Source organism: Clostridium ihumii AP5 (assembly GCF_000612845.1).
In the GTDB taxonomy this organism is placed as follows: domain Bacteria; phylum Bacillota; class Clostridia; order Clostridiales; family Clostridiaceae; genus Clostridium_J; species Clostridium_J ihumii.
Map to the genome: position 1 here is coordinate 1 of NZ_CCAT010000041.1, position 53,506 is coordinate 53,506.

Sequence of the window (53,506 nt, forward strand, 5' to 3'; positions counted from 1 at the left end):
TAAATCAAGGAAGTAATTCACATCAATAATGAATTTTATTAATGTGAATTACTGACGAAAAGTTATGAAAAATAGACTAGAATTTAATTACATAGCTCTTAATTTAGTTCACTTATAGCCGTTTAGTCTTGGAAATAAAATAGCAAATTCATTAGAGTTTCTTTGAGATTTTTATGAATAACGTTTTAAATAATTCCTGTTTCTTGGAATACTACTATTCTCATTTAATATTTGAATAATTTCATTTTTCAACTTGTTTTCCTATATATTTTTTTATTGTTTTTATATAAAATTTTTAATTCCTATATAATAAAAAGAGACCTTAAGGTCTCTTTTTATTTTAATAATATATTATTTCTTTCTATACTTTTCTATAAGTTCAATTATTTTATCTATACTATCTTTAACTTCACTTTTTGACATAGCATTAATATACTTTTCTCTATTATTATATAACTCATTAATTTTATTTAAAAATAACTCTGATGTTATTTCTTCTTCTTCTATAACCATACTATATCCATCTTTTTCAAAAGATCTAGAATTTAATATTTGATCGCCTCTACTTGCCTTAGCTGAAAGTGGTATAAGTAGATTTGGTTTTTTAAGACTTAAAATTTCAAATATAGTATTAGCTCCAGCACGAGAAACTATGATTGATGCACACTTCATAAAATGCGGTAATTCTTCTTTTACATATTCAAATTGAATATATCCTTCTTTTTCTATAGATGAATCTAAATTTCCCTTTCCTGTAACATGTATTATATTAAACTTTTGTAAAAGTTCATCTAAATTATCTCTTACAGCATTATTTATAAATCTAGAACCTAAACTACCTCCAATAACTAATATTATTGGTTTTTCAGATTTAAATTTACATATTTTAAGTGCTTCTAAATTACTTCCCTGAAGTAATTCTTGTCTTATTGGAAGCCCTGTAAGAACTGCCTTGCTTTTATCTACATGATTTAATGCTTCTTTAAATGTTACACAAATTTTTGTTGCATATGGCATAGATATTTTATTTGCAAGTCCTGGTGTCATATCCGCCTCATGTATTATCACTGGAATCTTTCTAGACTTAGCTGCTAATATTACTGGTACTGAAACAAATCCACCCTTAGAAAATATTATATCTGGTTTTTCTTTCTTTAATATAGACTTTGCATCAAATACCCCTTTTACTACTTTAAAAGGATCACTAAAATTTTTCCAATCAAAATATCGTCTTAGTTTTCCACTTGATATCACATGATATTTTACACCTATTTCTTCTATAAGTTTTCTTTCTATACCTTCTTTTGTTCCTATGTATTCTATATCATAACCTAACTCTTTTAACTTTGGCATAAGCGCTATATTTGGTGTAACGTGGCCTGCTGTTCCGCCTCCAGTTAAAATTATTTTTTTCTTATCTTTCAAAATGAAACCTCCTAAAATAAATGCTAATTTCTTTTAACAAAATAAACTTAATAATTTACATGCTAAATTTAACTTTAGTATATGCATAGGTTTCCAAGCTAATATTTGAGTTTATACATTTTATTGATTCATAATCTTAATTTTAAATTTAATTAATAGCTTTCTCTTTGGAACCAGTTGATAATTTACAATAGAAATACCTATTAAAATATATAAATTAAAACTTAGAATTAAAATATGCATAACTTAAAGTTTAAACTTGAATTCCTATAATGTCCTATAACCTACCTTTAACTTATAACTGATATTTTTCAATTTTTAAATTAAAATTAGATTTTATTGACTGCAAGTAGCTATTTTATTAATATATCAATATTTTTTTATAATTTTTATATTAATAATCCCTACATTATATATTATATAATATTTTTTTATTTTTTTATATATTACTTATATCCTAATTTATTACAAAAGAAACATTATATTCACAACTTTCCTTTAAAGTTATAAAATAAAAGTTTTATATTCGGTTAAAATAACATTACACCAAACAAAGGAGGTGACAAAAGAAATGGGAAAGACAAAAAACAAACGTCAAGGAAATCAATTTAGTTCAGAAAATAAATATAATGAATTAAATTCAGAAGTACAATGTGAACAAAAACAAAATAGAAAACAAAATAAAACTCAAATGAATTCTATGGAGTAAACTTTCTAAGATTCATTTATACCCAAAAGATATTACTTTTTAAAATAGTATCTTTACAAATTTAAAATCTTATATATGGAGGTATTTGTTATGAGTAACTATAGTAACAATAGAGTTTTAGTTCCTGAAGCTAAAGAAGGATTAAACAAATTTAAAATGGAAGCTGCAAACGAAGTTGGAGTTAACTTAAAACAAGGATATAATGGTGATTTAACTTCTAGAGAAGCTGGTTCAATCGGTGGCCAAATGGTTAAAAAAATGGTTGAATCTTATGAAAAATCATTATAATACTACAATAAATTTATATATATAAGGAGATGTATTTTATGAGTAACAATTATGGAAGTAACAGACTTTTAGTTCCTGAAGCTAAAGAAGGATTAAATAAATTTAAAATGGAAGCTGCAAACGAAGTTGGAGTTAACTTAAAACAAGGATATAATGGTGATTTAACTTCTAGAGAAGCTGGTTCAATCGGTGGCCAAATGGTTAAAAAAATGGTTGAATCTTATGAAAAATCATTATAATACTATAATTTAATATATCTTATAATATAACTTTAAAATATAAACCATTTAATTAAGGAGGCAATAAAAATGAGCAGAAATAGAGTATTAGTTCCTGAAGCTAAAGAAGGATTAAATCAATTTAAGATGGAAGCCGCTAGAGAAGTAGGAGTTACTCTTAAAGATGGTTATAACGGAGACTTAACATCTAGAGAAGCCGGCTCAATTGGTGGCCAAATGGTTAAAAAAATGGTTGAAGCTTACGAAAAATCTTTATAAGATGAATAAAATCATTATATAATATACTTTCAAATTCGTAATATATTATATAAAATACCATTAAATTAAGGAGGCAATGATTATGAGCAGAAATAGAGTATTAGTTCCTGAAGCTAAAGAAGGATTAAATCAATTTAAGATGGAAGCCGCTAGAGAAGTAGGAGTTACTCTTAAAGATGGTTATAACGGAGATTTAACATCTAGAGAAGCAGGCTCAATCGGTGGCCAAATGGTTAAAAAAATGGTTGAAGCTTACGAAAAAAGTTTATAATAATGAATTAAAAAATAATAAAGGAATATGCATTAGCATATTCCTTTATTATTTAGTTTACTTGTGTTTTTAAATTATATATTTTTTTATAACTTAAGAATAAGTTTGCACCTATAACTATAGTTATTATCTCTGTAATTGGAACAGTAATCCAAACACCTTTAATACCAAGCATATTGGATAAAGTAAATAGCATAATTAATACAATTATTAACGCACGTGATAAAGAAATAGTTACTGCAAACTTTGGTTTTTCTACAGAATAGAAGAATGCATCAAATAAAATATTTATTCCCATAAATAAATATGCAATTCCATAAACTTTTATAGCATTTGCTGTTATATCTATAATTTCTTTATCCTTTACAAATATAGATGATAATTCATATGGGAACGCTACACAAATAGTTGTAAATACAACTCCTGCTAAAGTTGAAAAAACAACACCTAACTTAAAGAACTTAAATACTCTTTCTATTTTCTCAGCACCATAATTAACACTTACTAAAGGCTGAATAGTTTGAGCTGTACCCATAAATATAGAAAAGAAAATTAAATTAATATTTGCTATAATTCCATAGGATGATACACCGATATCTCCAATTAAATTTAATATTACTTTATTAAAAGCTATAGTAACAATTCCAACAGACATTTCACTAATAAAACTACTTATTCCATTAGATAATATTCTTTTTAAAATTTTAAATTGTGGTTTAAATTTAACAAGTTTAATTCCTGATTTTTTAGTTAAAGAATATGAAAAATTAATAATAACACTAAGTACGGCTGATAAAGCTGTAGCTAGTCCCGCACCAAACATTCCCATTCCAAAACCAAATACAAATAGCACATCTAAAACTACATTAAGCGAACAACAACCAATTGTTGCCATCATAGCTATATGAGGTGCTTTGTCATTACGCACAAATACATTCATAAAAATATCTATTACAAAGAATGGCGCAAATAATAATATTGTACCTAGATATTGTTTAGTAAATGATATGTTATTTTTAGTCGCCCCTAAAAAATAAGCAATTTTTTCAATAAATATTAAACCTAAGATTGCATAAATTAATCCAACTATTAATGCACATACAAATCCAAAAGTATAAATTTCTTTTGCCGTCTTGTCTTCTTTTTTCCCCTTAAATATAGAATATAATGTTGCTGAACCTGTTGCAAATAAAAATCCTGTTGCATACATTAATGAAATAGATGGTGTACTAACATTTAATGCAGCTAGTCCCTTTCCACCTAATGCTCTACCAACACATAATGCATCAACAAAAACATATCCTGATAACATTATCATTCCTAATAATCCTGGAATAAGATAACGGAAAAATAGTTTTTTCTCATTATCCTTTACTAAATCAAATTGTTTACTCACTTTCCTCACCTAACTCTTTTTGCAAATTTGTAACTATTTTTTTGTATAGTTTGTTAAAAGTAATTTTTTCTTCATCATTTAAGCAATTAAAAACTAAATCTTCTTTCTTATACAAATCATTTAAAATACTTTCTACATATATGGTTCCTTTGTCTGTAAGAGATATCAGTTTTCTTCTTTTATCAATGATATCTTTTTCAGTTTTTATATATCCATTATTATGTAATTGTTTTAAAAGTCCTGTCAGTGTTTGTTTATAAATAAACATAGTTTCACTTATAAATTTAGCCTCTACACCATCAGGGTACTCATATAACAAATCTAATATTTGTAATAAAGAATATGAAATACCTTTTTTCTGACACCATTCGTAATAAATTTTAGATTCTAATCTACCTAATAGAATATGTTCATTAAACTCTTTACTACTTCTCATAACATCACCCTTCCAAAAATAGTACGAGTTAATACTAATTTAGTACCAACTCGTACTATTATATCAACTTTTTATTATTTGTCAATTAAATTACTTACAATTTAATATTAAATAGAAACTTTATACATTCAAATAATGTCTTTACCAAGTGATACTTATAGCTTTATATATTATATATAGAGAAAATCATAAGTCTTTCAATACTAGATAATTTACAAATTAAATTTTTACTAACTAAATTCAATTTGTCTTTTCCTATAGGTATATTATTATTTATATAAACTGTAAATACTTTTAGATTCTATTAATAAATTGTGATAATATAAAATTTGTCCGTTACTATTATCTATAGAATATATAGATGTCCTAATAAGATGTAGCTTCTTCATAGCTACATCTTTATTAATTTATTTTTATAGTAATAGTTTTATTTGAATATATTTGATTTATTTATGAAAGTTAACCTTGATTTTAATTAAATAAAATCATATAATAATGTTTGGCAATTAACTAAGGACAGTTCGTAACCATCCTGTCCTAAAACAAAACTATGGAGGTATTATTATGAATAAAACAAAAAAAATTGCATTTTCAGCTCTTTTAGCAGCTATTTATGCAACACTTACTGTAGGTCTTAACTTTATGAGCTATGGGCCTATTCAATTTAGAATTGCAGAAGGATTAACAGTTTTGCCTTATTTCTCACCTTATGCAATTGTTGGACTTTTTTTAGGATGTGTATTATCTAATATAATAAGTCCTATGGGAATTCCTGATTTAATTTTTGGATCTATAGCAACTTTATTAGGTGCTTATTTAACCTACAAAATTGGAAAAAGTAATTTAAAACATAAAAAGTTACTTGCTCCATTACCACCAGTGTTAATTAATGCATTAATAATTGGAACTATGTTAAAAGTATTATACGTTCAAAATGTTCCATTAGTTTTAAATATGCTTTATGTAGGACTGGGACAACTTATATGTTGTTATGGTGTAGGTCTTCCTATAATGTCATTTATAGAGAAAAACTCTTATGTAAAAAAAGTTTTTTCAAATTAAAATATTAAAAATTATATTTTTATAAAATATATGTTAAAATAAGGGAAAAAGTAGCAAGAATACCTTGCTACTTTTATTTATTGTTTAACTTCAAAAATACTTTACCATGTGAAAAACCACTTCATATCTCTAATGTATCTTTTTTCAATAATAACTACAATATTAACATCATGATCCATTTACTTTTCATAATGTTTCCACTCATTTTGTCTATCAACATAACTTTTATATTAAATGTATCATACAATATATAAAAAAGGAGCTGTCGTTAGTAGATTTGTTATCTACTAATTCGACAGCTCCTTTTTTTATTTTATTTTAAAACTATTTATTTTTAATTGTATAGACACATTTCCATTGTATTCATTTATAGATGGTGTAAATATTAAGTCCATTTTCATTCCACAAGGATTTTCTAACATATATTCATAACTTTCACCATATGCTTCTTTCATTTCTTCTATAAACTCATCAACCTTATTAAAACAAATTCCATCTATGTATCTATTAGTGCCATTTATTCTACATCTCAATTTTAACGTGTTTTTATTTTCACCTAGTATACTTATTTTTTCTACAGCTACATTTTTTTCAGCCAATACAGGACTTGCATTGCCTTTTCCAAAAGGTTCTAAAACTTTAATTTCATCTATTAATTTAAAGTCTATATTTTTAAATTCTAATCTTTCATCTATGCGTATCTTATATATTAAATCATCTTCTGTTAATGTACAACAATCATTAATATATTTTCTAAACTTATCTATATTTTCTTCCTTTATAGATAAACCTGCTGCCATTGGATGTCCACCAAATTTTTCTAAATACTCTTTGCATTTAATAAGTTCTTCAAACATATTAAATTCAGGTATAGAACGCGCTGAGCCTTTAGGCATTTCTTTACCTTTTGTTAAAACAATAGTAGGCAAGTTATACCTTTCTTTTATTCTTCCTGCTACTATTCCTGCTATACTTTCATGTATTTTCTCATTATAAACTACCAACACTTTATCATTTATAAGATTAGAACTTTCTATCATTTCTATTACTTCTTCAACTGCTTCATTTGTGAGTTCTTGTCTCTTTTTATTTAAATCAACTAAAGTGCTAGCAAGTTCTTTTGCTTTATTTTCATCTTCCGCTAAAAACAAATCTACTGATAAAAATGCAGTTTCAAGTCTACCTGTAGCATTAATACATGGTCCTATTAAAAAACCTATATGATAAGATGAAACTTCACCTTTAATATTTAGAGCATCTTTTAGTGCACATATTCCTAAATTATCAGTGTCTTTTAATCTATTTAATGCATTTTTTGCTATGACTCTATTTTCATCTACTAAATCAACAACATCACATATAGTTCCTATACCTGCTATTTCTATTAATTCATAAGCCTTTTTTTCAGATATATTCATTTTTCTATATAAACCTTCTGCAAATTTAAAGGCTATTCCAGCTCCACAAAGTTGCTTAAATGGATATTCACAGTCTTCTTGTTTAGGATTTATAACCACATCTGCATTTGGTGTTTTATAAATTCTTTCACCATTTTCTTGCTCTTCAAATGGTAATTCATGATGATCAGTAATAACTATTGTCATTCCAAGTTCTTTTGCTCTTTTAACTTGTTCTACAGCAGATATTCCATTGTCACAAGTTATTATAGTTCTATATCCTTCATCATACATTTTCTCAAGTCTAGACGTAGATAGACCATATCCTTCATTTTCCCTATCTGGTATATAGTAACTTGCTTCCGCATCACATGTAGTTAATGCCTTATATAAAATTACAGTGCTTGTAACTCCATCAGCATCATAATCGCCATATATCATTATTTTTTCATTTTGTAAAATGGCATTTTTTATTATTTCTGTTCCTTCATCCATCCCCTTCATTAAAAACGGATCATATAAATTGTCTAACGATGGATTTATAAACTTCTTCATTTCATCTATAGTATTTATTTGTCTATTAATCATAATTTTTGCTATTAAAGGGTTTACCCCTACTTTTTTCCCAACTTCTCTTAGATTTGCATTAGTAGTTCTAAGCATCCACTTACTTCTCAATATACCACCACCTAAATTATCTATTTATAAATTAATCTTTGTATTTAAAAAACTCCGAATAAATCCGAAGCTATATCATCTAAATATAAATCTACAAACAAATCAATTTTAACACATTTGCTTTAAATATTATATAGCTTATATTTAAAAACTATTATCTAAAAATTACTTTCCTTAACATTCACTATAGGGTTCCAAGTTCAAATTCAAAATAACAAATTTATTCCTATCATTTATATTTGGAACTAAGTAAGAAGTACGAGTGAATAGTTATGGTTAATATTATTCATTTCATTCATAATATTTAAAATAGAAATATAAAACAAACAGGATATCACTACCCTGTTTGTTTATATTTATTTAATTATTTGTATGCTTGGATTTTTTAATACTTTATTCACTACATTTAAAATTTCTTCTTCTGTAACATTTTCTATATTAAATTCTTCAAAAAGAATATTACAATCACCATACATTAATTCATATGTTGCTATATTAAAACTCATTGTTATAGACTTTTCTAACCCTAATATTCTTTTAAGTTTACAAGTTTTTATTATGCTATTTATCTTTTCTTCATCAAATACATTGCTTATATTTTTAACTTTTTCTATTTCTTTGTTTATTATTTCTATTGCTGTATCTATATTTTCATGTGATGTTCCAAGATTTATAGTATATAACTTTATTCCTAACTCATTCTTTAATCTTGCATTAATGTCATAAACTAAGCCCTTCTTAGTTCTAACTTCATCATATAAAATGGAACTAGTTCCTTCACCAAAATATGAATTAAATATTCTAAGCAAAGCTATTTCTCTATTATTTAATTCATGTATTGGAAATACATATTGAATTTTACAAGAGTTTATGCCATCTTTGTTTTCAACAAATACACCACTTTTATTTTCTTCGTATAATGATACTTTCTTATCTATTTCATCATTTTTATTACTTTCAATATTAAAGTATTTTTTTATAATACTTACTACTTTATCAAAGTCTAAAGAAGAAACTACAGATATTGTCATATTTTCTGACTTATAATGTTTTTGATAAAAATCTTTTAAGTCTTTTATTGTAAAATTTTTAATACTGTTTTCATTTCCTATTATAAGCTCTTTTATCCTTCTATTATTAAATCCATTTAAAAATAGCTTATCTTCACAATACTGAGAAGTATCATCTTTCCATTCCTTAAGTTCTTCACATATAACTGAAATTTCTTCTTCAAAATTCTTTTCATCAAAATTTGGATTTAACACTATATCACTATATATATCAATTCCCTTTTCAAAGTCCTCGTTTAAACATGTACCATAATATACTACATAGGGATAATTAGTCATAGCATTATGAAATCCAAAAATATTATCACATTCTCTATTTATCTCTATTTCAGTTCTATTTTTTGTTCCTTTAAAGACCATATGTTCAACTGCATGACTTATTCCATATTCATTACTATCTTCTACTATTGCTCCAGCATTTACAGCTATATTAAATGAAGTTATATTATTTTCATTTTTTTTATATATTATTTTTATACCATTATCCAATATAAATTTTTTCATTTTCCCCCCACTTTTCTTATATTAATTTACTCTCTTGTAACTACTTCTATTTCATCATCCATTAGTTGCATTATATTTTTTCCTCTTCCAGCTCTATTTTGAGATGATATTTCACTTATAAGAAGTTTTTTGTTTTTTCCACTTTTACTTACTAAATTAATATAAGTATTTATTTCATCTACACAAATTTCATCTTTATTAGAATTTTTTCTTTCTGAAACCACATCTACAAATTTAACTTTATCTTCATCTTTTAAACTAATTCCAGTAACTCCACTAGCATTTTTCCCCATAGGGTTTATGCTTTCTAAAGGAAATTTTATTGCCATAGCTTTTTTAGTGATTAATAAAACATCTGATTCCCTATCTTCCTTTATTACTTTTATCAATTTATCTTCACCTTTTATTTTATATCCTAAAATGTCTTTATACTCACCTTCAAATTCATTTGATAAAGTTCTTTTTATAAGTCCATTTTCTGTTATAAAATAAAAATTAAAATTATCGTAGTTCTTTAAAGATATTACTGATATTATATTATTTTCCTTAGAATAATCTTTTACAAAATCACCTAAAGAAAATACTTTCTTATTTTTATTTTGCAACATATATCCTTTAATTTTATATACAATTCCATTTTCAGTAAAGATAAGTATATCTTCTGCACTACTTGTTAAAACACAAATTTTATCTTGTGTAGTTCTTTGTGACGTTCTTATTGAATTCTTATCATTAACATTTATATAGAATTCTTTATAACTATAGGTATCTTTATAATCAATATATATTATCTCATCATTAATTGGTAGTGAAGCTATTTCTATGCCTAATACATTTCTCTCCGTTGGTTCCATATTAGGTTCTTCAGCAGTAAAACATAAACCCTCTTTAGTAGTAATTTCTATAAACTGATTTTCTCTATCTTTAGGTACAATATCTACTTTTACTAACTTTTCGTCATTTCTTAATTTTAACGCTACTATTTTAGAATAATTAGTATCGAATTTGCTTATCTCAGTCTTTTTCATCATACCTAAGGATGTAAATAGTAAAACATCTCTAGGATTTGTAAAGTTTTCTAATACATATGTGTCTACAATTTCTTCTTTTGATAAATCTATATTTTTTATTATATTTTCTATTCTTTCGCCTTTTTCTTTCCACTTAAATTCTGGTATAGTATCTATTTTAAGTTGATACATATTTCCTTGAGAAGTAAAAATAAGCATTGTATTCTTAGTATTACCTTCTAAAAGATATTTATTGAAGTCGCCTTCTCTATACTCTATATCATTTACATCTTGCGATGTTCTTACAAAGGATTTTTGTGGTATTCTTTTTATAAAACCTTCATTTGAAATTGTTATAACTACATCTTCTTCAATAATAAGTTCTTCTATTTCAATTTTAGCTTCATTATCATTTTCTACTATGCTTGTTTTACGCCCATCATCGTATTTTTCTTTGATTCCTATTAATTCATTCTTTATAACCTTTAACAATTCTTTTTCATTACTTAATATTTTTCTTAACTTTCTCATCAAACTTTCTAATTCTTTATATTCTTTTTCAAAAGTTTTTATTTCAAGTCCAGTTAATCTATATAACATAAGTTCTAATATAGCTTCAGATTGAATTTCTGTAAATCCAAAGTTATTTATTAAGTTTATAGCTGCATCTTTCTTAGATTTTGAAGCTCTTATTGTTTTTATAACTTCATCCATAATACTTATTGCTTTTATAAAACCCTCAACTATATGAAATCTTCTTTCTGCTATTTCAAGTTCTCTTTTTGTTCTTCTAGTTACAACATCTTTTTGATGATTTATATAATGTCTTATTATAGCTTTTAAACTTAAAGTTTCAGGTTTTCCGTCAGCAAGTGCAACCATGTTAAAAGATAAGTTGCACTGTAATTCTGTCTTCTTAAATAAATATTTTTCAACTTTCTCCACAATTTCTAAGTTAGCATTTTTTTTAAACTCAATAACTGCTCTAGTTCCATTTCTATCTGACTCATCTCTTATATCTGATATTACATCTAATGCTTTTGAATGTTTTTTATCGCCAGTCATATCCGATATACTTTGAAGTATTTTAGATTTATTTTTTCTATATGGAAACTCAGTAATAACTATTGCCATTCTTCCATTTTCTAATGTCTCTATATTAGTTTTAGATCTTAGTGTTACCTTACCTTCTCCAGTTTCATAAGCTGTTAAAATAGCTTTTTTTCCTATAATTATTCCACCTGTAGGTAAATCCGGTCCTTTAATATAATCCATTAGTTCCTTAGTTGTTATATCATTGTTATCTATATAAGCTAAAGATCCATCTATAACTTCACCTAAATTATGAGGTGGTATATTTGTAGCAAGTCCAACTGCTATTCCAAATGTTCCGTTTACTAATAAATTAGGATATCTTGCTGGTAATACAGTAGGTTCTTTCTCTGTATCTGAATAGTTAAGCTGCATATCAACTACATCTTTTTCTATATCTCTTAACATTTCCATAGAAATATTTGAAAGTCTTGCCTCTGTATAACGCATTGCTGCAGCATTATCACCATCAATACTTCCCCAGTTACCATGTCCATCTATAAGTTGCATTCTTGTGGAGAAATTCTGTGCTAATATTACCATTGCATCATATACAGAAGTATCGCCATGTGGATGATATTTTCCAAGTATATCTCCAACAATTCTTGCAGATTTATAATATGGTTTATCTGGATATGCTTTTAACATATATGCTCCATAAAGTATTCTTCTATGAACAGGTTTTAAGCCATCTCTTACATCTGGAAGTGCTCTATCTTTAGAAACTTCTACAGCATATGGAAGATAATTTTCTGGCATAGCTTCATCTATAGGAGTATTTATAATATTATTATCTACAGGTATATTATTATCTATCTTTTTAGCCATATCTTAACACCTCCTAAAATTCTGCATATTTATACATATAATTTTTTCTTGGCTCTACCACATCACCCATTAAAAGTGAAATCATTTTTTCTGCTTTTGCTGCATCTTCTATTGTAACTCTTTGAAGTGTTCTTGTTTCAGGATTTAGTGTAGTATCCCACAATTGATCTGGATTCATTTCTCCAAGTCCTTTATACCTTTGAATTAATGCTCCTTTTCCTATTTCCTTTTTAGCTTTTTCTAGTTCATCATCACTATAAGCATATTTGCACACTTCTTTATTTTTAACGTTTTTATACACTTTATATAATGGTGGCAATGCTATATATAAGTGTCCATTTTGAATTAATGGTCTCATATATCTATAAATATATGTCATCCACAATGTTCTAATATGATATCCATCAACGTCAGCATCACTTAAAATTATTATTTTATTATATCTTAATTGTTCTTCATTGTAATTATCTAATATCCCTGTTCCTATTGCTGTATTAAACAATTTAAGTTCTTCACTAGCTATTACATTTTCTAACTTTTGTTTTTCCGTATTCATTATTTTACCTTTTGAAGGCATTATGCTCTGAAATCTTCTATCTCTAGCTTGTTTTGCACTTCCACCAGCTGAATCTCCCTCAACAACAATAAATTCAGTTACATCTTTATTTTTCAATGTACATACTGCAATTTTACCTGCAAGTGGTGATGTTCCATTTCCTATCTTTTTTTTCTCTGCTTCATTAATTTTTTTTATCTTTTCTCTACGTTGAGAAGCATATATTGCATTATTTATTATAATTGTAGCTATTTCTTTATTATCTTCTATCCATTCACCAATTTTTTGATAGCAAAGTTCATTCATCATTGAATATGCTTCTACATTTCCAAGTTTAGTTTTTGTTTGACCTTCAAATATAGGATTACTTACTTTTATTCTAACAATAGCAGTCATTCCTTCTCTAAGATCATCGCCTTCAAACTCTTTTTCCTTTTCCTTTAAAAGGTTAAGTTTTTTAGTCCATTCTTTAAATATTCTAGTCATTCCAGTTTTAAAACCTGTTTCATGTGTTCCAGCTTCTGTTGTTGGAATATTATTTACATAACTCGCTATATATTCTGTACTTGAATCTGTAAATTGAATGCATACTTCTCCCTCTAAATTAAGTCCATTTATAGATTTTTCTCCACTAAAAAAAATAGGTTCTTTGTGAAGTATAGTCTTGCTTTCATTTAAATAATCAATAAAATCTAAAAGTCCTCTATCTGAATGATATACCTTTTCTTCAACTTCTTCTTTTCTTTCATCTCTTAAAACTAAAGTTATTCCTTTATTTTGAAATGCAAGTTCTTGAAGTCTCTCATCAATTATATCAAATTTAAAATCTATATTACCAAAAACTTCCTTATCAGCCATAAAAGTGACTTTTGTTCCACTTTTTTTAGTTGTTCCAATTTCTTCAAGTCCAGTAACTGGAGTACCTGGCATTTTCTTTTTTAAATCTTTGTCATAGGCATATTCAAATCTTTGTTTAAATATTTTTCCCTTTTGCTTAACTTCAACCTCAAGCCAAGAAGATAGTGCATTAACAACTGCTGCACCTACACCATGAAGTCCTCCTGACGTTTTATAGTTTGAATTATTAAATTTTCCACCTGTGTGTAGCTCTGTATAAACCATCTCTACTCCAGATTTCTTTTTTATAGGATGTATTCCTGTTGGAATTCCTCTTCCATTATCTATAATTGTTACACTTTTATCCTTATTTAAAATAACCTCTGCTTTATCACCATATCCATTAGCAACTTCATCTATAGCATTATCTAATATTTCCCAAATGCAATGATGTAAGCCCTTTGTTCCAGTAGTTCCAATATACATTCCTGGTCTAACTCTAACAGGCTCTAATTTTTCCAAAGAGGTTAAGTCGGTAACTTCATAGCTATTAGTTTCTTTCATTCTTTTACCTCCCAGTACATATAAAAGTAAGAAAAGAAAAAATCAAAATGCTCTATCGCATAATGATTATTTTCTATTTAATTTACATATTTACTTTTAAAATATATTATCTATCTCTTCATTTTTCAAATAACTATCTATAAATTGTTCTAATTCTTTTGATGCATCTTCAATTGTTTCAACTATAATATTTTTTTCGTATTTATATGTATTTGCACTATGCATATACATTGGATCATAATATTTAATCATAAGTTCTTTTACAACTTCTTCATAATCATTATTCATCACTCGAGTACAATAATCCTCTAATGTTTCTTTACTTAAAATTTTATTAATTCTTATTAATGAATTACATATTTCTTCATTAGATTTAACACTTTTTGTATATTCATTAATTATAAGATTAGCTCTAAAGTTAATATCAGCATCAACAAATATATGTATACCATCTTTCATTTTATTATGTATGTATTCCGGAATTATTACTCTTCCAATTCTTTTGCTTTCTGCTTCTATAAAAATATAATTTGTTTTTCTGCTTTTTAGCTCACTAAAAATCAAACTTTCAAATTTTTTCTGAGAATTTACTTCTCCAAGACCTACCGCACCTAAAATTGAACCTCTATGATTTGCAAATCCTTCTAAATCTAAAGTATCATATCCATCTATTTTAAGCTTTTTTAAAATTTCAGTTTTTCCTACACCTGTATTTCCATGAAGTACAACATATGTAATATCTTCATTAATCTTAGGAAGTACTTCTCTAATATATTCTCTATATCCTTTATATCCACCTTTTATTCTTTCTACTCTCATACCTAAAGAATGTAATAATGAAGCTAACGATCCACTTCTCATACCGCCTCTTGCACAAAACAATACTATCTTACCATATTTTTTCTCAAGTTCTAAAAAATCATTGTATATCTTAGGTAATCTCTTAGAAACAATTTCTATACCTACCTTTTTAGCTTTTTCTGTAGATTCTTGCTTATATATAGTACCTACTAACGCTCTTTCTTCATCACTGAATAATGGTATATTTATGGCTCCTGGTATAGTATATTCATCATATTCTTTAGGACTTCTTACATCTACTAAAATGTAATTTCCTTTAAGATCCTCATATTTTATTGTATTAAACATTAATTCCTCCAACTCTTCAATTCACAGTTCACAATTCACAAATTTTGCTTTTTATAAATTAGTTTTTATGTATTTATATATTAATTAAATAATGTTTCTTTGTTTAAAACTTATACTTTTATTTAGTAATTTAATTATTTTAATGTTCCATTTATAAAATTTAGAATAAATAATTTTAAAAATCAAATTGGATATTCTATAGGTTTGTAAAATATAAATTTACTTTATTTATATGTGCTTATGCATTATGAATTATGAATTGAATTAACTATTCTTTTCAAATTTATATTTTAATAGTTAATATATGAAAATGTCAATAAGCTAACTATTAGTACACTTATTTATAAAAATTTAAATTTTATTTGTTCAGATTAATTTTTAAGTATAACATTTACATAGTTATATTTTTATCCACTACCTTTAAACATTATACAATATCAATTATTATATAGTATATTTTAGTAAATATATACACATATTTAAAAGTTTATATACTTCAAAACAAATAGACAATGATATTATCATTGTCTAAAATTTAATCATATATAGGTTGTTGATTATTCATTGACCATCCATCACTTCTCACATCTAGAATATCTACATATTCTTCTTTTTCTTCTATATACTTAAGTTTTTTTATAATGCCTATAGGTTCTTTAAATGAAATCACATCATTTTTTTCATTTAAAACCCAAAGTACTTTATATCCTTTAGGTTTAACAGCTAAAGTTTCTTCTCCTTTTCCATCTGTAAAATATATTACTACATTAGGATTTATCTCATTTGCTCTTTTAAATATTGGTGAAAATTTTGTTCCACCTCTAGTGTTTAGTCTTTTTCTTATATCCTTTAAATTACTTATTTTATATTCTCTTCTTATTTCTGTATCACATTCTAATATAATTATTTCATAGTTATAATTTTTAACTATATTTATTATTTCTTTTACAGCTAAATTATATTCATCATCACTTATACTCCCACTTATGTCTATGGCTACTAATACTTTAGCAATTTTTTTTGATAATTCTCCTCTTAAATCAACTCTATCTGGTTGACGCCTATTTCTTCTCATTATAGTTTTATTCTTTCCACATTGAATAGTTCCCATAATTCTTTTTAAAACAAGATTCCATGATATTTCACTCTTAGTATTTTTTAAATTTTTTAACGCATTTTCAACATATATTGGTATATCACCCTTTTGAGAAAATTCTATTGATTTTCTTGTTACATCTTTTATTATATTTTCATCTATCTCAACATTACTATTCCAAATATCATGAGTTTTTGATATATCATATTCTTTCTCTAACTCATTTTTCTTTGAATCATCTTCTTCTGCCTCTTCATTAACATCCATCAAGTTCAATTCTTCTTGAATCTTTTGTACATAATATTCCATAGATTGATATGGCTCTAAACTTAAGTTATATTTTAAATTAACAGTTTCTAATGTAATTGCATATGGTGGTAAATAGTCTATATACTGATTAACTACAATATCCATAGCCATATTTAAAGCCAAAGTGCTATACTTATTAATTAACTCTTTTTTTCTTATAAGATGTAAATATATTATATGATGTATTTCATGCTTAATGGTACCTTGCATTTGTTCAAGTGTAAGGTTTAAAAATAATATAGGATTGAAATATATTATATATTTTGAAAAGTCTATATCTACACTAGTAGGACTAGCCATATCATATTTTATTTTTCTTTTCATTTGTATCAAAAAATGACCATAAAAGTTATTTTTATTTTGAAGAAGCGATAATGTTATTTTATCAATAAACTTTAGAAAATCCTTCTCAAACTCTCTTGGAATATCATCTATATTATTTATATTACATATTAAGTTATATAAATAATCTCTATTAGAATAAAATTTATCCACTTTAAATCACCCTAACTTACTATCTCATTATATGAATCAAAATACATTTCAATAAATTCATCATTTTCTATAAGTACCTTATAAAAATTAGAATAACTTTGTTTTATTTCTTGCATTACACCTATTTTTAGATCTAATGGATAAAGATTTAAAAATTCAACAAATCTATTTATCTCATTTTCTGAAAAATTATTATCTAATACTTTTAAAATATTTTTTGCACTTAAATAAAGTCTAGTATGTGGTTCATTTTGAACTCTTGCTTTTAAATTATTTGATATTTTATCATCATTAAATACATCTTTATAATTAATTAAAGGATTTGTACCCTCTTCAATAAATGCCATAAATTCACTTGCAATTCTATTTCCTAAATTACCCTTTAGAACGTTTAAAAACACTTTTTTAGATATTTCTCCTTTGGATTCCTTATAAATTTTATAACATTTTGAAACTCTTTCAAAACTTCTTGGTGTAGATTGTATATTTTCTTCATCATCATGACTGCTTAAATAATTCGGAAATGTTGAAATAAATTCTATTACAGAATCTTCTATTTCATTGCTACTAGCCCACCTAATCCAGTTATTAGCATCACTTTCCATATATAGCCAAACAAATCTATCTTCTTGTGCTGGATCCATATCTACAACTTGATAATCAAAATCTCCACCATACTTACTAGATGGATTCATTGCAGCTAATATCTTAACACTTGAATTAAGATGATAACCATTTATCTCTCTATTTAGTATCAAATTCATAAGTTCTTGCTGAACTGTATGTTCACATCTATTAATTTCATCTATGAATAACAACACATCTTGTCCACTCAAAGTTAAATTTTCTATTTCCTGTAATTTAGTATGCACTGCATATACAGTTCTTTTTTTTGTCTTTTTTTGTTCATTTTCTATATAAGTGTAGTCTTCAATAGATGGTAATCCACCTATTTCACCTTCTTTAAGTAAATTACCATCTATAACCACTAATCTCCAATCATTTTTAATTGACAACTCTTTTGCTAATGCAGTTTTACCTATACCACTCTCCCCTACAATTAGTGGTACTTCATTACTTTTTATAACTAATTCAGCACTTAACAATGTATCTTTAAAATTCATATACTCCACCCTTTCTTTTGTTTAAAAACTAAATTTTAAAATTTTAACATTTCATCTACAGCAATAGATTTTGCTCTTTTGCTTCCATACTTATGGATAAATAAAATTTTATCCATAGATATATTATCATTACTTTTATCTATTACATCGCAATTTATAAAATCTCTTATATATTTTTCGCTCACTATTTCTTCTGAAATAACTTCTTTTATTGCATTTTCTATGTTTAACCCCTCTATATTAATGTACTTTATAAATAATATATTTCTTTTTAAAAATTCTATCTTTTTATCATTATTTATATTTCTTATAAATTTAATTGCTGCTTCATTTCTTTCAACTGCAAAACATTCAGCAGCAAATGTAGGTTTTTCTATGTATCTTATAGCATCATAATTTTTCTCTATAGCCAACATTTGAATTTCTTCACTTGGATTTTTTATATATTTTATAGAGTCATAATCCTTTTCAATTGCTAATCTTTGTGTTTCTATTTTAGGATTATTTATATATTGTATTGACCATCCTTTTTGATTTATTCCTTCTATTATTAAACTTTCTTCTGGATTCTTTATAAATTTCAACGTATTCCAAGCTGCTTTAACTACATATTCTTTAATTTCATAAGTTGGATTTTCAATATATTCGATTGCCCAAATATTACTTTTAACTGCAACTAAATTCATTTCTTCACTTGGATTTTTTATATATCTAATAACTGTTCCATTTCCTTGTAAAGCTGCTAATTTCATTTCATTAGTTGGATTTTCTATTTTTTTTATAAGTATTGGATTACTTTTTAACATATTTATTTTTTCAGATTCATTCATAAAATTACCCCTTATTAATAATTGTTATTACTTAATTATAATTATATACCTTTTATTATTTTTGTCTATCCCCTTATATTTTACTACTATACCTATTATTAAGACAAAAAATCCATAAAATTTTAGCTATTATAATCTTCTTATAAAAGCTAAAATTTTATAGATGCTAACCTTTACATTTTTTTGTTTTTTTATTAATTCATTTTATAGAAAACTTTCATTATATTATCTTTATCTGGAACATTATTTTTAAAGAATTCCATTACATTAAAGTCTATATCATATTTTAAATTCTTAAATGTTATATCAACCACGCCATTATCATAAAAATCCATTTCAGCAAAACTTACAAATCCGTCTCTTGAACAGCCTATTGAACCAGGGTTTAACACTGGTTTTCCTATCCAGTGCTTTACAAGTGTTTGACAATGACTATGTCCTATTATCACATAATCACACAAATCTCCATAATCTTTAGTAAATTCATCCAAAGTTGCTTCTTTATATAATACTGGAAGTTCATTCATACTATCTATCCTAGAATGTACCATAAGTATTTTCTTATTCTTTATTTCAACGATTCTCTCTGTTGGAACTGTTTTTAATTTTTGAATTCTCTCTTCACCTAAAATATTTATATTCCACTGTTGATGTTCCTTTTCTCCTTCTGTAAATTCTTCACAATCACCTGTTATTAATGAGTAATCAGTATTTCCTAAAATATTTATAAACCTCTTATCATTCATAACAATATCAAAAACTTCAACTGGATTAGGTCCTTCTTGAACAAAGTCTCCTAGGTTTAAAATTTTTTCTACATTTTTTTCTTCTGCATATTTTAAAAAAGTATTAAATGCATGTATATTGCTATGAATATCAGCAATAACTAGTATTGTTTCCTTCCCCATAGTCCAACTCTCCTTCATTCCGAAAATCAATTCATTATTTTCTAAATTTTCTTAATTATTTGTTATTTCTATTATATCATCTTATTCTATTTACACAACTTTCCTTAAAAAGTTGTTCAAATTCACATTATCCTAACAATTATTTTATCCTTTATATGGGCTAAATATACTTTATAGAGTTTAAATCATTTATTTTTTAATATTTGAACTTATATTATCATTTAAATTTTTAATAATAAATGTTAAAATATTCTTATCTTATAAATTTTACCTATTATTGCTAGATTTTCTATTTATCTTATAAATATATAGGGGTCCATATTCATCTTTAAATTTATTAGCTTCAAAACTTGGACACTCTCAAGAGTTAGACTAGCTCAAAATCATTTTAGAATGAATAAAAATGATTTTTAATTAGATAAGTCTAACCATTATAATGGTGATTTGAATTTTCAGTTATGCCTATAAGCATTGTTAATTATTAATTAGTTTTAAATGTGAAAATTTTTATGCTTTAGTCTCATTAGTAATGATATGTACATTTTAAAATTAACATTAAGTTCATGATAATAGGTTTTTATCTATATATTCAATAACTTTGATTATTTTACAATATATTAAGGGGGAATTTTATGTATTTATTTTGTGAAAGTAATAGGTTATATTTAAGACCTGTTACACTTAAAGATTCTAATTTTATATATAATATTAAAAGTAATGAACTTATTAAAAATTTTTCTATAGTGAATTCCTTTGATGACATTTCTAATCATACTGAAATACAAGATATAAAAAATACTATTAAAAACAATAATGAAATATACCTTATATTAACCTTAAAAGAAGATAACTCTAGCATTGGTTTTATAAGAAGTAAATTTTTAAATAAGAAAAGAAATATTGTAAATTTAGAATTTGCTTTAAACAATGGTAAAAGAAATGGTTACATGAAGGAAGCTTTGAATATTTTTATTGAAAAACTTTTTTCAATAGGAGTTGAAAGAATTGAAATCTCTATATTAGATAATAATAAAATTGCTTATTCTTTGCTTACATTTTTAAATTTTAAATTAGAAGGCACTAAGAGAAAAGCTTATTATACATCATCTAAATGCCATGATGTATTAATATTATCATTATTAAAACAAGAATAAATATCTGAATTTTCAAAACAAGCTTAAATTATAAAAGAGTTATTAAAATAATATTACTGAATCATCATTAGGTGTTATATTTTCTAAAAAAATTGGCAATCTTAATTGATGGATATGTATAATATTATTAAATTTATTGTTTATATGTTTCATAAATAATATTATGCACAAAATGACCAAATTCATTTTTTGAATTTGGTCATTTTATTTTTAGAGCTAATTATTTAATTTTTATATAGCCCCTTATATAATTATTTATTTTTTTCATTTTCTATAAATTCATCTACATATAAAACTTCTACAGTTTTAGACCAATTTAACACTGTTCCCACTAAATCTTTAATATCTAAATCTTCCATATCATATATTTCACTATTATTTATTGTGCCAGTTGCATCTTCTATGAACGTAACTTTATATCCTCTTTCAAATGCTACTATAGCTGTAAACATACAGCAAAACTCTGTATTGAAGCCTACTATTACAACTTCATCAACATTACTTTCTTTTAATATATTATCTAAGTTTGTTTTATAAAAAGCACTTGGAGTTGTTTTCTCAATAATTTCATCATAATCCTCAGCGAATTCTTCATGTATCTCAGAACGATTACTGCTTTCATTTAAAGGACTATCATTGTCTGCTTCTATATGCCTTACAAAAATAACTTTATCATTTTTACTTTTGCATATATCTATGACTTTTTTTATATTATCCTTTTCTTCCTTGAAATTTTTTTGACTTAAGATATGTTTTTGCATATCTAATACTATTAATGCTCTCATAATATTATTCACCTCATAATTATGCTTATATATTAAATGTAATTATAATTTATAATTATCACTTTATATATCATCAGTATTTATAAATATTTTTCTTTTTTTGTATATTATAATTAATGTTATTACTGCAATTAATATTAAGTATTCTTCTACAAAAGCTATGTTCTTTATACTTCCTATTTGATATAATGCAACTACAAAGTCAACTGCAGCATGTAATAAAATTCCTAAGAAAAAATATATTCTTTTTCGTTCTTTTATACTATAGAAAATAAGCATTGACAATCCTATTTGGATTATTATAGTGCACACTCTTTCAATTCCAGCTATTCCCCACGTATAAGATGGTGCATTAATTAACTGAGTTTTTACTAAAGTTAAACTTGACTTTAAAGTTCCACTAGCAGCATTTATTAAATTGTCAAAAGTTCCGTTGTTTATTTGAATTACTGCAATAATATTATTAAAATACATAACTCCAGCTACTAGAACTGCTTCTATTCCTCCATGCCCAATACCATATGCTACTGAATTTTTGTATGATTTATTTTTCTTTAATATCCATCTAAAACTTATATATCTTGCACTTTCTTCAAATATACCTGCCATAAGTCCAGCATAAATCATATAGAAAATAGGATTAGTTAAAATTTGTGAAGTTTTTTCATTTTGATATAAAAAATAATGATGTAGTGGTGCTTCTAAAAGTTGTGTAGATACAATAAATGCTATAATTCCTACAAATGCATATTTCAAATCAATTTTATACTTTCTTTTACCGTATATAATAAGAATTATTGGCATTATAGCACTTAATACAAATGTAATAACAATAAATATAATAGAATCAATACCTACCATATCCTTCTCCTTTTATGAAATTTTATAAAATATAGGGTTCCAAGTTCAAATTTAAAATAACATCCTTATCAAATAATACTAGTGATATTATAGTTTATTACTATATTTATATTTGGAACCAAGTAAAAAGTTAAAGTTATGGTATATATTACTCACTTTGTTCCTAATATCTAAAAATAGAAGTATATAAAAACTAGTTTTTATATGGTGTTTAAATAATTTACTTTGAAATTTATTATACAAATTGATTAAAAAATTGATACTTCAATTTTATCCTTCATTATTAACTGCTCATCGTTAATAGTTAATTTTTGTATAATAGTTTAAATCTTTTTTTCCAATTGAAATAAGAATAATTGCATTTTTCATATTGGATTCCTATATAAATGATTAATTTATTATTTGAATATTTTACATACTTTCTATACATTATATTATTTATAATATTTATTGTCTATATTTTTAAATTATAATTAACTTAATTTTATAATATTCAAAAGTTTAATTTTAAATTTAATTAAACTTTTGTATAACTACATATTTATTTAAATACTTATACAAAACTAAATTATAAATTTTGTATATAATAAAAATAGCAAGTATAATACTTGCTATTTTTATTATTTTATTAATTAATTTCTTTCTCTTCATTATATCTATTTATTAATTTCTTTTCTGTTAAATTTATAAACTCATTTTCATCTATATCTTGTATAGTTTTAAATTTATATCCATTTTTCTTTAAATCTTTTATTATACTTGGAAGAGCTTTTGGTGTGGTACTGTTTGAAGCTCCATCATGCATTAAAATTACAATTCTTTCTTTATCTAAATTTTTCTTACTCATTTCTTTCCTATAATTACACAGTAATCTTTCCACTGGAATATTTATGCCCATTGCATCTTCAATTGATACATTCCAATCCACATAATTTATTTTTCTATTATTCAGTTCATCTCTTATTGATTTTAAAACTACTTTGCTCGGAACACCTGTACTTGAACCTCCAGGCATCCTCATAAAATTACAAGGTTCCTTTTCTAATAATTCTTTTAACTTACTATATGCAGCATCATAATCTTTAAAATAAATTTCTTTACTTCTATAATTTTCATTTTTATGAGTATTGGTATGTACACATATAGAATTTCCACTTTCTTCTACTTTCTTTAATATTTCTTTGTTTGTATTTGCAAGTTCTCCTATAACAAAAAATGTGGCCTTAACATCTTCTTCTTCTAATATTTTTAAAATTTCCAATGTATTTTCAGTTGGTCCATCATCAAAAGTTAAGTATACTATTTTATTATCCTCATTGTTTTCTTTAATATCATCCATATACCCTAAAACACTAAATGAAGTTAAAATCATAATTGCACAAATACAAAAACTTATAATTGCTTTACTCTTTTTCAAATTTATTCATCTTCTTTCTTTTTCAAATTCTCATATATTTATAACTATATTATCTTCTTATTTAAAATTAATATTCTTACACATTAGAAGGTTATTTATTACTGAGTTTATACTTATTTAAATATATTTGTTTTTTATTTTCCAATATTGTGTTGACTTTTCAAAATTTTCTTATATAATTAAATCATAAACTAAATATTAAATTCTTATTTTGAGTGATTGAGGGATCTGGCCCTATGAAATCCGGCAACCAGCATTTTGCATTGGTGCTAATTCCAGCGGTTTTTACCGAAAGATAAGAGAAGTTATCTATCCTCTTATTTTTCAAGAGGTTTTTTTATATTTAAAATAAAAACTTAATATATTCTTATCCAGAGTGGCAGAGGGACTGGCCCTATGAAGCCCAGCAACCAGCATTTTGCATTGGTGCTAATTCCAGCGGTTTTTTACCGAAAGATAAGAGAAAAATCCCCTCTTGTCTTTCAAGAGGGGATTTTTTATATTATGTGATAAAAACTATTTATTATTAAATTCTAACTTTTTATGTAATATATATATTGCTTTATTTAATTAATTCACTGAAAGGAAGCGATTTTTAATATGATAACCATTAAAAATTTAACTAAAATATATAATTCTAAGAATTCTAATGTTATAGCTGTTGACAATTTAAATTTAAAAGTAAATGAAGGTGATATTTATGGAATAATTGGACTTAGTGGTGCTGGCAAATCTTCCTTATTAAGATGTATAAATCTTCTTGAAAAGCCTACTAAAGGTGAAGTTTTGCTAGATAATTTAACAATTAATAGTACAACTCATAACATTATAGATATTACAAAGTTATCATCTAACAAATTAAGAGAAGTAAGAAAACAAATAGGTATTATATTTCAACATTTTAATTTGCTAATGAATTCTACTGTTTATGATAATATTGCGTTTCCACTAAAACTTAATAAAGTTCCTAAACTCTCTATTGATAAAAAAGTTAATGAACTTTTAGAATTAGTAGATTTAAAAGAAAAGAAATACTTTTATCCCTCCCAATTATCTGGTGGTCAAAAGCAAAGAGTAGGTATAGCTAGATGTCTTAGTACTAATCCTAAAATAATTTTGTGTGATGAGGCAACATCAGCGTTAGATCCAAGTACTACAGATTCCATATTAAATTTACTTAAATTAATAAATAAGAAATTTAATATAACTATAGTTTTAATTACCCATGAAATGGATGTAATTAAAAAGATTTGTAATAAAGTTGCTGTTATGCAAGATGGCAAAATAGTTGAAGAAGGATTAGTTTTAGATGTATTTTCAAATCCTAAAACTGAAATTTCTAATTCTTTTTTTGATAAGAATTTAAGTATTCCTAATAGTCTTAAAGATAAATTTTATCCAAACATAATGCTTAAGTTAACTTTTAAAGGAATTAGCGCAACTTCTCCTGTTATTCATGAGCTTTCAAAAAAATTCGAAGTAGAGTTCAATATTATCTGTGGTTGTATAGATGTAATTCAAGAAACTCAAGTTGGAAGTCTTATAATAACACTTAATAATGATTTAGATACTATTAATTCTATTACTAAGTTTTTAAAATCTATGCAAGTTGAAGTAGAGGTGATTAATTTTGACTGAACTATTTAATATATTAAATTCTACAATTAAGCCATTATTGCAAACTATTTATATGGTTTCATTTTCTACTATTATCTCATTAATTATTGGTGTACCAATAGGAATAATACTTACTATTACTTCTAAAGGACACATTAGTGAAAATAGTAAGCTATATTCTTTTTTAAGTACTATTGTAAATATACTTAGGTCTATACCTTTTATTATTTTAATAGTTGCATTGTTCCCTATTTCTAAATTTATAATTGGCACAACTATAGGTACTACAGCATCAATTGTTCCTTTATCTATAGCTAGCGCACCTTTTGTTGCTAGAATTATTGAATCTTCATTAAGAGAAATCCCCTTTGGCATAATTGAAGCTTCTTTAGCTTGTGGTGCTACTAAATCTCAAATTATATTTAAAGTTCTTATACCAGAAGCTTTTCCTTCTCTTATATCAAATATAACACTTACCATAATAAATATTATTGGTTATTCTGCCATGGCTGGTGCTGTAGGTGGTGAAGGTATTGGAGACTATGCTATTCGTGAAGGATATATGCGCTATAACAATAAAATTATATTAGCAACTATTGTGATTTTAATATTGCTAGTGCAATTAATTCAAATCACTGGTAATCATATTGCAAAAAAATCGAATAAAAAAATATTATAAATTGCGGAGGTAACATTTATGAAAAAATCTTATTTTAAATTTATTTCTATAGCTATGATTTCAATTCTACTACTAGGTTGTGCATCTACATCAGATAATTCAAAAGAAAAATCTGATGCTAAGACATTAATTATTGGAGCATCTCCAACTCCTCATGGAGAAATTTTAAATTTTGCTAAGGAAAACTTAAAATCTAAAGGTATTGATATACAAGTAAAGATATTTACTGATTATGTAATACCAAATAAATCTTTAGCTTCTGGTGAATTAGATGCAAATTATTTTCAACATGTTCCTTACATGGAAGATTTTAATAAGAAGAATAATGCAAGTATAGTTTCTGTTGGTGGTATTCATGCTGAGCCTTTAGCTGCATATTCAAATAAGATAAAAAAAATTGATGAATTAAAAAGTGGTGATATTATTGCAATTCCCAATGATAATTCAAACGGAACTAGAGCTTTAAAATTGTTAGAAAAAAATAACTTAATAACTTTAAAAAATTCAAATTCTGATATTCAAACAGAAAAAGATATAGAAAAAAATCCCAAAAACCTTAAAATCAAAACTGTTGAAGCTGCACAATTGCCTAGATTATTAGATGAAGTATCCTTGGCCATAATAAATGGAAATTATGCTTTAGAGTCAAAGCTAGATACAAATAATGTTTTATTTCTTGAAGAAATATCTGATATAGAAAAACATGTAAATATAATCGCTACTCGTGAAGATAATAAAGATAATGAAACACTCAAAGAACTTGTTGATTTTTTAAAAAGTGATAAAACTAAAAATTTTATTAGAGAAAGATATGGTAAAGCAGTTATACCTAGTAATTAATTAAGTTTCTATAAAAAAATATGAACTAATACAAATTAGTTCATATTTTTTATACTTTATTAAATTTTATTTAGCACTTTTACCTAATTTTTTAGATTCATTTGAAACCCCTATTTCATTAGAAGTTTCCATTTTCATTTTTTCTAATTCCTTTTTAGTTTTTTGACCTGCCTTTTTATTGTCTTTACTATTTTTATTATTTTTATGTGACATTTTAACTACTCCTTTAATAATAAATTTTTCAATATTTATCATTTGTATTTAGCTGAAAATTATACATTTTCTGATTTTTCTCTTTTTTGAATCTTTTTATTTTTGTTTTAGTTTGTATTATAATCTATTTACTAATGAAAATTTAACATAAGATAATTATTATAAATACTTAGGAAAAGGTGATTGAGATGGTAAAATTAATTGCTAGTGATATGGATGGTACTTTATTGGATTCAAATGGAATATTACATGAAGATTTCTATGAAACTCTAATTAAATTAAAGGATAAAAACATAACATTTGTAGCTGCTTCTGGAAGACAATATCAAAATTTACTAAAAACATTTGATAAAGTTAAATATGACATTATATTTGCGGCGGAAAATGGTACATACATTATGCAAAATGGTAAAGAGTTATATTCTAATTGTATTGCTAATGATATTCTTAATGAGCTATGCTGTCTTGGTAGATCTTTGGATAACTGTTATGTTTTACTTTGTGGTAAAAAAGCTGCTTATTTAGAAACTAATGAAAAATTTGTTCATGATGAAGTAAAAAAATACTTTGAAAAAGTTGAAGTTGTCTCTGATTTTTCTTTAATTGATGATGAAATTCTAAAATTTACTTTATGTGATTTTGATGGTGCAAATAATAATTCTTACAATATCTTTAACAAAATCTATGGTGAACAATTTAAAGTTGTCACTTCAGGAGATATTTGGCTTGATATTATGAATAAAGATGCTAATAAGGGTGTTGCAATTAAATTTCTTCAAAACAAATTAAATATATCTTTTGATGAAACAATGTCTTTTGGTGATTACTATAACGATCTTGAAATGCTTAAGTGCTCTAAATATAGCTATGCCATGGGAAATGCTGTAGATGCAGTAAAAAGAGTAAGTAATTATCTAGCTGATACAAATGAAAATTATGGAGTTATTAAAGCTATAAATGAAAATGTAATATAAAATAGGAATAACATGTAATTTTACTAGTATCCTTTGATAACGCTATTACTCTGAACCCTATAGATGTAATAAGTGAAACTGCTGATAACAGTAATTTCACTTGTTTTTTATAATTTGATATATATTTAATTAATAGTATTAATATTATATATTTTTTAATAATTCATATGTATAATTATATATATATTATCAATATTGTTTAGGCATATTCAAAAATTAATGAAGCAATTTAATGATTAATATTGTGAAGGACTTCATTAAAATAGCGCATTAATAATCATAATATTAATATTATTCTTTCATTAACTTGGTCCATTATTTTCTTATATATGCCCCAGGAGGTATTCAATGTTAAATTTTAGTTTTAAAAATCCAACTAATTTAGTTTTTGGTAAAAATACTATTTCTTCCATAGGTAACTATGTAAAAGAGTATAATTTAAAAAAAGTTTTGTTATTATACGGAAAAGGTTCTATATTTAATAATGGTGTTTATGATGATGTTACTAGTTCATTAAAGAAAAACCATATTGAATTTGTTGAATTATCTGGTGTAAAACCCAATCCTCTACTTAGTAAAGTAAAAGAAGGCATCAATCTAGTAAAAGAACATTCACTAGATGCTATAATTGCTGTAGGTGGAGGTAGTGTTATAGATTCTGGAAAAGCAATTTCTGCTGGTTCTTGTTATGATGGAGATGTTTGGGATTTGTTTGAAAATAATATTAAGCTAACATCTGCCTTACCACTATTTACTGTTCTTACTCTATCTGCTACTGGTTCTGAAATGAATTGTGGCGGAGTAATAACTAATGAAAAGGAAAATAAAAAATGGTCTTTTGGATCACCACTACTTTATCCTAAAGTATCTATATTAGATCCTACAATTCAAAGTTCACTTCCAGTGAATCAAACTATTAATGGAGCTATTGATACAATAACTCATGTATTTGAAGCTTATTTTGGTGGAACTAAAAATACAGATATGTCAGATGAACTTTCAGAAGGCATTATTAGAACAGTTATACATCATTCTAAAATTTTACTTCAAAATCCAACTAACTACGAATCTAGATGTGAACTTGCATTTGCAGCAACTCTTGCATTAAATGGATTAAATGGACTTGGAAGAAAAGGTGATTGGGCTTCACATAATATAGAACATTCGTTAAGCGTTCTTAATGATGTTTCTCATGGTACTGGTCTTGCAATAATTATGCCTGCTTGGATGAAATATGTTTATAAAGAAGATATAGATAAGTTTGCTAAAATGGGGAGAAATATTTTTTCTATAACTGAAGGTAGTACTGAAGAAATTGCACTTAAATCTATTGATGCCCTAAAAAATTATTATAGCGAATTAGGTGCACCTACTACATTAAAGGCTATTAATGTGTCACATAAAGACTTAGACTTCATAGCTGACAATGCATCAATGCTTGCACCACTTGGTACATTTAAAAAATTATATAGAGAAGATATTTATAATATACTAGAAATTGCATTTGAATAATACTTATAAAACAAATAGGATTAGCTGATTATAAGCAGTTAATCCTATTTTAATATATGTTTATTTTATTATATCTCCATCCCACTTTATCATACCTTCATGCATATGATAGACATTTTTAAATTCATTGTTCGCTAAAATTTCTGATGCTTTAGTGCTTCTTTTACCACTTCTACAATATACAAGAACATTTTTGTCTTTATATTCTTCTATCTCACTTAATCTATTTTCTAATTCTGAATCTGGTATTACTTTAGCATCTTTTATATGTCCTTCTTTAAACTCATCTTCTCCCCTAACATCTAAAATCAGCTGAAACTTACCTTCTTCAATCATTTTTTTAGCTTCTTCTATACTTATATTCTTGTAAGCTGACTTATCTTTATTATCTAAATTTTTTTCATTGCTATTTATTTTGTTTTCTTCTTTATTATTTCCACAAGCTACTAAGCTAAATGTCATACCTACTGTTAAAACTATTGCTAAAACCTTTTTCATTGTATTACCTCTTCTTATATTTTTTTAATTTAAATTTTGTGTGTTTATTGTAATTGATTTTTAAATATTTGTATAATAAAAAAAACTTATCATCAATTTGTTAATGATAAGTTTTTCTTATTATTAAGTACATATTTTTCTTAAATTTTCTAATGCATCTGATGCTTTATCTTCATCTACTAAAGCAACTATATAATCTCCATTTAAAATCACACTATTTCCTCTAGGTAATATCTCTTTAGTTCCTCTTTTAATAGCAACTACTAAACATTCACTTGGTAAGTTTGCATCTTTTATTTTCTTACCTGATATATTACTTCCAATATGCACACAATGTTCTATTAATGTTTTTGTTTTACTATCCCCTTCAAAATTATTACCATTTTTCTTAAGTAAATTTTCTAAAAGACTTTCATATATTGGTTCTGAATTTAATATATCCGAAGTTATATATGCTATTAAGGATACTATAGCAAGAGGTAATAAATGTTCAAATGAACCTGTCATTTCTGTGATAAGTATAATACCTGTAATTGGCGCTTTTACTATAGCAGTAAAATGACCTGCCATTGCAAGTATTATAAAGTTTATAATATATATGTTTGGCATACCAATTGCAGCACAAAAAATAAGACCACATATATTTCCAACTAATGCTCCTAACACTAATAACGGAAAGAATATTCCTCCTGGAACTCCTGAACCAAAACATAAAAATACTAAAATAAATTTAATTATTAGGAAAGTAATTAAAGCTAATATAGTAAAATTCTTTTCTGGTAAACTCATTATAAGATTATGTCCACCACCAATTAGTAATGGAGATACAAGTCCAGCTATTCCTGTAATTATAAATGGTATTATTGTTTTATACTGAACAGGAATTTTTTTAAATTTCCCGTATAATTTTTGAGTTTTTAAAATTCCTGAATTAAATATAACTCCACTTATACCAACAAAAATCCCCAATATTATAAGTGTCCAATAATACTTTAATGGTAATGCTATTACCTTTGCAAAATTTAAAGCTGGTGCAACACCTAAAAACTGTTTAGTTGTAAAATCTGCTGCTAATGCTGCTGCCATTGCTGATAATAATGCAAGTGGTGAAAAGTTTTTATGAGCTTCTTCTAATGAAAACATAACCCCTGACAGTGGTGCATTAAATGCTGCTGCAAGACCTGCACTTGATCCACTTGTAATTAAGTATTTTTCTTCTACATTTACTCTTTTAAAAATCCTACTAAATCCTTGTCCTATTGCGGCTCCCATTTGCACTGATGGACCTTCTCTTCCTAGAGACAGACCTGATCCTAGACATAGAACCCCACCTATAAATTTATTTATAAGAACTCTTAACCAATTAATTTCTATCTTTTTAACTAAGATACCCTCCACCTGTGGAATTCCACTTCCACATATCATTGGTTCTTTCTTAACTAATAATCCAACTAAATATCCTATCAGTATAAGTCCTAAAAATAATAACATTATATACATAGGATTTCCTTTAGAACTGCTATAAACCTTATTAAAAATAGAAGATAATTTTTCTATAGCTATCCTATTTAATACAATTATTAGCCCTGTAATTATACCTATAATAGCTCCTTCTACAATTAATTTTACCCTTAAATTTTTTCTGTGAGATAAAACATTTGTAGTTTTATTCTCTAAACCATCCATCTTATTCACCTTCTATATACGTATATATTTAAATAATTTTACAGTGTTAATTTTTGGACTATAATTTTATAAACACCAAGATTAATTATAGTATGTTATTAATTCATTTTCAAATCTTTAGTAAAGATTTTATTTTTATAAAGTCATATAACTACTATTTATCTATTATTTTTCAAGTCTGAAAACATAGTAAATCCACTTACCATTAAGAAAATTGATGGTATTATATACAATGTAGTTGTATACATTATACCTGCAATAGCACACATAACCATAAGCAATGCACCAAATTGAGATTTTTTTCTAGATATGAATACACCTATTAATGCTACAACTGAAAATATAAAAACATAAATTATTCTTGGTCCTAAAACTTCTATAGTTTTTTTATCATAGTTTCCACTTATTAAAATTATTACAATTAATGTAATCCCAATGATAAATCCAATAATACTTCCTAAAAGACCACATTTGAAACTATTTATTTTCTTCATACACATCTCCTACTTATTTTTATTTTAAACTTATAAAGAAAAACATTATTTTATCGAAATTATAATTATAAAATATTAGTTTTATATTGATTTTAAAAATAATTACACATTTAAACTAATAATTATATTATAATGTAATTATTAGCAATGGTAAAATATTATTATGATTAGATTTAGTGATATTTAAATTATCAAAATTCAACCAAAACCTATTCTAGTCAAAAATTTAAAAATTATTAAACAAATCATTCTTTATTTGTTTTCTTATAAAACAATATATTATATCTTTAAAGTGAAGACATGCTCATAAATTAACTTACTTAAGCTAATTTATAATTAAAATATAAATATTTTAAAATTAGTTAAATTCCGAGCTTATTTCACTATATATTTTAAAATAATGAAAAGTAGGTGTTAATATGAAATCTGATATATTATTAGAATCAGGTACAGGTGAAGTAGAGGTTTTAGAATTTATAGTTAACAACAAAAATTATGCAATCAATGTTATAAAAGTTAAAGAAGTTGTAGATATTGACAATTTAACTAAGTTACCTAATTGCCATCCATCTATAGAAGGTGTAATTCTTTGTAGAAATGAAATTATAACTTTAATAGATTTAGGATATATACTTGATGGCACTAGAAAACAAAGTTCAAAATTTAAAACTATAATTTGTGAGTTTAATAAGATAAAAGTTGCTTTTAAAATAGATGATGTCGTTGCTATTCATCGTATAAAATGGGAACAAATTCAAAAACCTGATGAAATATCTACTAATAATCTTGTAATTGGTAATATAATTTTAAATAATAAAATCATATTACTATTAGATTTTGAGAAGATAGTAACAGACATAAATCCAAGCACTGGCATTAGTGAAGATAGAATTGTAAATGTAGCATATAAAAATAGAGATAATGTTAAAATTGTCTTAGCTGATGATTCTGCATTAATTAGAAGATTATTAAAAGACACATTAACTAAAGCAGGATTTAAAAATTTAATTTTCTTTGATGATGGAAAACAAACATTAGAGTATTTAAAAGGTTTATCACAGGAAAAAGGTGAAAATTTTATAGAGGATGTTCAAATTCTAATTACAGATATAGAAATGCCTCAAATGGATGGTCATACTTTAATTAGACAAGTTAAAGAAGATCCTACATTAAGACAGTTACCTTGTATAATTTTCTCATCACTTATAACTGACAACTTAAAACACAAAGGTATCTCTGTTGGTGCTAATGGACAACTTAGTAAACCTGAAATTGGTCAATTAGTTGATATGGTTGATGATTTTATGGAAAAAAGTAAAATTTAATATAAAATAAAAGACTATTCAAAACTAATCTAAAAGTTAGTTTTGTAATAGTCATTTTATTTTAATGATATCCATAATTTTTCATATATGACTTTTCTAATTCTTTTATATATGATTCTTGAAGTGTTATCATTTCTGTTAAAACCTCAAACTCAGTGCTTTTCCAACCTTGTTCATTCTTTATGATTCTTCCTCTTACATCTATATACAATGCTCTAAGATCTTTATTTATTTCTATAATACTTTGTATCAATTCTCTAGTATTTTTAGGACACTGAAATTTCAATTTACTATTATAAAGTGTAATTAATGATGATATTTTATCATATAAAAAACAATCTATTTCTGTAACATCTCGATTATACAATTCTTTTTGCAAACTCTCATAATAATCTATTTTCTTATTTTGATGTTTTATAAATATGTTCATAATTATACTAGATGAATGTGAATCATTAATATCATTTTTAGCATTTTCAAATAATGTCAAAATATTTTTTGAAGTCTCCACTGACTTGTTTAATAAATCTATTGCATTATAACTCATGCTTTCCACCACCATATTTTTCAATTTTATGTAATAATACATATTGTTTCTACACATATATTATTATGTGAAAATCACTCTTTCTTTGTTCATAATTATACTATATTTTTTTAAAAATTTATAGTTGAAAATAATATTTATGAATTTACTTCACATTATTAATTACTAAATCAATATTTTTGGGATTTTAAACTTTAAATTTATATACAACAAAAAAACTTACTGAAAACATTCAATTCTCAGTAAGCTCTAAAATATAGGGAAACAAGCTCAAATTCAAAGTAATCTTTTTATCAAATAATAATTCTAAAGTTGCAGTTTACTCCTATTATTTATATTTGGAACTAAGTAAGAAGTAAGAGTGAAAAGTGATGGTGAATATCACCGGGGATTGAAATCCCCGCTACAATGTTTTATTTGAATTTCAAATAAAACTAATATAATATTTATCCATAAAAAGTTTATTTTGGAGAATAAATTCCCCATTATAATATTCTTACTAACCATAGTTTTAATAATAAATATAACTATTACTATGGACATTTTATAAAATTTAGTTTTATCCTTCATCGTTAATTGTCAATTTTTATACGATAGTTTAAATATCTCTTTCTCAATTGAAATGAGAATACTTTCATATTGGCTTCTTATATTAATCATTTTCTACATATTATCCTTAAATAATGCAGCTATACCCATTACCCCTATATTATCTTTTAGCTTGGCTTCTTTGATACTGCATACGCTTAAACTAGATTTTAAAGTTCTTTCTTTTATAATTTTCATCATATCATCATAAAAATATCCTAATGATTTTGATACTCCACCACCTATTGCTATTATTTCTGGATTGTAATATATTATTATATTTGATATTCCAACACCTAAATAAAATGCTACATCACTTACTATTTCTTTACATAATTCATCATTTAATTCTGCACCTTTAAAAACATCCTCAGCTTTTATTTCATCTACATTTTTCTTTGCAATTTCCAAGATTCTAGACTCTCTACCTTTTTTTATTTCACTTATAGCTCTTCTTCTAATAGCCGTACCTGACGCTAAATTATCTAGACAACCATAATTACCACATCTACATTTTTCACCCTTATAATCAATAGTTGCATGACCAAATTCACATGCATTACTATTTGCTCCTTCATAAAGCCTTCCATTTAGCACAACTCCTCCACCTATACCAGTGCTTACAGTCATATATACAAAGTTTTTCGAACCTTTTCCTACTCCAAGTTTATATTCTCCATAGGTTGCTACATTTGCATCATTATAAAGCTCAGTTTCTATTTTAAATTCATTTTCCAGTATATCTTTAATAGGTATATTTACAAAATCCGGTAAATTAACTACATAATTAATTATACCTTTATTAGAATCAATATTTCCAGCCGAACCTATTCCTATTTTACTTATATCATCTATACTTATGTTCGCCTCCAAACATGTTTCCACTATGCTACTTTTTATATTTTTAATTATTTCTTCTTTTCCACTTTTAACATTAGTTTTTATTTTTTTTAAAGCTAATATATCACAGTTCTCATTAAAAATACCTATGCATATTTTAGTTCCACCTAAATCTATACCACAATAAAATTTACTCATAACTACTCCTCTTGTAAATTTCTAATTTTTGTACACATTTCTTTTAAATACTCATAATTTGCAACACTATATGAACACTCTGACTTATCTTTTGAGCTACCAAAATATACATCAGGATTACTAGACATAGATAAATCTTCTTTCTGAATAAATGATGCTACATGTAAATTTCTAAAGTTCAACTCTCTTATCATCCACTCCACATTGTGTGGTCTAACACCACCTGTTAAAATTTCTATTTTTCCTTTTGAGTATTTTATAATTTCTTTTATAGTTTTATATCCATCTTCTATTGAATTCTTTTGTCCCTTTGTAAGTATTCTATCTACCCCTAATTCAATTAATGTATCTAAACTTTCAATTGGATTTTTCACTATATCAAAAGCCCTATGAAAAACTTTTTCCTTATCACCTATAATATCCACAAATCTTTTTAAAGCTTCTTTATTTATAGTTCCATCTTCATTTAATACTCCAAAAACAATACCATCTGCCCCATATTTTATTGCAAGTTTAATATCCTCTTCCATAGATTTTATTTCATATTCATCATAGAAAAATCCTGATTCTCTAGGTCTTATCATAACCATAACTGGTATATTTAAATTTCTTTTAGTTTCAATTAAACTTCCTATAGACGGGGTAATTCCACCTAATGATATGGATGAATTTAATTCAATTCTATCAGCACCAGCTTTCTCAGCAATAATTGCATCCTCTACTGAACCACAACAAATCTCAATTGTAACTTTATTATTCATCTTTATTTTTCTCCATTGAAATTGTAAATTCTGTTTCACTATGTCCTACAATTTTATTATTATCATTTACTATTACACTTGGAAATACATTATTTAATCTCTCTATAGTTTCTTTATTTTCATACCCTATTTGCGTTAATACTTCAGAAACTATAAGTGGCCATTCTTCTTCTGAACCATCTAAAACTTTTATTGCTATTCCTAATCTCTCTTTTTTTAGACCAAAACAGTAAACTCCTTTAGCTCCACCTTTAGCTATAATATTTTTATCTTGTAAAAGTACTGAACATATTAGATTTGTTCCTGATACCATTTCATAATTTTCATTCATAAGTGTCGTTATTTTTTTTACTGCAGTTCTTGTATATTCATCTTTTATTAAATCTGGACATGCCATTTTCATATAAATTGTTGCAAGATTTTTCATTGGCATACCAAATACAGGTACACCACATCCATCAGTTCCTATGAGTACCTTGTCTTCTTTATAATCTGAAAGATTAGATATATACTTAAGAATTTCTTTTTGTGCTTCATTATCTTTATCCCAATATGTTTTTGTATCACATTTTAATTCTCTACATAAAGTTAAAAGTCCTAAATGTTTTCCTGAACAATTATGATAAATTCTTCTTTTTTCACCATTGTTTCTTAAAATATCTTCCTTAGCTTTCACACCTAAAGGATATGTTGGTAAACATATTAATTCACTCTCTTCAATACCTACTTTTTTCATTATCCCTTCTAATGCTTCTACATGAAATGGTTCCGCTCTATGTGAACCAGTCATAACAGTTAATTCCTTATCATTTAATTTATATTTTTCATCTATATTTCTTTTTATTAATGGAATTGCTTGAATAGGCTTTGCAGATGATCTCATATAGGTTACAAAATTATCATCACCTATACTACACTTAACCTTTCCATCATCACCTACAATACAAATATATCCTTTGTGAATACATTCCACAATATCCCCTCTGTACTCTTTAACAAGAATTTCTTCCACACAAATCCCCCCCTAAATTAATTTATATTTCTAAATTTTTATTTCATTGTACCATTTTTTCCAAATTCATACTACAGGACTATAAATCAAATTTGTAATATTTCATTTATTTCTAAATAAATAGGAACTCATAATAATTAAGTTAAATTTTTAAAAATATATACTTAACTATTACAAATTCCTAGTTTTTAAACTCATTAATCTTCTTAACTTTTATTTTCTATTTAAAATCATGTGGATCCTTTACTCTCATAGATACAATATATCCACAGTCAGTGCAAATCTCTGCTATAACCTCTGATCCTTTTGAAAATACCTTGTCCAGTGGAAACATCTTTCCATAAGAATATTGTGTTCCTTTACCTATATGTTCACATCCACAAATAGGACATTTCTTCTCTTTTTCTTCCATCATAATTCCTCCCTTATTCTAAACTAATTACGCTTTGGATTCTTAGGAAACCACCCTTTTTTTACTCTTTCCTCTTGTTCTATTATTTCATTAATGCTCCAAAAGCAAGAAAACCCTAAGATTCCAAAAACAGCTGATAGTACTCCTATATTACTACTTAAAGATAAAAATATAAATATAATACCACTAATTAAAAATATAGGCCATATCTTTTTCCCAAAATAATACTCTCCCTTAATTACTATAGGATGAAATATACCTATTATAAGAAATGAGATTACACCTATCAATATACCATTAAAATTCATCTTATCACCTCAAAATAAATCTCTTATACCTTAATACTTATCAATATATCAAATTTCTCTCTAAATTAGAAATATCTTCAGTATTATTATATAATACATTATACATCTCAACAATAAATTAATTTTTATTTAAATGTTCTCACATTGAAAATTATTCATTAATCTCATCATTTTCAAAATATCCATATTCCTCTCCCTTTATATAAATTTATTTTCATCTAATCTAGATTTCAACACTAAATTTATAACTCCTTTAAAGTACAAATATAAAAAACTACATGATATTTCTATCTTGCAGTTTATAATATTTTTCACATCATAATTACTCAAATACTTTTTATGAAAACCTAAATTAGTAATTTCATAACTATCTCACCTTCATCAAGTTCTCATGTATCTTTAAAACCTAATTTTAAAAATATATTTATAATACTTATAAATTTCAAATCTGTTTTATTATCTTTAGCTATTATTAAATTATGTTTATTTCAACTGCGAAATGTGTCTTGTATCTTAATTAAAATAAATATAATTTAATTTTTAGAATGTCAAAATGCTGTCAAATAAAAAAACACTAAGTACGAAACTTAGTGTTTTCAATGGTGCGACTAAACCTATAAGCCGAGTTCTGTATTCCATGAAATGTATATTTTTCTATATCCAATTATATCTTTAAATATTCTCTAGCCATTGGTATGACTTGCTTACATTGCATTTTCATATTTTACCATATTATATTTTATTTTATCATATTTTTATGACCGTAGGAAGAATGTCGGAAGTTTTATTTTTTATAGGTGGTGGTAATTTACTTATAAAGCTTGCATATCCTCCTGAATAATATATTAAATTCATACTGCTATGGTTTTCCATATACTTCAAATCTTCATATTCAAAATTATCTAATTTATTTTCAAATAGTTTAAAATCTTTTTCACTAGTTCCACAAAGAAACATGAAACTAGCTCCTGCTCCTATAAGTGTATCTAGTAATATTTGTATTTGTTCTGTGTACTGACAACTAAACATAAATTTACAACCAAATTTTCTTGTTTGTGGTAATATATCATCAGTATCTAACATTCTCATTGCAGTTTTACATTGAAACACTTCATCAATACATATATGAGTTGGTTTAGGTTTTTTATTCCATCTACCACGAATTTCAGTAGCAACCCAAATTTTGCTTAATAAAAATGTAACTATAACATTTTTAGCATGTTTTTTTACACTATCTTGTGGCATTCTTATTATTATAGTTTTTCCTGTCTCAAGTTCTTTTGCAAAATTTATATTATTAATACTATTTTTATTATACATATATTTTAATTTAAAATCTCGCCTTAATACACTTACCCTGTCTAATATTCCCTCTATCTTACTTTCTTTTGTGCCTATAACTTCTGGTTTAGAATTATCCTTTGGTTTAGAGTATTCATCTATCTCACTCAAATCATTTATTTCATCTTCTAATAATTGCTTTTCTCTTTCATTCAATTTATTTATATATGAATATCGTACTTTATGATTTTCTAAACATTTTATAACTTCTTTCAAAGATGTTTCTCCACTTGCAAATACTACATTAGATGCTGCACTAAGATATTTCCCCATTCTAGCTTGTAATGGTTGCTCTTGATTTATTGAATCTATAAATACTAATACCTGTTGTGCTTGTAAATTTGCTAAACTAAGCTTTGTGAATGTGTCCATATTTTCTGTAATCTCAAACTCATTAAATGCAAAACTTTGAAGACACTCTTCTTTAGTATAATCTAAAATAATCATATCTTCTTTAGGTAAATAACTTATAACCTCATCACTCATTTCACAATTTTTTATAAAATCTATTACAACGCCGCCTTCTTTTCTTTTATTAACAAACCTATAATAATTGGCCATAAACGTAGACTTTCCTGACCCTTGAGCTCCAACTTGCACTAATGGTAAACTTCCTTTATCGTAAGTATCTTCTAAATATGATTTATATATGTTTTCTTTATATTTGACTTCTCCTAGATATGCAATACCTGTAGATAACTCTTTTGGTACTGGATTTTCTATAACTTTAATATGATCTATTTTAAATTGATTTAGTAACTCCCTGCCTGGTGCTTGTAGAAGGTTTTGACATTCATCAACACTAATAAGATTAGTATCTACTCCCTTAAATGCTTTATCTTCTATTTCTAATGGCTCTTTAATCTTCTTATATACTAGTGAATTATCTTCATCAAGAACTTTATATGCATTGCACACACTTAATGCATTTATATTTGCTCTATTTGCGTTTTTACTATCTGACATAATCACAATTTGTGTTTTAAGAACATTTTTATTCCCTTTTCTTAATGTAGCATTAGATAAATTTTTTCTATTCCCATTTATAACATCTGCCAAAGATTCAACTAAACTCAAATCTTGTTTTGTATTAGCCTTAGCTCCTCCAAATAAGTCCGTAAAAACACCTAATATCATATCTAATATATCAACTACTACATTTGCTATAGCCTTTACAAAATATCCAGTTCCACGTTGTTTCTCTAATGATTTGTGATTTTCCCACTTTTCTATTGAATTTTTATAATTATTCTCCCACATGTAAGGTCCATAATATTTAAAATTATATAATATACTTACCCTGTCTCCGTTCTCCATAATATCAAATACATTCAAAATAGAATTTAGTGGTTCATTGCTGCTTTTATCAATTTTTAAGCTAAGAGCATCTTCAAATTTGTAATTAAGTTGATATTTTATTGCATCTTTTTTGAAAGGTTCTATGTTATCTATTTCTTCTATATAACTCTTATTCCAAACTTCTCTAATTTTTTCTTTAGCTAAATTTTTGTAATGATTTGGTACTATAAAATAAAAACATATATCATTTGCATCAGTTTTATTTATATCTATCATATAAGAACACTTCCAATCAGTGTGATAGATATATTTATGTTCAATTTTTTCTATTCTTTGGTTTATTGTTTTAAACATTCCACAAATAGCTTTTGCTAGATTTGATGTGTTTTGATTTCTATTACTTTTGTGAGGTACAACCTTTAAATATACATAAGTAGGTTTTACTATTTGATAATATTTATCTAATGGCATTGATAATGATTTCATTTTGTTATCACCCCTATAGATTGTATTAAAACATATATAATAAATGATAATGTTATTCCTTTTCCATATTTTTTATATCCCATTGCATAAAGGATTATACAAGCTAATGCACTAGTTAAACATACTGGTGTTGATATTTCAACTAAACCATTCCACAAATCTATTAAAATGTGAGTCGGATGAAATAAATATTCAAAGCCTTTTGCTATTGTTTGTACTCCTTCTGTTAATTTGTCTATTGTTCCACTTACTGCAATTACACTAACATACATATGCCGTAACCTCCTAATTACTTAAACAAGCAGGTATTTCATCAAATAACCTTGGTACAAAGTGTAAACTTCCAAATACAACTAAATACTTTATTATGATACTACCTACATCTTTAGCTTGCCCACCAGAGTAAACTGATTTTATAATTTCTTTAATGCACATTATTAAGCAAACCCAATATCCTATACCCTGTATTATCCCAAGTACTCTAAATCCCAAATTATCCAAAGGTGTAGTAACTCCACTATCTGCTAATACCAAACTATTTTGTATATATAACAAACTTCCTAATATCATGACTGTATTTTTTGTCATTGCTTTATCTGAAATTATTTTACTTGCAGCTTCCTCTGCAAAATCTATTTTATTTTTAATTCTTCTAACTTTTCTATTTTCATAAAATCCAATTATTTTCATTAAAAATTCCCTCCCAAATAAAAATGTATAGTATTTTATTTAATGGTTATAGTATTAGTAGTTAAAAAATATAAGGTGGTGTTTATAAAATGACAGTAGAATTTGGAATAGCTTTACTTTTTGCAGGCCTACAAATGGGTGCTAAAATAGTAACTAATCTTATAGGAATGTAAATAAATTGTTAATTAGCATTTAATATATAGTTACAATTAGCACATTTTTAAATGTAGTTGCATACGCTAGAGTATACGAACGTAGCAACGCAAGGAAGTGTACTATAGCTTCTTAGGTTAACTACACCCTTATGCATAAAGGGTGTTTTTCTTTATGTCTAATTACTATTTTGAAACTCAAATATTAATTTAGTTCCTTTTATTCTTAATTTTATGTTTAAACTGTCGTTTACTACATATCCGCAGCCATCATCTTGTAATTTTGTATAATCTTCTTTTATATGCCTAACTAAAGAACTATTTTCTTTAGTTCTAATGCTCCATTTGTCACCATTGTATTTTTTCTCTAACTCTCCTATTGTCCAACCAATTAGATCTCCATCATAAACTAAAACAATTTCACCTTTTCCCAACATTTTTGTACCTCCTAGTTTTTAAATAATTCTTTTAAATCAATACACTCAAATTTAGTCTTATCTTCACTAAGTCCTAATACACTTATTGGTAACCTTCCTAATAAAATATCCTTAATTATACTAGATGTATTACTATAGCTTTTTAACTTATCATATAGTTTTATTTCCTCCTCGCTTTTTTCACTAAAACTTAAAGATATTCGCATTCTTTCTTTTTTCTCATTTTCAGTTCTATGCATATACTTTTAACCTCCATTTTCCCTATTTAACTCCAATGGACTACAATGCTAATCCATAATGAATTCACACTTATTTGTCGTACAATTACACCACATGCATACTTTTTATCTTAATATGGCTCCATATGGTTTAGATGTCCTCCATTGTCTTATACTATATTCTATTCAGTTGTTGTAAAAAGTTTCCTGTTTATGAAAAATATTTTTATTTATAATTTTTATTTTTGTTTATGAAATTAGATGTAAAAAAAAAGGCCCTTAATCTTCAAGGTACCAAATATCTTCTACCTTTCGATTAAGAGCCTTTGAAATTTTTAATATTGTTTCTATATTCCCTTGTTGTTTATTACTTTCAATTTGACTATAAGTACTTTGACTTATACCTAATAATTTGCAAAATTCTTTTGAATTCATAAGATATTCAGCCATACGAATTTCTTTTAAATTATTTCTAACCCCCACAATACCACCTCTAATTTTATATTATTCGATATTATAGTTTAGTTTCCTTTATATGTATTAAATAAATTCTATATATTAATTTACATTTTTTATTATCTAATTTTTTTTTACCTTTACCAAATATGTATTTTCTTCAATTTCAGAAGAATAATCTAACTTCAATGACTTATTTGTTTTTTTTGTATTTTCTACACTTGATTTATCTATTTCTATAATTTCTTTTATTGCATCTTTATTAATAAATCTTATATTATTATCAACATCTTTAATTTTAAAGAAATCATTAAACACTCCAATTAAATATCCCTCAATACTATCATGCTCAGTTATTGTAAATCTATATAGTTTCAAATAAAGTATGTTTGATTTATAAAACATTATGCTTGATATTTTCAATATAAAAAAATGAATACTAAAATATATACATATATTCAAAACTACACCATGTTTATCATATGTTGTATTAATATCGTTTTGAAAAGAATTCACACTTAAACAACCTAAAGCAATAGCAATTATAACTTGTAATAACAATACCTTTATAACAATTATTTTATTACTCTTTTTATTTAATCTTCCTTCATATTTTTCTTCCAAAAATAACTTTAATTTATTTTCTTCTTTAAAACAAATGTAACACAATATTACAATTATCGTAATTATAGCACAATAATGAAAGATTTCATTATTTAGAATGCCATCTATTTCATATTTATTTTTATTAATGTTATGTGCTATAAGCATACTTCCTAGTATATATTCAAAAAATACAATTCCATTAATTATTGGTAATATCTTATTATTCGTTGTAACACCTATTTCTAGAGAGCCAAAATGTGCTTTGGCTTCATAATTAAATAGATATGTGTTAAAAGCAACAAATAATGTTAGTACTATTGAAATTTTTTCTATATTAGATAATATGTATTCTATAATATCCATATTTAACCTCTCTTTATGTCATTTTCTATAAAGTATATGTTTTATAGAATCAAGATTTAAACTTACTACATGCTTTATAACCCTTGTTTATAGCATCTTGTCTACTTATTAAAAAAATAGGTCTTTTCATTTTTCTCCCCCTTAAATTTAATATCTAAACTTATAATACAACTAAATTACATATACTTACATATTTTCAACAAAATTAGAATTAATCTGTGTTTATTAGACGCTTTATGCTTCAAAAAAATAAATGTGGTTATAAAAACCACATTTTAATATACTATATATATATGCTTAAATAACTTTAATATAGATTTTTTATAAATTCATTTTTTAATTTCTGACAATTCTTTGCATAATTCTTTAAATTTATCTGTAGTATTGTAAGTATAGATTTTCTCAGTTCTTAAATCTTTTAGTTTACATGCAAATGGCTTATACTCTATCGAATTTTCAACTATTATAGCATTAGAACCTTTTTCAGGGTTCGTCCATGTATAAGATAATCCTAATGATTCTACAAATTTATTTACCTGTTTACTATTTAACATATAAAACCTCTCCTTTAAAATAATATTTATTATTTTATTCTATATTTACTTTACATTACTCGTGTAATTTATGATGCTTAATATTTATTTTTGTAATATAGTATACATCTGTTTCTCTAAATGTACTTGCATGCTGATATTTATTTTGAGTCTTAATTCCTATTGGTTGATTTAAACATATCTCTTCACAATCTTCAACTATATTTTCTACTAATTCTTCTGCCAAATTACCATTAAAATTAAATTTATTGCTTATTTCAGTTAATAGCTCATCTGTTAATTCATATTTTCTATTTTCTTTAATTTGATCTTTTCTAGGAAAATAGTTAATTTGAAATGGAATTGTACTTTGAAATATATCTGAAAGACAGTATTTTGCACATAATTTAGATTCAATATCTTCATTGCCTTTTTCAAAAAATAAATCAAAACAATACATATCTTCAGCTGTTCTATGACGTAATGATGCCACACAACTTAATGTATTATCTATTCTAAAACTCTTTTCATTCTTTGAGTTTATATTACTCATAAATTCAGTTGGTTTAAAATTTTTCGATAAATTTTGCATATCTATATGATTTTGGTTATTCATAAAATATTCACCCCATATTTCTAATTTTATTTATTATATGCTTTTTACAAATATTCACTTTAATTTTATTTCAATTTCAAATATTAAATTCCTAATCTTAAGAAATCGTTAAAAATTTACGTGACATTACATTTTTGTAAAACCATCATATTACTATTTCTATAAAAATAGTAATATTCCTTCTATTTTTATAAAACTATAAAAAATTTTTATTTAGTACCTTTCTATATTAATTTATCATCATATTTCAAACTATCATATCTATTACTATTAACTTTTACATCTATAGTTATTGTTTTTTAGTCTTTAAATTCACTTTATCATAAGATACTTGTTTTTCTATGTCACAATACAATCTCACCTATAAAATTAATCTGATATTCTTGTATTAACATTATTGCTATTCTTAATCATTCGTTTGACATCTTAAATACCACATTGTAAAATTTAGGTATTAGAATAACATACAAAGATTAACTTAATTAGGGGGATTTTTTGAAAAATGGATAAATTTAAATGGACACTTAGTACTGTATTAGGTACAATTGCTATATTTTTTAGTATAGGATTTATAGCAGTTGGATTAGATTTAGATTTTTTATTGATTGCAGGTTTCGTAATTGCTCCTGTATCTGTAATTCTATTTAATAAAAAATTTAAGGTTAAGCCAAAGAAATATTATTCTAGTTTAATTGGTATTGTTTTAGCTTCATTAATAATTACAATGATTATAATGCCATCTGATACAAGTAGCAAAAATGAGGTAGCTACTACAAGTAAGCAAAAAGTCGTATCAGAAAGTAACAAGAAAGATGAAGTAAAACAAGAAAAGAAACAGGAGAAAAAAGAAGAACGTAAAAAAGCTGATACACCTACTGAAAATAAATTTGAAGGATACAAGTTAATAAAAGTAGATGGTGGAGATTTATCAGGTCATAGAGAGCCTAACGTTGTTGTAAATATAGGTTTTGGTAATAGAGAGTACTATGCTTTTACCAATGAATATGGTCAATTGGTGAAAGTAACTGCTAAAAAGATTATTCTACAAGATGATTCAAAAGAACCAGTCAATTCCAAGGGGCGATATTATAACGATGAAGCGAAAGTTCCTGGGGTTGAAAGTAAATCTCTAGATAAAGGACATGTAATTGCTGATTCACTTGGTGGAGTTTCTAATGCTTATAATATAACTCCTCAAAATAGCACTCTTAATAGACATGGAGATCAAGCTTATATGGAAGATGCTATAAGAAAAGCTGGTGGTTGTACAGATTTTGTTGCAATAATTACTTATCCAGATACAACTACTCAAATTCCAAGTCATTATAGCTATACTTATACTCTAAACGGTAACGTAGTCAATGATGAATTTGACAATATCAATCCTGATGAATATAATAAACAGAATTTAGATAAAAATAGTACTGGTAATGGAGGAAATTCATCAAATGTTGTCACTCCTGCACCTGTGCCAGTTCCAACTCCACAACCAGAACCAACACCTGCTCCAAGTAATACAGAAGATGCAAGTAGTAGTTCCGGTATAGTATATTGGACACCTAAAGGTAAGAGTTATCATACTACAAGAAGTTGTCCAACATTATCCAGGAGTAAAACTATTTTAGAAGGAACTATTGAAGAGAGTGGAAAAAGCGATCCATGTGATAGATGTCACTAATTATTAAGAATAAAAAGCCAGTATAATTAGATTACTGGCTCTTTATTTATTCATTTCTCTTAATTTTTGTTTATTTATGTGTTTTCAAATTTACAACAATATAAAGCTAGTGCGAATTAAGTTTAAAATTATATATTTTTCATCTAATCTACAAAACCATTTTGAACACAAATAAATGATATTCTCAAAATATTGTTATGTAATTTTTCATCCAACCAAATTATATTTAATCTTTTCCAAACCTCATATATCATAAAACCATTGTAATACATTATAATATCACTCAAAATCATTCTGTTATGCATATGAAGTTCGTAAATTTCAATTGAATTTCCCCTAGTATCTATTAGTTCATTGTGATAATCAATATATGAATTTGCTTTTGAATTTTTTAATTTACTTATATTCTTTATATACTCATCCTCACTTACACATTGACGATAAAGTTTTAAAAAACTCTCTTTTGCTTCTTCATAATTAATATCTTCTTTAATTTCTTTAAAAATCTCATAATATATATACAGTGTTGTGAAACTTATATCTTCAGATCTACATGAATTACATTCCCCAAACATAGTATTATCAATATTTGCATACAGACAATTTAAAAAGTTATCTTTTATTTTTACATCATTCCAACTTAATACATCTTTAAGTACTCCATTTAAATTAAAATATATTCCATGTGCTATATTATAACAATATTCAATTAATGTTTCTTTGTCATTAAGATTTTTCGATAAAATTCTAATATTTACAATTTCAATATAATGAATTAATGTTTTTGTAACTAATATAGGCTCACATAATCTCGAATCATTGTCATAAATTATTTTATTATTTAATTTATAATTCTTTATTGCAAAACATTTTTCATTATAATATTCTCCTAGAATTTTTTTTACTAAATCAATACAAAAATAATTTTCCCTCTCTTTTGATTGATTTCTATGTCCATATAGACTTGTACCAAAATCAATTATATGTATATTTTCATCTTTACTAATAATAATATTTTCGCCATGAAGATCTCCATGAATAATTCCACTACTTTGATAATCTAATACAGTTTGTAAAATTTTTTTACATACTCTAATTTTTTTATCAATACCATTATAACCTTTTAACCATTCATTTAAAGATTTGCCTTTAATATATTCCATCATAGACATATATATACCATCTTCCGTAACATGAGCATTGTAAATAGTCACAATATTGCTATGATTCAACTTTGATATTTTTCTTATTTCATTTAAATATTGCTTTTCTGATACTTTTCCATCTTTTGATTTTTTATTAGGCATCCATATTTTTATAGCATCTATTCTTTGGGTAATTTTATGCTGCGCCTTTAAAACAATTCCATTAGCTCCATTTCCTATTTCATCTATAAAATCATATTCCTGTAAGTCTATTTTTTGCCATTTATTGTTGATATATATTTTTAAAATGTTATCTTTATATTTGTATTTTCCCATTTAATCCTCCTTAAATTCTTATAACTATTTTGTTTGATAATTTATATATTCTAATTTAAAACAATTAAATTAGAATATATAAAAGATAAAAGGTAGCTATCAAAAACTACCTAAACATAATTGTTTTTTTTAATTATTACATATCATCTAAATATACTAAATTCAATAATATATATTTTATACTTTCTTCCATTGTTATATTATTTAAAGCACTGATAACTTTTATTTTAGCCTGTGCCCTTTTAGGTAATCTATACTCTTCTATATTAATGCCTTCATATATTATACCTTTAATTATTCCATCATTTGTTTCAAATTCAAATTTATTTTGTGATACATTTATTGCTACAACATTTACAATAAATTCAATTTCTTTTTCCAATTCACTTACTTCATTTTCTATCATTTCAAGATTTTTAGATATTTCATCTTTATTAATAGATATGTGTCTATATTTTTTATTAGGTGATGCAAAATATGTTTTTATACCTAGATTTTCCTTCTTTAAAAATCTTAAAAATTCTTTATATTGCACACTTACCAATGGATTTAAATTTTTAAATATATCCATAAGAGTTTCAACATTATAATTATTTTCTAAAATATCCATAAAAACATTCAACGAATTCTGTAAATCTGATTCATTTAATATGTTTGCTATTTTATCTGATTTCATTCTAATTCCAAATGATGCAGCATAAAGATTTACGCATTTCAACTTATTATTCTCTTTAATTTTCTGAGGTATATTACGACTTATTCCTTTCTTATATGCAATTAAATTAACTATATTCTGAGTTTTTTCTAAAAATTTCCCCAAAACATCTATATCCATTTCATGCTCATGTGTATTGTTTGGTTCTAATGATATATCTAAGATTTCCCTTCTCTCTAAAACAGATTCTTCAATCATTTTATTACTTTCTTCTTTTTTAAAATTCAACTCTTTACTTTCATATATAGAATATACAATATCTTCTTCTGGTAAATCATCATCTGAAATATTCTTAGAATTTATTATTGTTGCACTTCCATTTTTATATGTAAATGCAGAAATAGTTACCTTCCATAAGAACTCTCCCTCTGGATTTTTATATATATCGTATGCACGTATGTTACCTCTTAATGCTCGAATTAATCTTGCTTCACTAATTGGAACAAATAACCATTGCTCATATTCTTCTAATTCAATACAATTTGCTATAAACAATTGTCCATAATCATTTACACATGAAAATGTAAGCGGTTTATCTTGGGTATGTTCTATTTTCAAAGTTCATTTTTCTTCTCCATCCTAATATATTATATAATTCACATAAATATACAAACATTTACATAAACAGTTGTATAAATTTTCAATCTTTTTAATTATATAATATAATAAAATTTCCTTTATGTACAGTTTTTTACAAAAATCATTAATTTTATACATATTTTATTCATATTAAATTTACTTTTCTAATATTTCCTATAGTTTATAAATAGAATTTTTATAAAAAAATAAAAGGTAGTTCTTAAAAGAACTACCTTAAAACTAAACTAATTTGCCTGCATCTTTTAAGCTATCATATCTAGTACTACCAGCTTTTCCACCTATTTGAATAATCTTTTCAGCTTTCAATCCACTAACATCGAAGTCACTTTTCTTCATCATAGGACATTGATTTTTCTGTGCCACATATATCGCAGCATTTGCATCCATGTCACCAAAATAAAGTACTATTGTTTTCATATCATACACCTCTTTTTTTATATTCTCTTTAGCAAACTCTGTTTTTATAAAATCTGCCGATACATATCCTCCATGGTCTCCATAAAATATTGAATACCAAGTATCTACTTTTTTATCTATCCTTATAACTGCTCCATTAAATAATGTTCCTATTATATTTCCGTTAGGCTTATTTCGAACATTTAATACATCAGCTGTAACAATTCCCTCATTTTTATTAATAGTTACAACTCCATTAAATATTCCACTATTAAATTCATTAACATCACAATTCCCATTTACACCTGGAACATATCCCTTATCTGTATATTGAAATCCTACCCAATTGGACCATATACCATTGTAACTAGGTGGATTAACATCATAATCAGCTATCCATACTGGATATTTTGAAAGCCTTGAATCTAAATTTTCCCTAGCAAAAGATGTATAAGTATATACAACAACATTTTTTCCTGTTAATCTTTTTACTTCTTCTAAAAATGTTATACATGCACTAGTTAGTGTACTTTTATCCATACCACAATTTACTTCTATATCTAATGCTAATAAACAATCTGAAACTTTATTTTTAATGCATTCTACAAACCATCGAGCCTCACCTATAGCATCTCCTCTAAAAAAGTGATAGAATCCAACTTTTAATCCTTGTTCTTTTGCTCTACTATAATTTTGCTCTAAAAAAGCATCCTTGTAATTACTTCCTTCGGATGCTTTCATGTATACTACTTTTATTCCACTTGCCTTAACTTGATTATAATCTATATCTCCTTGCCAATTTGAAATATCTATTCCTTTTAAATTGCTTGCACTTCTACTTTGCATCAATATCACTCTCCTTATTGTCTTCAATTACTTTAACTTTTCTGTAATGGAAATCATATTGTCCTGTACTTGTAAATCCTATTAATATTGAGTTCAATAACATTAATGGTAAATTGATTAATTTAAAAGTTTTCAATGCTATATTAACTATCATAATTAATATAAATGCCACTATAACTGTCAAATATTTGGTTTGTATATTCTTAATACCTTTAATTTCTTTTATAAATTCAACTACCATTGATGTAGCAAAAACCATACCTACGAATGTAGCAATATATTCCCATGTTAAAAAACTATCCATTTATAACCCCACCTTATTTCAATTTTTCTTTTATGTCTTCAACATCTTGTTTTATTTCTGTTACAACTTCTATATTCTTAGTTAAATCCATTATTATTTTTTGGTTATTATCTATAGTTGCATTTAATTTATCTTCTCTTTCTTTTGTAGTTTTAAGCACATATATTGTAAGTAATATACATGCAAGACACCATATTCCTTGTGTTCCTGCTACTTTTAATAATTCCTCCATATTACACCTACCTTTGTTTAAATTCGTTGCTTAATTTATTTTTAAATTCATTAACAGTTTCTGTAATTTCTTTCTCTGTCTTTACACTTGTACTATAATTAAGTCTTATATTATAGTTAACTTTCTTAATTTCACTATTTCTTTTTAAATCCATTAATTTCATTTACATCGCAATCCTTTCTTTACTTATTTTTACATGATACAATATTTTTTGAAGGAGGTGATTTAAGATGTCTAATCCAAATTTAATAGAAGATAGAATTGATTTAAAGTGTCTTACTTTTGATTGCTTTTGTAAATCAATAGATTTTTTAAAATCTGGTGAATTAAAAAACATATCCGTTGGTGAAAATACCACTATTGTTATCCTTACTAATTTTGGAATAATGGAAGGTATACCATTAAAATTGAGCAATACTAAAGATACTCCAAGCGAAATTCTCATAAATGAATTAATTCCAAAAATATTTGAAATTCGTAATGATGAAATTATTAGACTTAAAGAAAAGAATGAGAATTTATCCTTAATAAATGATACCAGTTCAATATTATTAAAAGATGTTACCATAAGACCTTATTCTAATCCTGAGTGTATATCTCATATAAAATACTTAACTTTGTTTAGTGATCAAATTGTTGGAATTTCATTTGGAGAATTTTAATATTTAAAAATCAAATATAGAAGGAAGTGGTTATATTAAGCTACTTCCTTCTATATAAAAATAGGCAATAAAAAAGAACCATTATGGTACTGCTCTATTGCCTTTTAATTATTATTTTTTAGTTCGTCTTATTTTTCTAAGCC

At 25.4% G+C, this 53,506-nt stretch carries 55 protein-coding genes and 2 riboswitches; of the genes, 15 read left to right on the forward strand and 40 right to left on the reverse strand.

Annotated elements, in window-relative coordinates:
• Nucleotides 1-351 precede the first annotated feature (351 nt).
• Nucleotides 352-1,425 (reverse strand): undecaprenyldiphospho-muramoylpentapeptide beta-N-acetylglucosaminyltransferase, encoded by a 1,074-nt coding sequence (locus BN346_RS05350; protein WP_034440251.1) that lies wholly within the window; start codon nucleotides 1,423-1,425, stop codon nucleotides 352-354.
• 571 nt (nucleotides 1,426-1,996) lie between these two features.
• Between BN346_RS05350 and BN346_RS21530 the strand changes: the two genes are divergently transcribed.
• From BN346_RS21530 to BN346_RS05370, 5 genes are all read left to right on the forward strand, one after another.
• Nucleotides 1,997-2,134 carry a hypothetical protein gene (locus tag BN346_RS21530; RefSeq protein ID WP_158644451.1) on the forward strand — a complete coding sequence of 46 codons (138 nt, stop codon included), beginning with the start codon at nucleotides 1,997-1,999 and terminating at the stop codon, nucleotides 2,132-2,134.
• A 90-nt stretch (nucleotides 2,135-2,224) separates the two neighbouring features.
• Nucleotides 2,225-2,422 (forward strand): alpha/beta-type small acid-soluble spore protein, encoded by a 198-nt coding sequence (locus BN346_RS05355; RefSeq protein WP_034440252.1) that lies wholly within the window; start codon nucleotides 2,225-2,227, stop codon nucleotides 2,420-2,422.
• 38 nt (nucleotides 2,423-2,460) lie between these two features.
• On the forward strand, nucleotides 2,461-2,661 hold the full coding sequence (locus BN346_RS05360) for an alpha/beta-type small acid-soluble spore protein (RefSeq protein ID WP_034440253.1): 201 nt from the start codon (nucleotides 2,461-2,463) through the stop codon (nucleotides 2,659-2,661).
• Nucleotides 2,662-2,730: 69 nt separating this feature from the next.
• Nucleotides 2,731-2,919 carry an alpha/beta-type small acid-soluble spore protein gene (locus BN346_RS05365; RefSeq protein WP_034440255.1) on the forward strand — a complete coding sequence of 63 codons (189 nt, stop codon included), beginning with the start codon at nucleotides 2,731-2,733 and terminating at the stop codon, nucleotides 2,917-2,919.
• A gap of 82 nt (nucleotides 2,920-3,001) precedes the next feature.
• Nucleotides 3,002-3,190, forward strand: a complete 189-nt coding sequence (locus tag BN346_RS05370; RefSeq protein ID WP_034440255.1) for an alpha/beta-type small acid-soluble spore protein — start codon at nucleotides 3,002-3,004, stop codon at nucleotides 3,188-3,190.
• Between the two features lie 52 nt (nucleotides 3,191-3,242).
• Here the strand turns inward: BN346_RS05370 and BN346_RS05375 are convergent, their stop codons facing one another.
• Both BN346_RS05375 and BN346_RS05380 read right to left on the reverse strand, forming a co-directional pair.
• Nucleotides 3,243-4,586, reverse strand: a complete 1,344-nt coding sequence (locus BN346_RS05375; RefSeq protein WP_034440257.1) for an MATE family efflux transporter — start codon at nucleotides 4,584-4,586, stop codon at nucleotides 3,243-3,245.
• A complete protein-coding gene (locus BN346_RS05380) occupies nucleotides 4,579-5,022 on the reverse strand; it encodes a MarR family winged helix-turn-helix transcriptional regulator (RefSeq protein ID WP_051540062.1) in 444 nt (147 codons plus the stop codon). The genes BN346_RS05375 and BN346_RS05380 overlap by 8 nt, the downstream gene beginning before the upstream one ends.
• A gap of 564 nt (nucleotides 5,023-5,586) precedes the next feature.
• Here BN346_RS05380 and BN346_RS05385 point away from each other — a divergent pair.
• Nucleotides 5,587-6,084, forward strand: coding sequence for a QueT transporter family protein (locus BN346_RS05385; RefSeq protein WP_034440260.1), 498 nt, complete (start codon nucleotides 5,587-5,589; stop codon nucleotides 6,082-6,084).
• Nucleotides 6,085-6,392: 308 nt separating this feature from the next.
• Here the strand turns inward: BN346_RS05385 and recJ are convergent, their stop codons facing one another.
• From recJ to BN346_RS05430, 9 genes are all read right to left on the reverse strand, one after another.
• Nucleotides 6,393-8,159 carry a single-stranded-DNA-specific exonuclease RecJ gene (gene recJ, locus BN346_RS05390; protein WP_101541679.1) on the reverse strand — a complete coding sequence of 589 codons (1,767 nt, stop codon included), beginning with the start codon at nucleotides 8,157-8,159 and terminating at the stop codon, nucleotides 6,393-6,395.
• Nucleotides 8,160-8,515: 356 nt separating this feature from the next.
• Nucleotides 8,516-9,733 carry a M16 family metallopeptidase gene (locus tag BN346_RS05395; protein ID WP_034440262.1) on the reverse strand — a complete coding sequence of 406 codons (1,218 nt, stop codon included), beginning with the start codon at nucleotides 9,731-9,733 and terminating at the stop codon, nucleotides 8,516-8,518.
• Nucleotides 9,734-9,759: 26 nt separating this feature from the next.
• The gene (locus BN346_RS05400) at nucleotides 9,760-12,663 is read right to left on the reverse strand and encodes a DNA topoisomerase IV subunit A (RefSeq protein WP_034440264.1); all 2,904 of its coding nucleotides are present in this window, start codon (nucleotides 12,661-12,663) and stop codon (nucleotides 9,760-9,762) included.
• Between the two features lie 13 nt (nucleotides 12,664-12,676).
• Complete coding sequence (locus tag BN346_RS05405; RefSeq protein WP_034440265.1) at nucleotides 12,677-14,620, reverse strand: DNA gyrase/topoisomerase IV subunit B; 1,944 nt, start codon at nucleotides 14,618-14,620, stop codon at nucleotides 12,677-12,679.
• A gap of 96 nt (nucleotides 14,621-14,716) precedes the next feature.
• Nucleotides 14,717-15,769 carry a tRNA 2-selenouridine(34) synthase MnmH gene (mnmH, locus tag BN346_RS05410; protein WP_034440266.1) on the reverse strand — a complete coding sequence of 351 codons (1,053 nt, stop codon included), beginning with the start codon at nucleotides 15,767-15,769 and terminating at the stop codon, nucleotides 14,717-14,719.
• Nucleotides 15,770-16,304: 535 nt separating this feature from the next.
• Nucleotides 16,305-17,669 carry a vWA domain-containing protein gene (locus BN346_RS05415; protein WP_034440268.1) on the reverse strand — a complete coding sequence of 455 codons (1,365 nt, stop codon included), beginning with the start codon at nucleotides 17,667-17,669 and terminating at the stop codon, nucleotides 16,305-16,307.
• 11 nt (nucleotides 17,670-17,680) lie between these two features.
• On the reverse strand, nucleotides 17,681-18,793 hold the full coding sequence (locus tag BN346_RS05420; protein WP_034440270.1) for an AAA family ATPase: 1,113 nt from the start codon (nucleotides 18,791-18,793) through the stop codon (nucleotides 17,681-17,683).
• Between the two features lie 35 nt (nucleotides 18,794-18,828).
• On the reverse strand, nucleotides 18,829-19,623 hold the full coding sequence (locus tag BN346_RS05425) for a hypothetical protein (RefSeq protein WP_034440271.1): 795 nt from the start codon (nucleotides 19,621-19,623) through the stop codon (nucleotides 18,829-18,831).
• A 194-nt stretch (nucleotides 19,624-19,817) separates the two neighbouring features.
• Nucleotides 19,818-20,531, reverse strand: a complete 714-nt coding sequence (locus BN346_RS05430; RefSeq protein ID WP_034440273.1) for a metallophosphoesterase family protein — start codon at nucleotides 20,529-20,531, stop codon at nucleotides 19,818-19,820.
• A 632-nt stretch (nucleotides 20,532-21,163) separates the two neighbouring features.
• Here BN346_RS05430 and BN346_RS05435 point away from each other — a divergent pair.
• Entirely contained in the window at nucleotides 21,164-21,685 is a 522-nt protein-coding gene (locus BN346_RS05435; RefSeq protein ID WP_034440275.1) for a GNAT family N-acetyltransferase, read from the forward strand.
• Nucleotides 21,686-21,936: 251 nt separating this feature from the next.
• Here the strand turns inward: BN346_RS05435 and BN346_RS05440 are convergent, their stop codons facing one another.
• The 3 genes from BN346_RS05440 to BN346_RS05450 form a co-directional block, all read right to left on the reverse strand.
• Nucleotides 21,937-22,470: an isochorismatase family protein gene (locus tag BN346_RS05440; RefSeq protein WP_034440277.1), complete on the reverse strand. Its 534-nt coding sequence runs from the start codon at nucleotides 22,468-22,470 to the stop codon at nucleotides 21,937-21,939.
• A 63-nt stretch (nucleotides 22,471-22,533) separates the two neighbouring features.
• Nucleotides 22,534-23,331, reverse strand: coding sequence for a YhfC family intramembrane metalloprotease (locus BN346_RS05445; protein ID WP_034440278.1), 798 nt, complete (start codon nucleotides 23,329-23,331; stop codon nucleotides 22,534-22,536).
• A gap of 628 nt (nucleotides 23,332-23,959) precedes the next feature.
• Entirely contained in the window at nucleotides 23,960-24,748 is a 789-nt protein-coding gene (locus BN346_RS05450; protein ID WP_051540063.1) for a polysaccharide deacetylase family protein, read from the reverse strand.
• Between the two features lie 203 nt (nucleotides 24,749-24,951).
• Nucleotides 24,952-25,050: riboswitch (SAM riboswitch) on the forward strand.
• 62 nt (nucleotides 25,051-25,112) lie between these two features.
• Nucleotides 25,113-25,211: riboswitch (SAM riboswitch) on the forward strand.
• Nucleotides 25,212-25,348: 137 nt separating this feature from the next.
• On the opposite strand from BN346_RS05450, the gene BN346_RS05455 reads away from it, so the two are divergent.
• Genes BN346_RS05455 through BN346_RS05465 form a run of 3 tightly spaced genes read left to right on the forward strand, consistent with a single transcriptional unit; the run spans nucleotide 25,349 to nucleotide 27,884 of the window.
• A complete protein-coding gene (locus BN346_RS05455) occupies nucleotides 25,349-26,386 on the forward strand; it encodes a methionine ABC transporter ATP-binding protein (protein ID WP_034440280.1) in 1,038 nt (345 codons plus the stop codon).
• On the forward strand, nucleotides 26,379-27,044 hold the full coding sequence (locus BN346_RS05460; protein WP_278245496.1) for a methionine ABC transporter permease: 666 nt from the start codon (nucleotides 26,379-26,381) through the stop codon (nucleotides 27,042-27,044). Before BN346_RS05455 ends, BN346_RS05460 begins: the two co-directional genes overlap by 8 nt.
• A gap of 18 nt (nucleotides 27,045-27,062) precedes the next feature.
• Complete coding sequence (locus tag BN346_RS05465) at nucleotides 27,063-27,884, forward strand: MetQ/NlpA family ABC transporter substrate-binding protein (protein WP_034440284.1); 822 nt, start codon at nucleotides 27,063-27,065, stop codon at nucleotides 27,882-27,884.
• 66 nt (nucleotides 27,885-27,950) lie between these two features.
• Here BN346_RS05465 and BN346_RS20900 read toward each other — a convergent pair whose 3' ends face one another.
• A complete protein-coding gene (locus tag BN346_RS20900; protein ID WP_074432675.1) occupies nucleotides 27,951-28,097 on the reverse strand; it encodes a small, acid-soluble spore protein, alpha/beta type in 147 nt (48 codons plus the stop codon).
• A gap of 188 nt (nucleotides 28,098-28,285) precedes the next feature.
• On the opposite strand from BN346_RS20900, the gene BN346_RS05470 reads away from it, so the two are divergent.
• Both BN346_RS05470 and BN346_RS05475 read left to right on the forward strand, forming a co-directional pair.
• The gene (locus BN346_RS05470; RefSeq protein ID WP_034440286.1) at nucleotides 28,286-29,071 is read left to right on the forward strand and encodes an HAD family hydrolase; all 786 of its coding nucleotides are present in this window, start codon (nucleotides 28,286-28,288) and stop codon (nucleotides 29,069-29,071) included.
• A 348-nt stretch (nucleotides 29,072-29,419) separates the two neighbouring features.
• On the forward strand, nucleotides 29,420-30,583 hold the full coding sequence (locus BN346_RS05475) for an iron-containing alcohol dehydrogenase (protein WP_034440294.1): 1,164 nt from the start codon (nucleotides 29,420-29,422) through the stop codon (nucleotides 30,581-30,583).
• A 60-nt stretch (nucleotides 30,584-30,643) separates the two neighbouring features.
• Here BN346_RS05475 and BN346_RS05480 read toward each other — a convergent pair whose 3' ends face one another.
• The 3 genes from BN346_RS05480 to BN346_RS05490 all read right to left on the reverse strand — a co-directional run bounded on the left by BN346_RS05480 (nucleotide 30,644) and on the right by BN346_RS05490 (nucleotide 33,261).
• Nucleotides 30,644-31,081: a rhodanese-like domain-containing protein gene (locus tag BN346_RS05480; protein WP_034440295.1), complete on the reverse strand. Its 438-nt coding sequence runs from the start codon at nucleotides 31,079-31,081 to the stop codon at nucleotides 30,644-30,646.
• 123 nt (nucleotides 31,082-31,204) lie between these two features.
• Complete coding sequence (locus BN346_RS05485) at nucleotides 31,205-32,767, reverse strand: ClC family H(+)/Cl(-) exchange transporter (RefSeq protein ID WP_034440296.1); 1,563 nt, start codon at nucleotides 32,765-32,767, stop codon at nucleotides 31,205-31,207.
• Nucleotides 32,768-32,925: 158 nt separating this feature from the next.
• Nucleotides 32,926-33,261, reverse strand: a complete 336-nt coding sequence (locus BN346_RS05490; protein ID WP_034440297.1) for a hypothetical protein — start codon at nucleotides 33,259-33,261, stop codon at nucleotides 32,926-32,928.
• A 419-nt stretch (nucleotides 33,262-33,680) separates the two neighbouring features.
• Here BN346_RS05490 and BN346_RS05495 point away from each other — a divergent pair, with 419 nt between their 5' ends.
• Nucleotides 33,681-34,586 carry a chemotaxis protein gene (locus tag BN346_RS05495; RefSeq protein ID WP_034440298.1) on the forward strand — a complete coding sequence of 302 codons (906 nt, stop codon included), beginning with the start codon at nucleotides 33,681-33,683 and terminating at the stop codon, nucleotides 34,584-34,586.
• A 61-nt stretch (nucleotides 34,587-34,647) separates the two neighbouring features.
• Here BN346_RS05495 and BN346_RS05500 read toward each other — a convergent pair whose 3' ends face one another.
• From BN346_RS05500 to BN346_RS05570, 15 genes are all read right to left on the reverse strand, one after another.
• On the reverse strand, nucleotides 34,648-35,133 hold the full coding sequence (locus BN346_RS05500) for a hypothetical protein (protein ID WP_034440299.1): 486 nt from the start codon (nucleotides 35,131-35,133) through the stop codon (nucleotides 34,648-34,650).
• A gap of 663 nt (nucleotides 35,134-35,796) precedes the next feature.
• A complete protein-coding gene (locus BN346_RS05505) occupies nucleotides 35,797-36,759 on the reverse strand; it encodes an ROK family protein (protein ID WP_034440301.1) in 963 nt (320 codons plus the stop codon).
• Nucleotides 36,760-36,761: 2 nt separating this feature from the next.
• A complete protein-coding gene (locus tag BN346_RS05510; RefSeq protein ID WP_034440303.1) occupies nucleotides 36,762-37,520 on the reverse strand; it encodes a copper homeostasis protein CutC in 759 nt (252 codons plus the stop codon).
• Nucleotides 37,513-38,532: an asparaginase gene (locus BN346_RS05515; protein ID WP_034440305.1), complete on the reverse strand. Its 1,020-nt coding sequence runs from the start codon at nucleotides 38,530-38,532 to the stop codon at nucleotides 37,513-37,515. The genes BN346_RS05510 and BN346_RS05515 overlap by 8 nt, the downstream gene beginning before the upstream one ends.
• 220 nt (nucleotides 38,533-38,752) lie before the next feature.
• Entirely contained in the window at nucleotides 38,753-38,947 is a 195-nt protein-coding gene (locus tag BN346_RS05520; RefSeq protein WP_242838396.1) for a transcription initiation factor TFIIIB, read from the reverse strand.
• Between the two features lie 20 nt (nucleotides 38,948-38,967).
• Entirely contained in the window at nucleotides 38,968-39,252 is a 285-nt protein-coding gene (locus BN346_RS05525) for a DUF4491 family protein (protein ID WP_034440310.1), read from the reverse strand.
• Between the two features lie 747 nt (nucleotides 39,253-39,999).
• Nucleotides 40,000-42,378 carry a type IV secretory system conjugative DNA transfer family protein gene (locus tag BN346_RS05530; RefSeq protein ID WP_051540065.1) on the reverse strand — a complete coding sequence of 793 codons (2,379 nt, stop codon included), beginning with the start codon at nucleotides 42,376-42,378 and terminating at the stop codon, nucleotides 40,000-40,002.
• Entirely contained in the window at nucleotides 42,375-42,650 is a 276-nt protein-coding gene (locus tag BN346_RS05535; protein ID WP_034440313.1) for a hypothetical protein, read from the reverse strand. Before BN346_RS05535 ends, BN346_RS05530 begins: the two co-directional genes overlap by 4 nt.
• 13 nt (nucleotides 42,651-42,663) lie before the next feature.
• The gene (locus BN346_RS05540) at nucleotides 42,664-43,068 is read right to left on the reverse strand and encodes a hypothetical protein (RefSeq protein WP_034440315.1); all 405 of its coding nucleotides are present in this window, start codon (nucleotides 43,066-43,068) and stop codon (nucleotides 42,664-42,666) included.
• A gap of 331 nt (nucleotides 43,069-43,399) precedes the next feature.
• Nucleotides 43,400-43,657, reverse strand: a complete 258-nt coding sequence (locus BN346_RS05545; RefSeq protein ID WP_034440317.1) for a hypothetical protein — start codon at nucleotides 43,655-43,657, stop codon at nucleotides 43,400-43,402.
• A gap of 11 nt (nucleotides 43,658-43,668) precedes the next feature.
• Complete coding sequence (locus BN346_RS05550; RefSeq protein WP_034440320.1) at nucleotides 43,669-43,896, reverse strand: hypothetical protein; 228 nt, start codon at nucleotides 43,894-43,896, stop codon at nucleotides 43,669-43,671.
• A gap of 258 nt (nucleotides 43,897-44,154) precedes the next feature.
• The gene (locus tag BN346_RS05555; RefSeq protein WP_034440322.1) at nucleotides 44,155-44,358 is read right to left on the reverse strand and encodes a helix-turn-helix transcriptional regulator; all 204 of its coding nucleotides are present in this window, start codon (nucleotides 44,356-44,358) and stop codon (nucleotides 44,155-44,157) included.
• Nucleotides 44,359-44,454: 96 nt separating this feature from the next.
• Nucleotides 44,455-45,300: a hypothetical protein gene (locus BN346_RS05560; RefSeq protein ID WP_034440323.1), complete on the reverse strand. Its 846-nt coding sequence runs from the start codon at nucleotides 45,298-45,300 to the stop codon at nucleotides 44,455-44,457.
• 329 nt (nucleotides 45,301-45,629) lie between these two features.
• Complete coding sequence (locus BN346_RS05565) at nucleotides 45,630-45,854, reverse strand: hypothetical protein (protein ID WP_034440324.1); 225 nt, start codon at nucleotides 45,852-45,854, stop codon at nucleotides 45,630-45,632.
• 55 nt (nucleotides 45,855-45,909) lie between these two features.
• Entirely contained in the window at nucleotides 45,910-46,449 is a 540-nt protein-coding gene (locus BN346_RS05570) for a hypothetical protein (protein ID WP_034440326.1), read from the reverse strand.
• Between the two features lie 502 nt (nucleotides 46,450-46,951).
• On the opposite strand from BN346_RS05570, the gene BN346_RS22045 reads away from it, so the two are divergent.
• Nucleotides 46,952-48,127, forward strand: a complete 1,176-nt coding sequence (locus BN346_RS22045) for a DNA/RNA non-specific endonuclease (RefSeq protein ID WP_242838397.1) — start codon at nucleotides 46,952-46,954, stop codon at nucleotides 48,125-48,127.
• A gap of 143 nt (nucleotides 48,128-48,270) precedes the next feature.
• Here BN346_RS22045 and BN346_RS05580 read toward each other — a convergent pair whose 3' ends face one another.
• The 6 genes from BN346_RS05580 to BN346_RS21535 form a co-directional block, all read right to left on the reverse strand.
• Complete coding sequence (locus BN346_RS05580) at nucleotides 48,271-49,608, reverse strand: protein kinase domain-containing protein (protein ID WP_034440329.1); 1,338 nt, start codon at nucleotides 49,606-49,608, stop codon at nucleotides 48,271-48,273.
• Nucleotides 49,609-49,744: 136 nt separating this feature from the next.
• Nucleotides 49,745-50,881 carry a DUF6575 domain-containing protein gene (locus BN346_RS05585; RefSeq protein WP_034440332.1) on the reverse strand — a complete coding sequence of 379 codons (1,137 nt, stop codon included), beginning with the start codon at nucleotides 50,879-50,881 and terminating at the stop codon, nucleotides 49,745-49,747.
• Nucleotides 50,882-51,142: 261 nt separating this feature from the next.
• The gene (locus tag BN346_RS05590; RefSeq protein WP_051540067.1) at nucleotides 51,143-52,165 is read right to left on the reverse strand and encodes a GH25 family lysozyme; all 1,023 of its coding nucleotides are present in this window, start codon (nucleotides 52,163-52,165) and stop codon (nucleotides 51,143-51,145) included.
• Entirely contained in the window at nucleotides 52,155-52,469 is a 315-nt protein-coding gene (locus tag BN346_RS05595; RefSeq protein ID WP_034440335.1) for a hypothetical protein, read from the reverse strand. The genes BN346_RS05590 and BN346_RS05595 overlap by 11 nt, the downstream gene beginning before the upstream one ends.
• Nucleotides 52,470-52,482: 13 nt before the next feature.
• The gene (locus BN346_RS05600) at nucleotides 52,483-52,701 is read right to left on the reverse strand and encodes a BhlA/UviB family holin-like peptide (protein WP_034440337.1); all 219 of its coding nucleotides are present in this window, start codon (nucleotides 52,699-52,701) and stop codon (nucleotides 52,483-52,485) included.
• 7 nt (nucleotides 52,702-52,708) lie between these two features.
• A complete protein-coding gene (locus tag BN346_RS21535) occupies nucleotides 52,709-52,864 on the reverse strand; it encodes a hypothetical protein (protein ID WP_158644452.1) in 156 nt (51 codons plus the stop codon).
• Between the two features lie 67 nt (nucleotides 52,865-52,931).
• Here BN346_RS21535 and BN346_RS05605 point away from each other — a divergent pair, with 67 nt between their 5' ends.
• On the forward strand, nucleotides 52,932-53,363 hold the full coding sequence (locus BN346_RS05605) for a hypothetical protein (protein WP_034440340.1): 432 nt from the start codon (nucleotides 52,932-52,934) through the stop codon (nucleotides 53,361-53,363).
• Nucleotides 53,364-53,506 lie beyond the last annotated feature (143 nt).

Excerpts from the sequence above, each read along its gene's own strand:
- BN346_RS21530 (WP_158644451.1), top strand. The coding sequence starts at position 1,997 with ATGGGAAAGACAAAAAACAAACGTCAAGGAAATCAATTTAGTTCAGAA.
- BN346_RS05355 (WP_034440252.1), top strand. The coding sequence starts at position 2,225 with ATGAGTAACTATAGTAACAATAGAGTTTTAGTTCCTGAAGCTAAAGAA.
- BN346_RS05360 (WP_034440253.1), top strand. The coding sequence starts at position 2,461 with ATGAGTAACAATTATGGAAGTAACAGACTTTTAGTTCCTGAAGCTAAA.
- BN346_RS05365 (WP_034440255.1), top strand. The coding sequence starts at position 2,731 with ATGAGCAGAAATAGAGTATTAGTTCCTGAAGCTAAAGAAGGATTAAAT.
- BN346_RS05370 (WP_034440255.1), top strand. The coding sequence starts at position 3,002 with ATGAGCAGAAATAGAGTATTAGTTCCTGAAGCTAAAGAAGGATTAAAT.
- BN346_RS05380 (WP_051540062.1), bottom strand. The coding sequence starts at position 5,022 with ATGAGAAGTAGTAAAGAGTTTAATGAACATATTCTATTAGGTAGATTA.
- BN346_RS05385 (WP_034440260.1), top strand. The coding sequence starts at position 5,587 with ATGAATAAAACAAAAAAAATTGCATTTTCAGCTCTTTTAGCAGCTATT.
- BN346_RS05395 (WP_034440262.1), bottom strand. The coding sequence starts at position 9,733 with ATGAAAAAATTTATATTGGATAATGGTATAAAAATAATATATAAAAAA.
- BN346_RS05400 (WP_034440264.1), bottom strand. The coding sequence starts at position 12,663 with ATGGCTAAAAAGATAGATAATAATATACCTGTAGATAATAATATTATA.
- BN346_RS05405 (WP_034440265.1), bottom strand. The coding sequence starts at position 14,620 with ATGAAAGAAACTAATAGCTATGAAGTTACCGACTTAACCTCTTTGGAA.
- mnmH (WP_034440266.1), bottom strand. The coding sequence starts at position 15,769 with ATGTTTAATACAATAAAATATGAGGATCTTAAAGGAAATTACATTTTA.
- BN346_RS05420 (WP_034440270.1), bottom strand. The coding sequence starts at position 18,793 with ATGAATTTTAAAGATACATTGTTAAGTGCTGAATTAGTTATAAAAAGT.
- BN346_RS05425 (WP_034440271.1), bottom strand. The coding sequence starts at position 19,623 with ATGAATGAATCTGAAAAAATAAATATGTTAAAAAGTAATCCAATACTT.
- BN346_RS05430 (WP_034440273.1), bottom strand. The coding sequence starts at position 20,531 with ATGGGGAAGGAAACAATACTAGTTATTGCTGATATTCATAGCAATATA.
- BN346_RS05435 (WP_034440275.1), top strand. The coding sequence starts at position 21,164 with ATGTATTTATTTTGTGAAAGTAATAGGTTATATTTAAGACCTGTTACA.
- BN346_RS05440 (WP_034440277.1), bottom strand. The coding sequence starts at position 22,470 with ATGAGAGCATTAATAGTATTAGATATGCAAAAACATATCTTAAGTCAA.
- BN346_RS05445 (WP_034440278.1), bottom strand. The coding sequence starts at position 23,331 with ATGGTAGGTATTGATTCTATTATATTTATTGTTATTACATTTGTATTA.
- BN346_RS05455 (WP_034440280.1), top strand. The coding sequence starts at position 25,349 with ATGATAACCATTAAAAATTTAACTAAAATATATAATTCTAAGAATTCT.
- BN346_RS05465 (WP_034440284.1), top strand. The coding sequence starts at position 27,063 with ATGAAAAAATCTTATTTTAAATTTATTTCTATAGCTATGATTTCAATT.
- BN346_RS20900 (WP_074432675.1), bottom strand. The coding sequence starts at position 28,097 with ATGTCACATAAAAATAATAAAAATAGTAAAGACAATAAAAAGGCAGGT.
- BN346_RS05470 (WP_034440286.1), top strand. The coding sequence starts at position 28,286 with ATGGTAAAATTAATTGCTAGTGATATGGATGGTACTTTATTGGATTCA.
- BN346_RS05475 (WP_034440294.1), top strand. The coding sequence starts at position 29,420 with ATGTTAAATTTTAGTTTTAAAAATCCAACTAATTTAGTTTTTGGTAAA.
- BN346_RS05480 (WP_034440295.1), bottom strand. The coding sequence starts at position 31,081 with ATGAAAAAGGTTTTAGCAATAGTTTTAACAGTAGGTATGACATTTAGC.
- BN346_RS05485 (WP_034440296.1), bottom strand. The coding sequence starts at position 32,767 with ATGGATGGTTTAGAGAATAAAACTACAAATGTTTTATCTCACAGAAAA.
- BN346_RS05490 (WP_034440297.1), bottom strand. The coding sequence starts at position 33,261 with ATGAAGAAAATAAATAGTTTCAAATGTGGTCTTTTAGGAAGTATTATT.
- BN346_RS05495 (WP_034440298.1), top strand. The coding sequence starts at position 33,681 with ATGAAATCTGATATATTATTAGAATCAGGTACAGGTGAAGTAGAGGTT.
- BN346_RS05500 (WP_034440299.1), bottom strand. The coding sequence starts at position 35,133 with ATGAGTTATAATGCAATAGATTTATTAAACAAGTCAGTGGAGACTTCA.
- BN346_RS05505 (WP_034440301.1), bottom strand. The coding sequence starts at position 36,759 with ATGAGTAAATTTTATTGTGGTATAGATTTAGGTGGAACTAAAATATGC.
- BN346_RS05510 (WP_034440303.1), bottom strand. The coding sequence starts at position 37,520 with ATGAATAATAAAGTTACAATTGAGATTTGTTGTGGTTCAGTAGAGGAT.
- BN346_RS05520 (WP_242838396.1), bottom strand. The coding sequence starts at position 38,947 with ATGATGGAAGAAAAAGAGAAGAAATGTCCTATTTGTGGATGTGAACAT.
- BN346_RS05525 (WP_034440310.1), bottom strand. The coding sequence starts at position 39,252 with ATGAATTTTAATGGTATATTGATAGGTGTAATCTCATTTCTTATAATA.
- BN346_RS05530 (WP_051540065.1), bottom strand. The coding sequence starts at position 42,378 with ATGAAATCATTATCAATGCCATTAGATAAATATTATCAAATAGTAAAA.
- BN346_RS05535 (WP_034440313.1), bottom strand. The coding sequence starts at position 42,650 with ATGTATGTTAGTGTAATTGCAGTAAGTGGAACAATAGACAAATTAACA.
- BN346_RS05540 (WP_034440315.1), bottom strand. The coding sequence starts at position 43,068 with ATGAAAATAATTGGATTTTATGAAAATAGAAAAGTTAGAAGAATTAAA.
- BN346_RS05545 (WP_034440317.1), bottom strand. The coding sequence starts at position 43,657 with ATGTTGGGAAAAGGTGAAATTGTTTTAGTTTATGATGGAGATCTAATT.
- BN346_RS05550 (WP_034440320.1), bottom strand. The coding sequence starts at position 43,896 with ATGCATAGAACTGAAAATGAGAAAAAAGAAAGAATGCGAATATCTTTA.
- BN346_RS05560 (WP_034440323.1), bottom strand. The coding sequence starts at position 45,300 with ATGGATATTATAGAATACATATTATCTAATATAGAAAAAATTTCAATA.
- BN346_RS05565 (WP_034440324.1), bottom strand. The coding sequence starts at position 45,854 with ATGTTAAATAGTAAACAGGTAAATAAATTTGTAGAATCATTAGGATTA.
- BN346_RS05570 (WP_034440326.1), bottom strand. The coding sequence starts at position 46,449 with ATGAATAACCAAAATCATATAGATATGCAAAATTTATCGAAAAATTTT.
- BN346_RS22045 (WP_242838397.1), top strand. The coding sequence starts at position 46,952 with ATGGATAAATTTAAATGGACACTTAGTACTGTATTAGGTACAATTGCT.
- BN346_RS05580 (WP_034440329.1), bottom strand. The coding sequence starts at position 49,608 with ATGGGAAAATACAAATATAAAGATAACATTTTAAAAATATATATCAAC.
- BN346_RS05590 (WP_051540067.1), bottom strand. The coding sequence starts at position 52,165 with ATGCAAAGTAGAAGTGCAAGCAATTTAAAAGGAATAGATATTTCAAAT.
- BN346_RS05595 (WP_034440335.1), bottom strand. The coding sequence starts at position 52,469 with ATGGATAGTTTTTTAACATGGGAATATATTGCTACATTCGTAGGTATG.
- BN346_RS05600 (WP_034440337.1), bottom strand. The coding sequence starts at position 52,701 with ATGGAGGAATTATTAAAAGTAGCAGGAACACAAGGAATATGGTGTCTT.
- BN346_RS21535 (WP_158644452.1), bottom strand. The coding sequence starts at position 52,864 with ATGAAATTAATGGATTTAAAAAGAAATAGTGAAATTAAGAAAGTTAAC.
- BN346_RS05605 (WP_034440340.1), top strand. The coding sequence starts at position 52,932 with ATGTCTAATCCAAATTTAATAGAAGATAGAATTGATTTAAAGTGTCTT.